We start from the raw sequence: 47290 nt of genomic DNA, 5'->3' as shown, positions 1-47290 counted from the left end.
CTGAAAATAAGGGCGAAGGTGTAAACCTTATTCAGGACGGGACACAGAAATGAAAAACGCCCCGGCAAGCGGGGCGTTTTTCATCGAGCCTTGGATCAGGCGGCGCACATGGACTGGTGCGTCTCGACCAGATGCTGCACTACACCCGGATCGGCCAGGGTGGAGATATCCCCCAGCGAATCGTACTCGGCCGTGGCGATCTTGCGCAGAATGCGGCGCATGATCTTGCCCGAGCGGGTCTTCGGCAGGCCGGGCGCCCACTGGATCACGTCCGGAGTGGCGATCGGGCCGATTTCCTTGCGCACCCAGGCCTTCAGCTCCTGGCGCAGCTGCTCGTTGTTGTCCACACCGGCATTCAGGGTGACGTAGACGTAGATACCCTGCCCCTTGATGTCGTGCGGCACGCCGACCACCGCGGCCTCGGCCACTTTCGGGTGGGCGACCAGGGCACTCTCGATCTCGGCGGTGCCCATGCGGTGGCCGGAGACGTTGAGCACGTCATCCACGCGACCGGTGATCCAGTAGTACCCATCTTCGTCGCGACGGGCACCGTCACCGGTGAAGTACATGCCCTTGAAGGTCTTGAAGTAGGTGTCCACGTAGCGATCGTGGTCACCGTACAGGGTACGCGCCTGGCCCGGCCAGGAATCGAGGATCACCAGGTTGCCCTCGGTAGCTCCTTCCAGGATGTTGCCCAGGTTGTCCACCAGCGCCGGCACCACGCCGAAGAACGGCTTGGCGGCAGAGCCCGGCTTCAGGCCGTGAGCGCCCGGCAGCGGGGTCATCAGGCACGCGCCGGTCTCGGTCTGCCACCAGGTGTCGACGATCGGGCAGCGCGACTGGCCGACGGTCTCGTAGTACCACTGCCAGGCTTCCGGGTTGATCGGCTCGCCAACCGAGCCCAGCAGACGCAGGCTGGAGCCATCGGCGCCTTCGACCGCGGCCTTGCCCTCGGCCATCATGGCGCGGATGGCGGTCGGCGCGGTGTAGAGGATGTTGACCTTGTGCTTGTCGACGATCCTGGCGACACGGGTGATGTCCGGATAGTTCGGCACACCCTCGAACAGTACGGTGGTCGCGCCATTGGCCAGCGGGCCGTAGACGACGTAGGTGTGACCGGTGACCCAGCCGATGTCGGCGGTGCACCAGAAGACTTCGCCCGGACGGTAGTCGAACACGCGCTCATGGGTCAGCGAGGCGTAGACCAGGTAGCCGCCGGTGGTGTGCAGCACGCCCTTGGGTTTGCCGGTGGAGCCGGAGGTGTAGAGGATGAACAGCGGGTCCTCGGCACCCATTTCCTTCGGCGCACAGGTGGAGCCTGCGACCTTCATCAGGTCCTCGAACCACACGTCGCGGTGCTGGTTCCACTTGATCGGGGAGCCGGTGCGCTTGCAGACGATGATCTTCTGCACGCTGCTGGTTTCCGGGTTGGTCAGCGCGTCGTCGACGTTGGCCTTGAGCGGGGTTTTCTTGCCGCCGCGCAGACCTTCGTCGGCGGTGATGACGACCTTGGAGCGGCAGTCGATGATGCGGCCGGCCAGGGCCTCGGGGGAGAAGCCGCCGAACACCACGGAGTGGATCGCGCCGATGCGGGCGCAGGCCAGCATGGCGACAACGGCCTCCGGGATCATCGGCATGTAGATGGTCACCACGTCGCCACGGTGCACGTCCTGGCCACGCAGGGCGTTGGCGAACTTGCAGACCTGCTCGTGCAGCTCGCGGTAGGTGATTTCCTTGTGCTCGGAAGGATCGTCGCCTTCCCAGATGATGGCGAGCTGGTCGCCGCGCTCGGCCAGGTGGCGGTCGAGGCAGTTGTAGGAGAGGTTCAGGGTGCCGTCGGCGAACCACTTGATGTCGACGTGGTGGTCGTCGAAGGACGTCTGCTTGACCTTGGTGAACGGCTTGATCCAGTCGATCCGCTGGGCCTGCTCGCGCCAGAAGCCGTCGGGGTTGACCACCGACTGTTGGTACAGCTTCTTGTAGGTGGCCTCGTCGGTCAGAGTATTGGCGGCCACTTCGGGACGCACGGGATACACGGATGCCGCTGTCATGGCGTACTTACCTCGGTCAGGAGTGTTGTTTTTGTTGCCGTCAGTTGTAACGGCGCCACCCTCCCCTAACCATACGACCATCGTCTTACCATTGGAGCCCCATACTGATGGGCCCCATCAGCGCGGCTTCTGCCGGCGCCGCACGGGCGTTAGACCAAGGTCGGACGCCCGTGCTCGACCATCATCCGCTCATGCTCCTCGAGCATCCCGGGCACGCAATCGCGAAGGAACTCCACCCAGGTGCGGATCTTCGCGTCGAGGTACTGGCGCGACGGATACAGCGCATAGACGTTGAGGTGGAACAGGCTGTAGCCCGGCAGCGCGCGCACCAGGCTGCCGTCCTTCAGGCCCTGCACGGCGGAGTACACCGGCAGCGCACCGATCCCCATGCCGGCGCGCACCGCCTCGGTCATGGCGTCGGCGGTGTTGACCTGGAAATGAGTATGGTTGATGCCGACCAGTTCCTGTCCGTCCGGGCCGTCGAACAGCCACTTGTCCAGGGACATCACCGAATTCACCAGACGCAGGCAGCGATGCTCGGCGAGCTCCGCCGGCTTGTTCGGGAAGCCATGACGGGCCACGTACTCGGGCGACGCGCAGAGCACGCTGTAGGTCTTGCCGATGCGCTTGGAGACGAAGCCCGAATCCGGCAACTCCTGGGCGATGACCACGGAGATGTCATAGCCCTCGTCGAGGATGTCGGTGATGCGGTTGGCCAGGGTCAGGTCGAAGCTGACCTCGGGGTAGATCTCGCAGTACTGCGAGATCGCGCGGATCAGATAATGCTGGCCGATGCCGGTCATGGCATGCACCTTCACCTTGCCGTGGGGCCGCGCGTGGGCGTCGCCGGCCTCGGCCTCGGCCTCCTCGATATAGCCGAGGATCTGCTGGCAACGCTGCAGGTAACGCTGGCCGGCTTCGGTCAGGGCGATGCGGCGGGTAGTGCGGTGCAGCAGGCGGGTGTGCAGGTGCGCTTCGAGTTTGGCCACCGTCCGCGAGACATAGGCGGTGGTGAGGTCCATGCGCTGGGCGGCGGCGGTAAAGCTGCCGGTCTCGGCGACACAGACGAAAGCACGCATGTTGTGCAGCAGGTCCATCATTTCTCCGTAAGAGCCTGTCCACGCCACGGCGGGCGGCCTCGGCAACGACACTCGACCGAGCAACGCCTTGTTACAGATTCATGACGGGCGGCGAATTGTCGCACACCTGTCACGACGGGATTATTGTCTTTTCAGGCAACAATAATTCATCCAACCGTCAGCTTATCCTGCCCCCCGGCGCACTTCTAGAATCGCCGTCCCCAACGCGGCCCGCCGCGACACCCCAGGATTCGCACCCGTGCTCCGCCTTTCGTGCAACGTGCTTCCACCCCTTCGCTCCGCCTTCGAACTACAGGGTTCCGAAAACCCGATCCAGCCCGACTACCGCCTGCCGAGATAAGACCGATGAGCAGTCTCTCCGTGCGCCTGCCCAAGGCCGCCGCGCTGCGCTTCGCCCTGTCCGACTGGGCGCACACCGACGGCGTCACCTGGATGTTCATCCTCAAGACGCTGATCACCGCCTTCACCGCCTTGTGGCTGGCCTACCGCCTGGAGCTGCCGCAGCCCAACACCGTGCTGGTGAGCGCCTTCATCGTGCTGCAGCCGCAGAGCGGCCAGGTGCTGGCGAAGAGTTTCTACCGCATCCTCGGTACCCTCGCCGGGCTCACGGTAATGGTCACCTTCATCGCCCTGTTCGCCCAGGAGCGCGTGCTGTTCCTGCTCTGCGTGGCGATCTGGGTCGGCCTGTGCACCGCCGGCGCCGCGCGCTACCGGGATTTTCGCGCCTATGCCTGCCTGCTCGCCGGCTACACGGCGGTGATGATCGGCATCCCCGCCACCCTGCACCCCGAAGGCGCCTTCATGCAGGCGCTGTGGCGGATGATCGAGATCACCCTGGGGATTCTCTGCACCGGCGTAGTCAGCGCCATCGTTCTGCCACAGACCAGCACCGCCGCCCTGCGCAATGCGCTGAACACCCGTTTCGGCGACTTCGCCGGCCTCGCCAGCGCGGGTCTCAACGGCACCCTGGAGCGCGAGCGTTTCGAACAGGCCAGCGCGCGCATCGCCGCCGAAGTGGTGGGCCTGGAAAGCCTGCGCAACGTCACCGCCTTCGAAGACCCGCATATGCGCCTGCGCAGCGGCCGCCTGGCGCGCCTGAACAGCGAGTTCATGCAACTGACCACGCGCTTCCACGCCCTGCAGCGCCTGCTCGATCGCCTGCGCCAGCGCCAGGCCAGCAACGTGCTGGAAGTGCTGATGCCGTGCCTGATCGACGTCAGCGAGCTGCTCGCCAGCTGGCACGGCCGGCCGCTCGGCGAAGCGGACGCCGAGCGCCTGAGCGTGCAGCTGGAACTGTGCAAGCACCACCTGATGCCGCGCATCCGCGAAGCCCGCGCCACGCTCGGCCACACCTGCCCGCGGGAGGCCGACCAACTGGATTTCGAGACCGCCGCCGAACTGCTCTACCGCTTCGCCGACGACATGCACAACTATGCCCAGACCCACGCTTCGCTCGCCGCGCACAAACACGAGCGCGAGCAGTGGAAGGAGCGCTTCACGCCCAAGGCCAACGCCCTCGCCGCAGCGGTCGCGGGCTTCCGCTGCGCGCTGCTGGTGATCGTCGGCGGGGTATTCTGGATCGAAACCTCCTGGCTCAGCGGCGCCACTTTTGCACTCACCTCGGTGCTGATTGCCGCCCTCTCCTCCGCCTCGCCCAACCCCAAGCGCCTGTCGTTGCAACTGACCCTCGGCACCCTGCTCGGCGCCACGCTCGGCTTCATCCTCACCTTCCGCGTGCTGCCGCATATCGACGGCTTCCCGCTGCTGTGCTTCGTGCTCGCGCCGGTGTTCGCCCTCGGCGCCTTCCTGATCACCCGGCCCAAGTGGAGCGGCTACGGGGTCGGCCTGCTGGTGTGGTTCTGCATCGCCTCGCTGCCGGCGAACCTGGCGCGCTACGACGCCTACACCTTCATCAACGAGTACCTGGCGATGCTCCTGTCGATGGGCATGGCAGTGGTGGCGGCGACCGTTATCCTGCCGCCCAATCGTCCGTGGTTGTGGGAGCGCCTGGAAGCCGAACTGCGCCTGCGCGTGGTACGGGTGATCAGCGATCCGCTGAAGGGGCTGTCATCCGGTTTCGAGAGCGGCACCCGCGACCTGCTCAACCAGGCCTATGGCTTATCCACAGGCCGCCCGGATGTGCAGCGCCGACTGCTGCGCTGGACCTTCCAGGTGCAGGAGATCGGCCTGTCGATCATCGAGCTGCGCCGCGAGCAGGAAGCGCTACCCAAGGAGCCCTGGTACGCCGAGCGCATGCCCTGGCGGCGGGCGGTCCGCGCCCTGGGCCGCGCACTGATCCGCCTGTTCATCCAACCCAGCGAGGGCAACCGCCAACGGGCGCTGGCGGCGGTGGAGCATGCCATCCACGCGACTCGCTCGACGGATGATCGTCGGCCGCCGCAATTCGACTCCTCGCCCCTGCGCCGGGTGTGCAGCTACCTGCACTTCATCCGCACCTCGCTGCTCGATCCGCAGTCGCCGTTGCGCGATTGAGTTACGCGGGTTTCGCGAGCAAGCTCGCTCCTACAGGCGTGCATCGGTGTGCTCTTCGTAGGAGCGAGCTTGCTCGCGAACCGCACGGCACAATATTTCAGATTGCTCGTAGGAGTGGACTCCGTCCTCGATAGGCTCGCATCGCGCCGGAGCACATCGCGGACGGGGTCCGCCTCTACGCACCCGACAGCCACATCGCGACCCCGGGCCAAGCTGCGACCACCCACCGCAGAACCTGCCCTGCAACCCGCGTCAATCCTGGATTGTTGCCTCTGAGTACGAAGTCTTGTTGGCGCCTGGATATATGACTCAGACCAGGTAAATCCTATTATTTCCGTGCTGTTACAGCGCGCGCCGCAACACCACCCAAGACCCATCATCATCCCCAACGCTTCCCGACGGAGCCCTCGGCTCAGCGTCACGGACCCGTCATGTCCGGACACCGGGAACAAGGCAGGTAAATTCATGAAAGCTGTAGTCATCCTGGCCATGCTGGGCTTCTCCTCGCTCGCCCTCGCCGAGCAGGCGAACGCCGCCGACCAGGCGCAAAGCGCGGCCGTGGAGCAGTACACCTACGACATGAAACTGGACGTTGCCCATGTGATCTCGACCACCGACGTCTCCAACCAGTGCGGCATCGTACCGGCGCGCATGACCTACGAAGACTCCCAGGGTCAGCGCCACACCGTCGAATACCAGGTGTGGGGCAACGGCTGCTCCGGCGGCTGACAGGCTTGGAACCGGCTCCTGATCAGCCACCCACCAGCTCAGGAGCGGTTCCAAGGCATTCCCGTCGGGGCACCACGCCGCCCCGCCGGGAGTGCTCCGTCTCTACCTGCCTACGGCTGCAGGGCCGCCTTCGCGATATTGCGACTGTGCGCGCCGAAGTGCCGGATCAATTGCAGAATCTGCTCATCCAACGCCTCATCGTGGCGGAATGGCGCCGGTGAGTTCCCCGCGCTGAAGTCCCCCGCCGGCGCCTTCTCGTTTTCCAGCCAGTGCCCGATGGCCGCATCGAACGCCGCCGCATGGGCATGGGACTCGCTCGCCACTACCTCGCGCAGATAGTCCGTCGAATACGGTGGATAAGTACCGTCCGCGCCGACATCGGCATAGGCCGCCAGCAACGACGACTGCCCGCCCTGGCGCAGCGTCTCGCGCAGCCAGTCCACCTGATAACGCTCCACACCCGTATGCCGGTCCGCCACGCGCTGGATCGCCGCCTGCTTGTCGGCATCGAAGCCGGCCATCGACTTGCCCGCCGTCCACAACATACTGGCGGTGGTCTCGCCCGGCAGCGGCGTCGAGTGGTAGGGCTGGGTCATGTCCTGGATGTAGTGCATCGCCCAACCAAGGAAGCGATAGCCCCAGTACGGGTGCCCCTTGTCGAACGCGAAGCGCGCCAGGCCGTAGAACTGGTAGGCGCGCCACTCCGGCCAGTTGCGCTGCAGATACGGCGCGCCGGCGAAGATGATCGCGTCCTCGTGGTAGAAGCCCATGTGGAATGGCGCCTGGGAGCTGAACTCGTAGCGCGGGTCACCGAACGGCTGGGTGCCGAAGCCGTAGCGCTGGCCAGCCTCACCCGGGTTGTCGCTGAACAGGTTGATGTCGTGACCGAAGTCCGGCTCGTCGGCGGCGCTGGCCAGCACGTCCAGCGCCGGAATCTTCTCGCCCGCCTGCAGTTGCACGAAACGCCATTGATTCCAGCCCGACAGATTACGGAACACCAGCACATCGGCCGGCCTGAGCGCGGCATGGCCTGGCAGCTCACCGCCCGGCGGCGGCTGCACGGCGGTGGCCAGCTTGATCTCCGGGTTCAGGCGCAGCGCCATGAGGAAGGCCTTGCCCAGGTCCTCGCGGCCATCCTCGGTCAGACGCAGGTCATCCGGGCGCGGCGGGTACTCGCGAAAGTGTTCGCGGGCGTAGGTTTCCTGCTCGTCGAGCAGCTTCACCAGGCCGGCGCGCTGCTGGCTGAGGAAGCTTTCCAGCGGCTCAACCTCGACCTCCGGCGCCTGGGCGAGCGCCGGCAACTGCTGCAGGGCGATATAGCTGCCCAGGGTGTGATTGGACCAGGCCCAGAGGCTTTGCGGCAGGGCCAGCAGGCCGGCCAGCAGGCAGGTGGAAAGTCGCTTCATCGGCTCTTCGCTCTTTTATTCGGCAATACAAAAGGAAATTTCGCACGCAGCCTAACAACCCGAAACCGCTACGGCACTGTCGAAGCTGGCCAGTGCGAGTCACGGATAACGCCACGGCTGACCATCATCAATGGCACGAACCGTACCAGCCACTACACTTGCCCGGCATGGAAAGTCGCCGGCACGGTTCCGCCGCCGGCCTATCGGTATAAGGGCGTTCCCATGCTGCAGTCCGTTTCACCCAAGCACGACCTCCCCCTCAAGCCCGATCCAGCCGAACCCCGCAGTGGCGTCCTCGCCCCCTTCAGCATCGCCGCGTTCCGCATCATCTGGATCTGCAACCTGTTCGCCAACCTGGGCACCTGGGCGCAGTCGGTAGCGGCCGCCTGGGTGGTCACCGAGGCTCATGCCAGCCCGTTGATGGTGGCGATGATCCAGGTCGCCTCAGCGCTGCCGCTGGTGCTGCTGTCGATCATGTCCGGCGTGCTCGCCGACAACCACGACCGCCGCAAGATCATGCTGGTGGGGCTTTCTGTCGAACTTTCCGGCGCCGCCCTGGTGACGGTGCTGGCCTTCCTCGCCTACCTCGACCCGCTGATGCTGATCGTGTCGATCCTCTGGTTGTCGCTGGGCAGCTCCATCACTATCCCGGCCTGGCAGGCGGCGGTGAACGAACAGGTGCCGCCGCGCATGGTGGGCGACGCGGTACTGCTCAACAGCGTCAACTACAACGTCGCCCGCGCCGTCGGCCCGGCCATCGGCGGGTTGCTGCTGTCGGCCACCGGGCCGTCCTGGGTGTTCCTGTTCAACTGCCTGTGCTACGCGGCGCTGATCTGGGCGATCTGGCACTGGCGCCGCGACGTGCCCCAGCGCACCCTGCCGCCGGAGCACATCTTCGAAGGCGTGATCGCCGCGCTGCGCTTCACCCAGTATTCCAGCGTTACGCGCCTGGTGATGATGCGTTCCTTCGCCTTCGGCCTGTCCGCCAGCGCCATCTGGGCGCTGCTGCCGCTACTGGCGCACCGTAACCCGGACGGCAACGCCTCGGTGTACGGCTACATGCTCGGCGCGCTGGGCCTGGGGGCCATCGTTGCCAGCACGATGGTCAGCAAGGCCCGCCAGTTGCTCGGCAGCAGCCGGCTGATCAGCTTTTCCGCCGCCGTGCTGGGGCTGGTGATGCTGACTCTGGGATGGGTCGACAATCTCTGGGTGATCTTCCCGGCGCTGATTCTCGGCGGCAGTTGCTGGATCGCAGCCGTGGCCACCTACAACTCCGCGGTGCAGATCCTCGTGCCCGACTGGGTCAAGGCCCGCGCCCTGGCGCTGTACCAGACCGCTCTGTACGGCGGCCTCGCGGCGGGCTCGTTCCTCTGGGGCCATTTCGCCGAAACCCTGGGCGTACAGGGGGCGCTGGTCGCCGCCGGCTGCCTGCTGCTGGTCTCGGTAGCGCTGCTCTACAACTCGCGCCTGCCGGAACTGGACGCCGCCAACATCGCCCGCGCACCGGGCGGCATGCCGGGCCAGCCAACCTTCGTATTCAACCCCGAACGGGGTTCGGTGCTGGTGTCCATCGAGTACCGCATCCCGGCCGAGCGCACCCGTGACTTCGTCCGCGCCGCCAAGCCGTTGCGCCGCCTGCGCCTGCGCAACGGCGCGGAACGCTGGGCGTTGTACCGTGACGTGAGCAACCCGGAAATCTGGCAGGAGCTGCTCCTGGTGGACAACTGGATCAGCCACCTGCGGATGCTCGATCGCATGACCATCGAGGACAAGACCATCATCGATAACGTCACCAGCCTGCATGCGGGCGATGCGCCTCCGGTGATTCACCACGGAGTGAGCTACGAGTCAGGGAGCTACGAGGCGCCACCGGAGACGCTGGGGTAATACGCGGGCCTTAAGAATCCCTCCCTCTCCCGACGGGAGAGGGAGCCCTCCAGGACAGTGGGCAGGAAGGAGGTCTGCCGGACGCATCGCAGGGAGCGACTGGCAAACCTGGGAGCTGAACAGCACTCTCCCTCGGGGAGGCGACTGCATGGATGCAGGATGCCAAAGCCGAGGACTGGGGATGAAGAGCCCCCAATCCCAAGAAGAACGCCTTACTCCGCCGCCGGCTTCTTGCGCTTCAGGGGCGCCATGCCATCCTGGCTCACCACCCTGGACGGGCCAGCCTTGGGCTTGGCGGCCGGCTTCTTCTTCGCCGGCGCCTTGCCGCCGGTCTTCTTCGCATCGTCCTTTTTCTTCTTGGTGCCGGCGGCCTTGCCCGACGCCTTGACCTTCTTCGGCCCCTTGTAGGTGCCCTTCAGCTCCTTGATGACACGCAGCTCGAAACGCAGCTTGAGGTAGCGCTCGATGCTCGACATCAGGTTCCAGTCGCCATGACCGACCAGCGAGATCGCAGTCCCCGAGGCACCCGCGCGGCCGGTGCGGCCGATGCGGTGCACGTATTCGTCGCCACGACGCGGGATGTCGAAGTTGATCACCAAATCCAGGCCGTCGACGTCCAGGCCACGGGCGGCCACGTCGGTGGCGACCAGCACCTTCACCGCGCCCTGCTTCAGGCGCTCGATGGCCAGCTTGCGGTCCTTCTGGTCCTTCTCGCCGTGCAGGACGAAGACCTTGTGGCCGGCAGCGATCAGGCGGCCGGTGAGGCGGTCGGCGGCAACGCGGGTGTTGGTGAAGACGATGGCCTTCTCATAGGCCTCGTTGGTCAGCAGCCACTGCAGCAACTCTTCCTTGTGGCCGACGTGGTCGGTCAGGATCACCTGCTGGCTGACATCCTCGTTCAACTCGCTGACACGGTTGAGCTGCAGGGTCTCCGGCTCGCGCAGGACCTGCTCGACCATCGCATGCAGGCCGCTGCCGCTGGTGGCGGAGAACAGCAGGGTCTGGCGCTCGGCCGGGCACTGCGCGGCGAGCTTGAGCACGTCCTCGGAGAAGCCCATGTCGAGCATGCGGTCGGCTTCGTCGAGCACCAGCACTTCCACGTCACCCAGCGGCAGGTTGCCAGCGTTGAACTGCTCGTTCAGGCGGCCCGGGGTGCCGATGATGATTTCCGGGTTCTTGCGCAGGCGCGCGCCCTGCACCTTGAAGTCTTCGCCGCCGGTGATCAGGCAGGCCTTGATGAAGGTGAACTGGGCGAAGCGCTCGACTTCCTTGAGGGTCTGCTGGGCCAGTTCGCGGGTCGGCAGCAGGATCAGCGCGCGGGCGCCGCTCCTGGGCTTGTCCTCGGTGAGCAGGCGATGCAGCAACGGCAGCACGAAGGCGGCGGTCTTGCCGCTGCCGGTCTGCGCCGTCACCCGCAGGTCGCGTCCCTCCAGGGCCTTCGGGATGGCCGCGGCCTGGACCGGGGTCGGCTCGGAGAAGGACAACGAATCGAGCGCCTTGAGCAGGCGTTCGTGCAGGGCGAATTGGGAGAACAAGGCAGACCTCGATATCACGAAAAGACCAAATAGCTGCATAGCGTAACCGATGCGCGGGTTTTATTCGCCGGTCGCAATCGGCATGGCCCACGTCGCGTGCGGGACAGCCACCGGTGGAAGCCGCTCCCAGACTGGCCGCAACCCTGTCCAGGAACGCCGAACAAGGAATGCCGCGATGATGCACCGCCCGACCGCCGCCGAGCGCCTGGAGCGCCTACCGCTGAGCCCCTATCACCGGCTGATCTTCGTGATCATCGCCCTGGCGTTCTTCTTCGACTCCGTGGACCTGGCGATGATGACCTTCCTGCTCGGCTCGATCAAAGCCGAGTTCGGCCTCTCCAGCGCCCAGGCCGGGTTGCTGGCCAGCTCCAGTTTCGTCGGCATGGTGATCGGCGCGGCGCTGTCCGGACTGCTCGCCGACCGTTTCGGGCGCAAGCCGGTGTTCCAGTGGAGCATCGTGCTCTGGGGCATCGCCAGCTACCTCTGCTCCACCGCCGCCGACGTGCAGCAGTTGACCCTCTACCGTGTGCTGCTGGGGATCGGCATGGGCATGGAGTTCCCCATCGCCCAGTCGTTGCTCTCGGAAATGATCCCGGCGCAGAAACGCGGCAAGTACATCGCCCTGATGGACGGTTTCTGGCCGCTGGGCTTCCTTGCCGCCGGCTGCCTGTCCTACTTCGTCCTGCCGCTGGCCGGCTGGCGCAGCCTGTTCCTGCTGCTGGCCTTCCCGGCGCTGTTCGTTCTGGCGATCCGTTTCATGATCCCCGAGTCGCCGCGCTGGCTGGAACAGGCCGGGCTGCAGGACAAGGCCGAGCGCTCACTGGAGCGCATCGAGGCACGGGTGATGGCCTCGCTGAAGCTGACCAACCTGCCCGAACCACGCCCGCTGGCCCGCCCGGAACCGAGCGCGCCGGGCTTCTTCCGCGCCTTCGCCGAACTCTGGTCGCCCACCTACCGGCACCGCACCCTGACGGTCTGGAGCCTGTGGTTCCTTGCCCTGCTCGGCTTCTACGGACTGACCTCCTGGCTCAGCGCGCTGATGCAGCAGTCCGGGTTCGCCGTCACCCAGTCGGTGTACTACACCGTGCTGATTTCCCTGGCCGGCATTCCCGGCTTCCTCTGTGCGGCCTGGCTGGTCGAGCGCTGGGGCCGCAAACCCAGTTGCGTGCTGATGCTCCTGGGCGGCGGCGTCATGGCTTACGCCTACGGACAGACGGCGGTATTCGGCGGCAGCCTGGGCCTGCTGATCGGCTTCGGCCTGGCCATGCAGTTCTTCCTGTTCGGCATGTGGGCGGTGCTCTACACCTACACGCCGGAGCTCTATCCCACCTCGGCGCGCGCCACCGGCTCGGGCTTCGCTTCGGCGGTCGGTCGCGTCGGCTCGCTGCTCGGCCCCACCCTCAGCGGCCTGATCCTGCCAGTGGCCGGCCAGGGTGGCGTGTTCACCCTCGGCGCACTGTGTTTCCTGCTGGCTGCCGGCGTGGTCTGGGCCTTCGGCATCGAAACCCGTGGCCGAACCCTGGAGGAACTTGCCGGCTGATGCACCGCCCAACGTAGGTAGGAATCGGACAGACGCACCAGCACCCCGCAGCCGTCGTGCCATGCTCTGATCGTGCCCCCTGCAACGGAGAAACAGGTGCAAGCGACACTCATCTATTTCGTGGCCGCCAGCCTGGACGGATACATCGCCCGCCCCGATGGCAGCGTGGACTGGCTGCAAGGCTACGACAGCGCGACTGACGACCACGGCTACGGCGCCTTCTACGCCAGTATCGACGGCCTGTTGATGGGGCGCGCCAGCTACCTGCATTGCCTGGAGCAGGGTGACTGGCCCTATCCGGACAAGCCGACGCTGGTCATGACCCGCGCCAACCACATGCCCCTGGCGGGCCCTCGGATCGAACTGGTCCACTGTCCGCCGAGCGAGGCCCTGGACGCCCTGCAAGCCAAAGGCTGCGAGCGCATCTGGCTGGTCGGCGGGGGCAGCCTGGCGGGGAACTTTCTCGCCGCGGGCTTGCTCGACGAACTGATCGTCAGCATCATCCCCCACCTGCTCGGAGCCGGCATTCCACTGTTCAGCATCGGGCTCGAACAGCGCCTGCAACTGCTGGAACAGCGCAGCTTCCCCAGCGGCATCGTGCAACTGCGTTACCAAGTCCTCAAGGAAAGTCCCTCGCCATGACCCTCGTCACGATCAACATCGCCGCCGCCTGCCTGCTCGACGACAGCGGCCGACTGCTGCTGGTGCGCAAGCGCGGCACCCAGGCCTTCATGCTGCCGGGAGGCAAGCACGAGCCCGGCGAAACGTCGGTGCAGGCCCTGCTGCGGGAACTGGATGAAGAGCTCAACCTGCGCCTGACGGAAAACGCACTTGCCCCGCTGGGTCGCTTCCAGGCCGACGCCGCCAATGAGCCCGAGACCCGAGTCGACGCACAGGTCTACGTGGCAGCCCTGCCTCACCCGGTCAGCCCGGCGGCGGAGCTGGAAGAGCTGGCCTGGCTGGACACCACCGGCAACACCCCGCACAGCCTCGCGCCACTGCTGCGCGAACAGGTACTGCCTGCCCTTCTCCGGCACCTGGCCTGATCCCGGACCGCTGCAAAAGCCTGCATTTCGTCGGGTTTTTATCCGCGACACCGCGCCACGTCTGGCTTTGCGCCATCAGCGGCAGGGCGCCCTCCGTCATAGCCGAAACCCCCATGCCATAGGGCTTCCCGCTATAAGGCCCAGGCGTGACCAAAGGGTCTGGATACATGTCACGGAACCTCCGGCAAGTCACATGACGACCGCCAGAATCGACAGGCGGTAAGAACTGTCATGAAAACTCGTTCAGAATGCGTGGAATTTTTGAGCGGACAAAGGAAACCACGCCGCAGAACAACGGCGATCCAGCGGAGTCTGGGTGACATCAACCAGCAAGAAGACATGCCGAATGCGACGTAACATTTTGACATGCCTTTCCATAGGCTTGGCGACCCTCTTGGCCGCCACCGAGGCAACTGCCTCCTCCAAGATCACGCGCACCTACCACCCCGCGCCGGTCGACCTGCGCGTCCCGGTCCAGGGCAGCGCCCTGCTGACCATGACGCCCAAGGCTGAAAAACCTGCCAAGAGCGAGGCGCACCAGGTTACCCAGCGCGCCTTCAGCATGATCGGAACCCCCTACCGCTGGGGCGGCACCTCGCCCAAGCGCGGCTTCGACTGCAGCGGATTGGTCAACTACGTCTTCCAGAACATCGATGAAGTCGACCTGCCGCGCACCGCGCGCGAAATCTACAGCATGCGCGGCAACCCGAAGGTGGCCCGCGGCGACCTGCAGCCAGGCGACCTGGTGTTCTTCCGCATCCACAACCGCCGCACTGTCGACCACGTCGGCATCTACGTTGGCGACAACCAGTTCGTCCATGCTCCACGCCGTGGCCAGAAGGTTCGCGTCTCCGACCTCAATGGCGACTACTGGAAACGCCACTACACCGCCGCCCGCCGCATCCTGCCGGAAACCCTGGCCAAGGCCGACATGGACAACCATCACTTCGACTGACGGCCTACGCTCTCCCCTTGCGGGAGAGCGCTTCCCACCTCAGCCCTTCACCTTGAAGGCATCGCGACGCGCCTGACGGCGCAGCAGACGCGCGCTATCCCAGCCCGTCAGCAGCACCGCGATCCAGATCGGCCCGTAGGTCCAGATCTGCGCCGACTGAAACGCCTCGCCGAGGAACAGCACGGCAATGGCGAACAACAGCACCGGCTCCACGTAGCTGAGAATCCCGAACAGCCCCATCGGCAACAGCCGGCTGGCCGCCATCATGGCGCCAAAAGCCAGAGCGCTGATCAGCCCCAGCACCGGCAATAACGCCCATAGCCGTGGCGTTTCCTCCAGCACCTGTCCGCTGCCGGTCAGCCACAGCGCCAGGAAGGCGAACGGCAGCAGCACGGCCATCTCGAAGACGAAGCCGGACAATGCATCCACACCCATCCTGCGGCGCAACATGAAATACGGCGGGTAACCCAGCGCGGTGATCAGGGTGAACCAGGAAAACGCCCGGGTCAGCCACAGTTCGTGCAGCACGCCGGCCACCGCGAAGGCGACGGCAACGGCCTGCAATGGCGTCAGGCGTTCGCCGTAGAACACCCGACCACAGAGCACCATCGTCAGCGGCAGCAGGAAATACCCCAGGGACAGCTCCAGGGTGCGCCCGACCATAGGAGCCCAGATGAACACCCCCCACTGCACCAGCATCATCGCCGCCGTCAGCGGGAAACAAGCCAGCAGCCACGGCTCTCGCAGCAGACGCCGACCCGACTCACGCAGCACTCCGCCCTGGCGGGTGAACCACACCAGCAACAGCACCATCGGAATCGACCAGACCACCCGGTGAGCGATCACCTGGATGCTGGTCAGCGGCTCCAGCGAATGGATATAGCCCGGCAGGGTCACGAACAGTACGGACGACGCCAGGGATAGCGCCACACCACGTCCGGAGATATTCATGCGTGAAGCTCCCGCTGGCGACGCAATCCCAGGCGATTGACGCCCAGCGACGCAACGATCACCGCCCCGCCCAAAGCCAGGCGCGGCAGGTCCGCCGCCTCATTCCAGATCAGCAGATTGATCAGCAATCCCACCGGCACATGCAGATTGTTCATCACCGCCAGGGTGCCAGCATCGACCAAGGTGCCGCCCTTGTTCCACCAGAACTGCCCCAGCGCGGTAGCCAACAGCCCCATCCACACCAGCACGCCCCATTGCACGTCGGTAGTCGGCAGCTTCTGCGGATTGCCGAACAGCAACCAGCCCGGCAGCGCAATCAGCAGCGCGCCGACGAAGAAATAACCGAAACGGCGGAATTGCGGGATATCCGAGGGATAGCGCTGCACCAGATGCTTGTACATCACCTGGCCGGCCGCGAAGGTGGCGTTGGCCAGTTGCAGCAGCAGGAAGCCTTCGACGTAGTCGCCGCTGACGCCGTCGTAACGGATGATCCCGGCACCCAGCACCGCCACGGCTGCGGCCAGCAGCGCCCAGACGTTGAAGCGACGATTCAAGGCATCGTCGATCAGCGCCACATGCAACGGCGTCAGCACGGTGAATAGCAGCACCTCCGGCACCGTGAGCACACGGAAGCTCTGGTACAGGCAGACGTAGGTGATGCCAAACTGCAACGCTCCCACCAACATCACCCCCGCGACGAAGCGAGGATGCACACCGCGCCAGCGAGTCAGCGGCAGGAACACCAGGCCGGCCAGCACGACACGGGTCAGCACCGCGAAATAGCTATCGACCTGCCCGGCGAGATACTCACCGATCAGGCTGAAGGAGAACGCCCAGAGGACGGTAACGAAAAGCAGGTATGGCATGAGTGGCGCGACCGGAACGGGGCAAGCACCATAGCGCCTGTCTCACATCGGAGAAAGCGCTGCGCGCCCGCCGCCAGCGAAAGGCAGAAACGAAAAAGGGCGACCGAAGTCGCCCTTTTCCTTGGATGAGGAAACAGGGATTAGCCCTGGTTCTCCATCTGAGCACGGATCAGGTCACCAATGGTGGTCGGGCCAGTGCTTTCTGCGTCTTGCTTGCTACGCAGTTCTTTCATCGCATCCTTCTCGTCATCAACGTCCTTGGACTTGATGGAGAGGCTGATGACGCGGCTCTTACGGTCGATGCTGATGATCTTGGCTTCGACTTCTTCGCCTTCTTTCAGAACGTTGCGAGCATCTTCAACGCGGTCACGGCTGATTTCGGAGGCTTTCAGGATGCCCTCGATTTCGCCACCCAGGCTGATGACAGCGCCCTTGGCGTCAACTTCCTTCACGGTACCGCGAACGATGGTGCCTTTCTCGTTGAGCGATGCGTAGTTGGAGAACGGATCGTCTTCCAGCTGCTTGATGCCCAGGGAGATGCGCTCACGCTCCGGATCAACGGAGAGGATGACGGTTTCCAGCTCGTCGCCCTTCTTGAAGCGGCGAACGGCTTCTTCGCCAACTTCGTTCCAGGAGATGTCGGACAGGTGAACCAGACCGTCGATGCCACCTTCCAGACCGATGAAGATACCGAAGTCGGTGATCGACTTGATGGTGCCGGAGATCTTGTCGCCCTTGTTGAAGCGGCCGGAGAAGTCTTCCCACGGGTTGGACTTGCACTGCTTGATGCCCAGGGAGATACGACGACGCTCTTCGTCGATGTCCAGAACCTGAACTTCCACTTCGTCGCCAACCTGAACGACTTTCGACGGGTGGATGTTCTTGTTGGTCCAGTCCATTTCGGAGACGTGTACCAGGCCTTCCACGCCCTCTTCCAGCTCGGCGAAGCAGCCGTAGTCGGTGAGGTTGGTGACGCGGGCCATGACGCGGGTGCCTTCCGGGTAACGAGCCTTGATGGCAACCCACGGGTCTTCGCCCAGTTGCTTCAGGCCCAGGGATACGCGGTTGCGCTCGCGGTCGAACTTCAGAACCTTGACATCGATCTCGTCGCCAACGTTGACGATCTCGGACGGATGCTTGATGCGCTTCCAGGCCATGTCGGTGATGTGCAGCAGACCATCGACGCCGCCCAGGTCAACGAACGCACCGTAGTCGGTGAGGTTCTTGACGATACCCTTGACCTGCTGGCCTTCCTGCAGGGATTCCAGCAGAGCTTCGCGCTCGGCGCTGTTCTCGGCTTCCAGGACGCTGCGGCGGGAAACGACAACGTTGTTGCGCTTCTGGTCCAGCTTGATGACCTTGAACTCGAGCTCTTTGCCTTCCAGGTGAGTGGTGTCGCGTACCGGACGCACATCCACCAGGGAGCCCGGCAGGAACGCGCGGATACCGCTGACGTCGACGGTGAAACCGCCTTTGACCTTGCCGTTGATGACGCCCTTGACCACTTCGTCAGCGTTGAAGGCAGCTTCCAGAACCAGCCAGGATTCTGCACGCTTGGCTTTCTCGCGGGACAGCTTGGTCTCACCGAAACCGTCTTCTACCGCGTCCAGCGCAACGTGGACTTCGTCACCCACATTGATGGTCAGCTCGCCCTGTTCGTTGTAGAACTGCTCGACCGGGATGACGCCCTCGGACTTCAGGCCGGCATGAACGGTAACCCAGTCACCGTCGATGTCGACCACGATGCCGGTGATGATTGCACCCGGCTGCATGTCGAGGGATTTCAGACTTTCTTCAAAGAGTTCTGCGAAGCTTTCGCTCATGTTTATACCTGTAGTCAAAGGCTTGTAAGCCCGATTCCGCGTCACCAGCAAACACGGTCAAGTGATGAAAAAGAAGCCAGCAGGATCAAGACTGGTATCCTGCCGGCCCCCTGTTGCACCCGCCGAAACGGGCACTCCACATTCAGATTTTAAGGGAGCGATCCGCCTGATATGGACGAAACCCTCCCGATATAAGGTCTGGAATGTTAGCAACGCTCCACGGCTGCGTCAATTGGAGCTGAGCGATGCACGCAAGCTCCACCACTGCATGACGCGCCGCAATGGGGCTGTCAGGCGCCAGGAGCGGCTGTTGAGGACCTGGTCCAGGTGGAGCTGCAAGCCATCGGCATGACACCGCAGCGCATTCAGATCCTGTACCAAGCCCTGCACCTGCACCTGAGAGGCACCCAGGTCCTGTGCCAGGACCGTGATCCGCTGAGTAGACCTCTGCAATTGCTCCCGCCAGCCACTCTCGGCCTGGCGGAACCAGTTTTCGGCCTCTGCACGCCCGGCCTGCTCTTGACGGATGACATCTTCAAGCGTCGAAATCCACGCCACCTGCTCCCGACTGTTGCTCTCAACGTTGCGGAGCCAGCTTTCAGCCTCCGAGCGTCCAGCCTGCTCCTGGCCTATGGTGTATTCAAGCGTCGAGATCCACCCCATCAGGTCTGTCTCACGACTCAGCCACTCTTCTTTATACTGACGCAAATACGTCTCTTGCAGTTGGCAAAACTGGCCGATCGTCCATAGTTCCATGTCCCACTGGCCACATTGACGGAGGATGGGCCAAAGATCTTCGAATCGCCCAACGAGCCGCTCAATGCCGCAAGACAAGGCCGGGGCGTGAACATGGGCCTGATCGACACTCAAAGCGAGCAGAGTCCGATACAGACGCACCAGTTCAGGAAAACTATCCGGATGCTGCTCCAGCGCATCCAGATCGTAGGTGGCATGACGCAGCCCGGGATCAAACACTTGATCCCGAAATCGCTCCAGCATCCGCGGGTCGGGCTGCAGTCCCAGCCATGCGGCCAGCTCACCCAGAGCCGCCTCCGGCTGTTCGAGGAAGCGGTCATAGTCGACGACCATGAATCGCTTGCCGCCAGTGAACCGCAACGCCCTCACCATGTGCTCATACCAGAGCAACAGGCCTTTGCCGGTCGAGAAACCATCCCGGGCAGTCAGCGACGCCGCCACACTGAGAGGGTTTCTCAAGGGAATCAACAGCCAGTAGTCGATCTTCAGACGATCCAGCACCGGCGACCAAATATCTATCAAGCGTGGCAGACGCGGATCCTTGAGACCAAGCAGCCCTTCGCCCCTCAGCCGGGACTTCAACCATCGGGCGATCTGCAGTTGAAAACGCCAACGAGCGTCGGCGGCCATCCGCGTGCAGTCCACCCCCAGCGTCGAGGACGTCACCCCCAACGCCTGGTACATGCGCTCGTTAAGCTCCACCACGACCCGATCTTCCCAGAACCCCTTGGGATTATCCGGGGCCGGTCCTATCAGCCCATTGCCATATTCAACGCCCAGCCCCTCCAGCGCAGCGGAAAGCAGACTCGTACCCGAGCGGTGCATACCGAGAGTTATCACCAGCCGCTTCACTGCAGCCCCCCAGCCGCTCGTCCCAACGACATTTCCGGCGTCAATTTCCCCCGGTCTGGCAATACCCATTGATCGACGACCGGGCGAGTCCTCAAGTAGTTTTCATAGAACAGAGCAAACTGCGACCGTTCCATCAGCTCAGGTAAGCGGTACACCACATCGGCAATGGCATCGATCCACGACGGCAGTTTCCGTTCGGTCTCAGACAACACATGCAGAGAATGGCAGCCAAGGCGTACCGCCAGGATCTCCGGCGAGATGTCTTCGGCCCGGCTATCCGTCCCCAGATACAGGGTAAACACTCCTTTCGGATACCGCCGATACCGTGAGGGATGCGATAGATTGCAAAACGGGTTTCCGGTCGGTCTGCGTCGATAGCCCGCCATCAACCCGCTCCTCCAAGCGGCATCATGAAACAAGCGCGGATGGGCTCGACGCAGTATTTTTTTAACTTTCCTGACCTGGTGATTTGCCAGCCCAAGCCGCGACTCACCATGCTTCCGGTAAAGCAACATCGGTTCCTTGAGCACCTTTCCCCTGGTACCCAGGCTGGCTATACGCATCCAGAAATCCCAATCCTCATACAGCAACCCACGGTCCTCACTGAAACCGCCCACCCGCACCCAATCGTCCCGATGAAATACAGCGGAGACACCAAGATGGTTGACGAAGCGCAACAAGCCGGGGTGCAGGTCAAAGGTGCGTCGAATGCCACTCTCGTTGCCAAAGAGCCTTATCCAGCCATGCACCAGGCGTATGCCCAGGTCGCTTTCAAGCATTACGGCGCACTTCTCCAGATAGGAGTCAACCAGGCAGTCATCGGAATCCAGACAGCAGATATAACGACCTCGCGCATGTCGAATCCCCAGATTGCGCGCAGCGCCCGGCCCAGCATTGGGCTGGCGTAACAGCCGAATGGCGGTCATCTGCTTGAGCAACGCCAGCAGTTGCAGAGTGCTTTGCTCCGTCGATCCGTCATCCACCACGATGACCTCGAAATCCTGCAGTGTCTGCGAGCGCAGGCTGCGCAACGTGTCCAGCAGGAATCGACCGTGGTTATGGCAAGGCACGACAACACTGATAAGCGGCTGACTGGAGTCCCAGCACTCAACCTTTACCGTCCCCTCCAGTGTTGGTATTCGAGAGTATTGATGCATGAGCCGGAGCAAAACCGAGCGTCCTGCTCGCCGGACAACAGAGTGAAGACGCCTCATGGGCATCTGGCTTCAGTAGTGGTAACGGCAACCTGCGGAACATATCCGGGAATGGCCAAAACTCCGGATTTGAAAACCTGCCAGGAGTGCCGTTGCAGCACCATCACCTGGGCGCCCAGCGCCCTCAGGCGCGCACCCTCGGCATCGCCGAGAATTTCCCGTAGGGCCTGAATAAAGCGCGGAGCCTCCGCATCTGCCGGTAGCAGATACCCTCGAGCATCGGACACCAACTCGGCAACTCCGCCCACGTCTGGCGTCACGATGGGAAGCCCGGCTGCCGCTGCCTCCAGCAGGACATTGGGCAACCCGTCATAGGCCGAGGTATAGAGAAACGCTGCGTAATGACCAGCCTGGGCGATGCTCCAGAAGTCATCGAAGGCGCCCGCCATTCGAACATTCGGCAACTCCCGCAAGCGCCGCAGCAGCTCGACATCGTATTCCGGCGCAGCTTCACCGAAGACATCGAACACGATGTCCGGAGCCGACGCAGCGATGGCATAGAGGAGTTCAGGACGTTTCTGAGAAGCCAGGCGGCCGGCCCATAGCACCCTGGCGCCAGTTAGAGAGGGCTCGCTGATACGTCCCACGTAGGGAAAATACAAGGTATGAAGATTTTCCGCCGGCACACCGTCGCGTCGCTGGATATCAGCCTTGAATTGCTGGTTATCCGTGATGATTCCTGCCAAGTGCATGCTGGTAGTCGGCACGTAGTCGGTGGCGTACCCACAACGAATGCCATTGCGATCGAAGTCGTCACAATACAGGCTGGCATACAACGCCTTACCGCTGCTGACCAGAGCTTTGCCGAAGCTTTCAAACAGTTGCCAACCCAACTGCGAATTAATGAGATGCAGGGTGGCGGCGGGTGACTGAAGCAGCAGTCGCAGCAGTACCAGGCGCCGGTCTTCTTCCGATGCCTCTCGGGCCATGCGACCGTACTCAACGACACGAACACTACTGGGCAAGCGGTGCAACCAGGGAGAAGTCACATCGCGCGTCACTACCACGGTCGTTCTCCATCCCAGCTCATCACAGAGCTGGACATGATGAAGAACACCTAGATCGGCTCCCCCACGCATCATGTGCGGAATGAGAAAGATGATCTGTGGCCGGATCTCGATGAAATCGCTCACCAGTTGTCGATACAGGTGGGCGGCATAGGTATCCTCGACGGGCTGCCAGGCATGATAGCGAGTCAGCAACTCCGGGGCTGGATACAGAGCCGGCTCGATAGCCGCCAGTTCGCGAAACTCATCGACAATCCATGTAGGCAGCACGGACGAAGCTGTACCGGATGCCCCACTCTGCACAGGCTGCGTACCAATCGGTGCATCCAGGAAATAGTGGCGACGTATCCGACGGCAGAGTCGGACAAATCGCCGCATCTGATGTTCATTCAGACACCGACGCAACACTCGCGCCAGCAGAAAATACCCGTGCCATGCGCTACGGGCGAGCATGCCATCGACTCTCAACTTCATACTATTGCCTACCGCCCCACAAAGGGGCTGCAAAGAAGGGACCGGGGCGTACCACAACCTTCTGCTGCACCCCCAGATTCTGACGCGAGCCCACAGCCTTGCGTCGATAGAAGAGCGCAGTCCCGGGAGCAGTCGTGTGCTTATATCCCGCAGCCAGCACACACAGACTCCAGTCCCAGTCTTCATAGCCGAAGCCGTTGTATTCCATGTTGGCCTGACGATAGGGACACTGGTCGAACAGATCTCGTCGGGCGAATACCGTGGATGCCCATAGATGGTGTTTGAAGCAAGTCTCCTGGCTGCCGGCGCCGGTCAGTTGATCGGTCTGTCGCGTCAGTTCCCAACTGCCACCGAAGGTCAACAGATAGTCGGTATGCACCACAACCTGACGCTGGCTGAGCAACACTCGAACCGACTCGACTATCCAATTCGCAGTGCAATAGTCATCGCCGTCCAGAATGCCTATCCACTCACCGGACGCGTGCTCAATACCGTGATTTCTCGCGAGGCCAGGATCGCCGTGCAACGATTTCAACACTCGATCACCTTCGCGCAACGTCGGATGCGATATCACCACTTGTCGGGTGTGTTCATCCGCTCGATCCAGGACCGCGACCAGTTGCACCTGCAGCCCCGCCTTTTCTGCAACAACGCGCATTCGCTCGAAGCCCAACAGAGCCCAATGTGCGACGCCACCTTCTGCATGGAAGGTCATCACCACTGAGACCTGGCCATTTTCTCCAGGTGGCATCGCGAGTTCATCGCAACTTTCCACAGGGGCTTCTTCATTACGAGTCATGGATACCCTACTCACAGAATGTATTGCAGACGCTCGGCTACATCGCGCAACACGCTGGCGACCAAATCACGCTCATGAGGCGGCAGCTCTTTCCGCCACGTGATGGGGGTCAGGGCTGGCAATGAGTCTTGAGTCAACAACAGAGCTGTCATCTTCTCAGGTGCAGAGACCAAATCTTCGTAGCGCATCCAGCGTACCCGTGGGCCAGCATCCAGTAACTGGACGACCAGGAAACGCCACCAGAGCGCTCGCCGCAGCGCCAGATTGCCAACATTGGCAATCTCTCTAAGTGCTGAGCGATTTCGTTCGCTGAGTGCAGGATCGTCAGGATTACCCAGCGGCTGGGACAGCAGATCAGCATTGCGTAAATGCTCGAATGTCGACGCCCAGGAGATGAGGCAGTCATAGGGGTGGCGGACCAGAGCGACGACCTTAGCCTTTGGCATCACCCGCAGTAGAGCTGGCAGGCGGACCAAGTAGGCCAAGGTATTCTTGGTTCCCAAGGTAAACCCGTACGCAGGCGAGGAAACCTGGTAAGGCAGCGCAACGTCCTGCTGACGGGCTGTATCGTCGATCAGACGGCCGTTGATGTGTTTATTCAGCACCGGCCTTCCGGCCAGAATTTCTCGCCGCAGCTCTGCATAGAAGCAAGGAATCCCCCAGGGTTCAGGTTCCTTCAAACGCTGGAATATCTGCGCTGGTTCATTGATGATCACCGTCTGCGGGTGTTCGGAAAGCAGCCGGCATAGGAAACTGGTACCACTTCTGGGCAACCCGGTTATGACGAGATCCGTATTCTCACGATCAACCTCTTGTGCAGGCATGGTAGTGCGCAGCACTGCCTTCATGTCACTGCAGACCTGACGCCAGTCCGGATAGAGTTCAAGAGTCCGAGTCAGCTCAGGCCAATGCGATTGCAGCGCGTGCAGGTCTCGCAGCAACGCCGGCTCCCGAGCCAGAACCTCGGGGTCATGGTAGTGACAGAAGCAAGGATCGTTGCCTGCCTCCAAGGGCTTGCGATGCAGAGGATAGTTGTAGCCTTCGCCCAATACTTCCGTGCGCAGCTGCAAGTGGGCCAGGGCCAGCGGCAAGGCCAGTTGATCCAGCCAAGGCCACTTATCCCCAATGTCGGTAGCGGCTTCGATCTCGTGAGCAATTCGCTGCCATTGCTGCGCGAACTCCGTCGCCCCACGTATCCAAATGAAACCGGCATTGAAATAGGGGGGCATCAGATCGCCCGATAGACTGGCCAGTACCCGAGTCTCAGGCAACTCCAGCCCCACCAGTGAATACAAACGTCCCCAATAGCCCGCGGAAGTGGGTACCAGCGCAAGATCGGCAGGCTTCAGGGCAGCCTCATGCCGTTGCAGATAGACGAAGTCCGGTGCAGCTCGACAGTACATATCGCTGTCGAGGAACAAGCAGTGGCCATCGGGACCGCCGAGTGCCAACGCAGCGAACTTGTTTCCAATGGGATAGCCAGAGCCGAAGGGATTCTCGATCGGCAAGCATTCGATCTCCAGACGCGTGAGAAGCTGTTCCGTCGACGGGCTCAACGCGCCCCAAAGATGATCCGGCGTGGCCACTGCCGCGATGATGCGTAGCCTGTGGTCAAAGCCGAGCCTGGCCCGCAACGAAGCCGCCAAAATCGCCGACTTAGCCTCCAGCACACCGCCGTGGATAACAAAGACGAGAGTGATTACTCCATGCCGATGTTCGTGATGAGCGCTTGGGTTCATGCCGGTAACACCTCGGCCGAACCGTGCAGATTCACCACTGCGTCAAAGCGCTTCCGCGGACTTTCCACCCGAAAGGAGAGAACGCCCACTCGCTTGTCCAACAATACTTGGACCTTTTCCGACAACGCATCGTCGAGACGCAAGGTCAATGCATAATCACCATCCTGTAAGTCCGCGACAAAGCTGAAGCGCACGCGAATCAGGCCGCTGCTATCTACAACCAGCGTGAGTCCCAACTGGCTATTGTTGACGGCATACAGGTTGTAGCCGCGAGCATCGCGCAGAACCAGAGTGATTCTGGGACAACGCACGGGTTCGAATAGTTGGAGACTCACATCCAAACTGACACGCTCACCACTGACGAAGTAGCCACGCTCCGCACCATCACCAACAAGAACCGCAGACTGGATGCGGCCATGCCCGTTGCCGAATGCTAAGATATCCTGGCGGCTCTCCAGAGACCCTGCCGAAACGGCTCTGGTAGCTGGCGTCGTGTCTCGTAGATAAAGCTCACAACCGGTTTCGCAGTCTCCGTCGAACTGGACAAGCCCGCCTTTCAAATAGATCACCCGGTTGCAGTAGGCCTTTATCAGTTGCAAGTCATGAGAAACCAGTACGACCGTCACCCCTCGCTCAAGAAGTTGATCCAGGCGGTTCAAGCACTTGAACTGAAACTGGGCATCCCCAACTGCCAATGCCTCATCGACGATGACTATATCGGCATCAACATGGGCAGTGATTGCGAAAGCAAGGCGCACCACCATGCCACTGGAATAGGTTTTTACCGGCTGATCAATGAACTCGCCGACTTCAGCAAATTCGATGATCGACTCCTGACGCAATGCAAGCTCTTCGCTGCTCAAGCCAAGCAACCGGGCAGTGAACTCGATGTTCCGACGGCCGGTTTCCTCTGGATCGAAACCGGTACCCAGTTCCAACAATGCTGCAATACGGCCCAGACGAGTGACAGTGCCAACAGACGGCGAGACGGTACCGGCGAGCATTTGCAGCAGAGTCGATTTGCCACTGCCATTGCGCCCTATGACCCCCAATACCTCACCACGTGCCAGATCGAAAGAAATATCCCGTAGCGCCCAGAACTCTCGATGAAAACCAAAGCGCTCGCCCAGTAATGCATGCAGAAAGCGCAGTCCAGGTCTTTCGAATATATGGAACATCTTCCCCAGTCGGTCGGTACGAATGACCGAAGTCGAATCATCAGCCATGTGCAGCAATACTCATGAGAAGCAAGAAATCATCTTTTCATTGATCATCCGAACGTCAAACTTTGCCTCAGCAATTCTTCGACTTTCCCGTCCCATCTTTGCAATCAGCTGTGGATTGTTGATGAACCTCTCCATCGACTCAGCAATATGCTGCGGACTTCTTACCGGAACTAAGAATCCATTGACCTCATCCTCGATGCTTTCGCGGCACCCGACGGAATCAGTAGTAATGATTGGCCGGCCGACGGCCATAGCCTCCTGAATGGCCCTAGGCAAGCCTTCACGATAATAAGACGGGTAAACCAATACACTGGAGTTGGCCAGCCACTCCCGCACATCGGGAACTTTCCCTACCCAACGGATCGTCCCCTCACTCACCCACTGGCTGACTTCCTCCCGGAATATCGAACCTGGATTAGCATCCACGTCGCCAACCACCACGAACTCAACCGAGGAGTATTTAGCTTTGACTAGTTTGGCGGCAGTGACGAAGTCCGCTACCCCCTTCTCACGCAATAGGCGTCCCACGAAAGAAAAGATCACCGGTTCGATAACTGGTTTCTGCTCGGTGAACCGTTGGAGATCCAGACCAATTCCCGGCAGCATGGTAACTTTTCGGCCATCGACCAAACCCCTACCTACGAACAATCGGTAGTCGTCCGTATTCAGCAGAAAGACCCGCGACGATGAACCGAGGCTGAGGCGATACAAACAGCTGACCAAGACCTTCAGAAGTGCACGAGGAAAGGACACAGCGCTCTCAGAATAAACATACCCTGCGCCCTCGATGAGGGAATAAACACAACTAACCCGCGAAAACCTTGCAGCCAACCCACCATAGATAACAGGCTTAGTAAAGTAGCTGAGCACTGCATCTATTCTTAGCTCTTTCAGACGCACAACCAATTCCCAAATCGTTCTTATTGCGGAGATAGGGCTAAGCCCTACTCGATCCATTCCAACTATTACAGGCGTGGCGCCAAGCGCACGAATCTGATACTCCGTTCGCTCATCGTAGTCTGGCGCAAACGCAAAAACCTCAACTCCGCGCAAAACCAGGTCGCGAATGAGATCCCCGCGGAAGTTGACAATAGAGAATGCTTGATTCGACACGATGGCCATACGATGAAATTTCATCTACACAAAGCCTTTATGGAAATTTCGCACAACCAACCATTCAAACCAAAAACAAAGAAAGAGGCAGCATCCTAGCTGCCTCCTCCCACGCAGCTAATAAGTCTAGTTAGTTGCGGTTGTTGCCTGCCTTGTGATTGGTGACGGTAGAAGGACCAGAGTCACCGTTGAAGTTACCCTGCGTAGTGCCAGTCATGTTGTTCAGGCTACCGTCCGGAGCGCGGATCAGGCCCAATGCCTCACAGGTTGGGAACTCGCCTTCCATGACCAGGCGGGCTCGGCCGCCGGCACCATTCCAGTCATTGCCGTTAACACCGAAGGCAGTAGCAACTTCCTTGATGCTATACACACCCGTCTCGTGGGCTTTCAGCACGCTCTTGCCAACACTGTCGGTAATATATGCACTGCCAGTTGCCGGATAACGCTTGCCATTCTGGTCGTACAGAACACCACGCACCTTGCCATTGCGACCATCATCACTGGTGTTGGTCAAGCGGATGAAGAACGCATCCTGGTTGTTGGCTGGCGGCAGGTTGAACAGGCTAGCAACGCAACTGCTTTTCCAGAAGTGGTCGATCTGAGCACCATTGATCACACGATCCACATAGCGTACGTTACCGAAATCAACGGTCAGAGGACCAACGTTGAAGTTCTGCTGAGCCATCATTGCGGCAGTACCACTAGCGACGGCGCAGATGTTGTAGGTCTGGTTGACATCTTCGTTCTTAAGGGCGATCGCCAACTTTGAAACACCATCCACTCCTGAGCTCTTAGCAATTTCTGCAGAGTTCCAGGAATAGACAGCGGCGAGTGCACCGCTTGCGTAGTCCGAGCAACTTCCGTTAACCAGTCCAATGGACGAAAGACCCGAGAAATTACCTGCAATATAGCTCTCGAGCTTGTCACTGCCGTTGAAGCCGAATACGTTCCGACCATCCTCGTTGAGCACATCAGTGTTCACACCCATGCGGACGGATCCAAGCCGCTGGTAGTTGGAACCATAGTTCGCTGGATCGCTGGCACCGGCTTGGGCGGTGACATTCAGATCGAATGTTTTATCCTGATTTGCCAGATCCAGAGAATTGAGAACCTGATAAGACCCCCATTGATTGGTGTTCATTACATCCCAGTAAACTGCCGGCAAGGATGTGAAGACCATGAATGGAGCGGCAGAATCGTTATTGGCAGAGCTCAGTGCATTGGCACCTGTAGTGGTATCCAGCTGGGCGGATACCGTTACTTGGAATCGGCGCTCATTCAGTGGATCGTTCAGCAGCGAGACTTGCGGATTGAACGATTGGCCAACGAAAGTGGCATCGCCTTGCAGTGGTGCGCGCAGATGGTCGACTTTGGCAGGAGCAGAAGAGACACTGCCATTGGTGCGGAACAGGAAGTGAACGACACCGTGCTCGGGAGCTGTTGCAGTCGCAGCTGCGATTTCGGCGGCACCTGCAGCATCCAGAGTAAGGCTCAAGGTGTTCACACCAACACCGGAGGTAATCGCGAATCCTGCTCCCGGAGCCAAGGTACCGATCTGAATCTGATTAGGAGAGATCTGATTGGCGAACTGAGCGACTGTACGGTCGAGCGTCAGCTTGATGGTGTGCCCTTGTGCAGCCTTTGCTGCCTTGGCTGGGTCGATCGCATAGTCCAGATCCGGCAGGTCAAACTGGGTGGACTCGGAGAGGTTGCCGAATATTTCTTGGGCAATGGTGATGTTCGCAGCGCGGCTGGAATAGTTCGCACCAGTCTCGACACTCACACCAGGAACATAGTTCGCCTGACTAGGCGCATACTGATCCACATCACCCGGAGAGTTCTCGGTCACAGATGGATTTGAACTCTGACCAACGATTATTTTGACTACGCCAGCATTCGCAAAATTAGCAAACATGACAGATGCAATCGCAGCACCCAGCAGCGTTTTCTTCAACATATAGATAACTCCTAATATCATCGACTAGTCATTTATTTTCTTGCCCTCAGCAAGCCTGAGGTATGGAACGTTCGACGTCCGATAGTAGGGAGCGACCACCAGCTCTCTGCATATTCACTCACTACCGCTCGTGATCCTCAGCAGTTGGCCAACTGCTGAGACTTTACCGAGCTCGTTGTCGAATACCTTTAGCTGCCCAGCCCCATATATAGCTTGGCTTACTACAGCAAAAACCGCCCCTCTCGGGATTACGATTTCCGAAGGTTTTATACAACCACAAGGGAGTTTCAACAACAGAAGCAGAGAGCATTAGCGGGCAAAACCAGAAACAAAGAAATTTCCTCAAGCACTCAGGAATAAATCCTTCAGATTCTTCCCTGGCATTTAAAGAACTTCCTACAGACGCCATAAATAATCAAAAAAAAATGCCCCATACCAACGGCACAGGGCATTTTTTAAACATTGACCTAGATCAAACTATCAGAGACATAAAAAACCCAAGTACACCATCAGCCACAAGCCCCCGGACTCTTGTGACATGACAGCTCAGGCTCAATCATCTGCCTGAGCCTCTCAGTGACATCCCTGGCCTCATCAGCCCCCTCGATAATGTAGGGCTGTATAAGCATCACAACCTCACTCCTCGACTTGTTCACGCTACTCTTCCCAAAGAGATATCCAAGCACTGGAACATCCTTTAACCAAGGAATACCGGATTTTCCGTCATCTCCATTCTCTCGAATCAATCCGCCCATGAAGATCGAACCACCACTCTGTAGCGTCAGCGCCGTCTCCATAGATGTCCTGGTTATGGTGGGAGTCAAGCTATCAGATCCATCCGATGAGCCACCACTACTTCCGCCGGCTCCGGAAGAGCTAACCTCCTGACTAACAGTCAGATCCACTCTATTATTAGAATAGACAACGGGCGAAACGTTCAATATCACACCTGTAGACCGATAAGATATCCCCTGAATAATGTTTGAAGTACCGTCTGTACTGCTTCCATCGTTCTGACGCGTTGTCGTGACGGGGATATCTGAGCCCACATTTATATTGGCTTGCTGACCACTTTTTACCAGGACCCTGGGAGTAGCCAATATTCTGGCACGATTGTTTTGCGCAACCGCGCTTAACAGCGCATGCGCACCACCCGCAGTATTAATCAGATAGCTGAACTCACCCTTTGGGCCTAGTTCAATTTTCTTGCCAATTTCTTTCAGATCACTGAAATCGCCCGTACCAAAAGACCAGTCGATTCCGAAGCTTCTATTATCAACGAGATCCACACTGGCTATGGTTACTTCAATCAGAACCTGCCGCGCCGGCCTATCCAACTGTTTAAGCATCGGCTGCAACTGTTGCCATGTACGCCCAGGCCCCCGGAAAAGAATGGCATTGCGATTCTCATCTTCGACCAACGTGCCTCCCCCCATCATGCTTGATGCGAGGCTGTCCATCAGGCCGCTATTTCCTGCCCCCCCCAAGAGCGCCTGGGTGCCCGCCAACTGCAACAAGGGCGAAACTCCAGCGTTTCTAGTGCTGCCCATGTCACCTGAGCCAGGGCGATTGGGCACGGCACTATCGACTGCAGCACGCTTGGAGGCACTGTTGCTCAGATCAGGCGTCAAACCATAAGCGCCCCCACCACCCAAGCCAGACATCAGCGAACGCAGAGACTTCGCCAGATCAGTGGCCCGAGTGTTACGCACTTCATAGAAGAACAGCCCCTCCTTAGCGCTTCCCGATCCGTCCTCGACTGCGCTGATTGCGGGCGCACGATCTGCCTGCTCAGCCCACTCCCGAACCAGGCGGAGCAAAGACTGTTGATTGGCAAAGACAATCAGGCCGTTCGAACTTTCCAGCGGTACCAACACGATACTGCCGGACGCCTCTCCCAATCCGACGCTGTAGCCCTGGGCCACCAGCAAGGTCTTGAGTTGCTTGGCAAGTGTCTCCGACGAAACAAAGGCCGGGTCGATACGCAGGCTGTACTGCCCCCGCATGAAAGGTTGATCCAATAACTCGACAGCTTTGGCTGCCTGAGTGACGATGGATGACATCCCTTTCAGCATCAGCCCACCACGAGCACCATCAGCGGTGGCTGTAAGGCCCGATTTTTCATACGCACTGCTGAGCCAAGGGATCACATCCTTGGCATCGACATTGTGTAACTGGACAAACTGGAACACCGGCCGATACGCAATAGGCACATCAGGACGTGCATCACCACTGATGAGAATCGGCGGCTCGTCCGGGCTCAGGCCGATCTGCTTGATCTGGAAGCGCAGCACATCGCCTTGCTTGACGATTTCCACACCATAGTTCGCCATTACCTGCGAGGCCACGTTGTAAACCATCTGCGAGGTCTGAGGCTGTTCGAGCCGCAAAGTCACACGGTCCGCTTTGTTCTTCAGGTTGTTATCGATTTCAAAGGAAAGCCCCAAGATGTTTCCGAATACCTCATTGATGAAGGCAGCCAACGTCACGTCCTCAACGTTGACGGTGACATTGGCCTTTCCATCATCCAGCTTCACACGGTCCAGCTTGTCCACTACCCCGGCCTGAGCACTCCCGCCCGCCCGGGGCGTTGTCCCGAACGCGGGCCCCTGGGCTTCTCTTGAACCACCATTGCCTGTGCCGGGAGAACTTGCGTTTCCAGGCACCGCTTCGGCTTCCTCCGCCGAGGCCCCGGTACGCAGTGATTCTGGAATTTTCATCGGTTCGGTCGTACATCCTCCTATTGCGCCCCCACAGAGCGCCGCCAGAAGTGCGCGCCGCACGAACGGTAGAAGGACTTTATTCGGCTGGTACATAGAGTTTCCTTTCCTGATCGCCCCCTTCGTCAGGGAGAGAAAAACGAATTCCTTGAGCGTCAATCATCTCCAAGCGCTCGCCACCCGGCAGGGACTCTCCTGGCAGATATCGCTTGGGTTGGGCGTTGGCGTCCTCCGCTACCAGCGCATAGCGCTTGTTAGCCATCAAGACCACGCCTTTGAAGCACCAGGCCACCTTGCGCTTGACGACGGTTGAGGCCTCATGGCTGCCCTGCATTGCCAGCGACTCGTGCTTCTCTCCCCACCATGAGAGGGAAGAAATGTCTGTAGCGACGGTGGAGCCAAATGGTTTTTGCGGAGGCTCAGGCAGGCTCCAATCAGTTTCCAGATTGCTTTCCGGGGGGCCAAGCTGGGCCGGCCGGAGCAGTGACCCGACAGCAATCCCCAACCCAGCGATCAGCAGATAAGGACGAAGAGTTTTTTGCGAAATCATCAAGCATTGTCAGAACGAGGAAACTGACCGCCAGGCCAGCAGAGCCTGTAATTCTGTCATTCCTGAACCGACACAAATGACGACAGATGTGAGTGAAATTTCCGTACTTGCTGCCTTATCGGATGAACTTCGCAGCGCGGCGCGTAACCCGAGGCATACCTGCGCTAACGACTTTCCCCCAGCGAGGTAATCAAGTGCTCCTGGGAAGGCATCAGAACTGATACAGGACGGTGATCCGTGAAGCTGGCCGTCCCCCGCCAACCTTCTCCCGAGCAGGGTAAAGCCGCCGAACAAAGGGGGGACTGAACACGAAGGACCCCATCAAGGAATCGTAGGATCCGTACTGTGCAGATGTAGGGTGGATAACATTCGACGCTATCCACCGCGTGTTCTTCATCGCACACACCGGGCCCGACCATAAGCCGGGCAGGCACCGCATGCGCCGGCGTACAACCGCGAACGGTTGTACGCCTTACGGTGTTCAGGGGTTGGAGCGGGCCATCCCGGAAGAGCAGGCCCCCCATCACTCAAGGTTCCCGCAGGTCCAACACCTTCAGCGCGGGATCGGCCTCGATCTGTTCCTCGGTGAACGGCAGCTCCGGCCACTGCTGCCTGGCGAACAGTTCGGTCTGGTCGCGGTAGTGCGGCGAGCCGGGCTCGCTGGATTGCGAGAAGGCCAGCAGCCCCCGTGCCTGCGGGCCGTCGTCGGTGAAGCTCACCAGCTGGATGTAGCTGCTGCCGCTGAGCACCCGGTAGTGATCGCCCTGCCACTCCGAGTGAATCGCGTTGTATACGCCCTCCTCCCCGGTGCCGCCGGGAATGCCCAGGCGTGCGTTCAGGTCGCCCACGCCCTGCAGTTGGCCCCAGGTTTCATCGGCGCGGATGTTGCGTCCATCGATTTCCTTCGCCGCCGCCAGCAGCGCCTCCCGGGCCTGGCGCCGGACCTCGGGCTGGTCCAGGGCGATACCCGATGGGGTCGCCAGCGGCAGCTCGGGGTCGAAAGGCCGGCGCCAGGCGTCGGGGATTTTCTCGAAGCGATCGACGAAGGCCTGGAAGTAGGCGAAACCTGGGTTGCTGTCGAGGTTCACATGGCGGTCCCAGGCGCCCAGCGCCGAGCAGGCCGCGGCGGCACCGTCGGGTACCGGATGGCAGAGTTGCAGCAGGTCGTCCAGCAGCAGGTCGGCGAGGTACACGCGGTTGTCGGTGACCATTTTCCGCAGGTCGTCCGGGCTGATCTTGTCGTCGCCCTTCAGACGCGTCAGGGCGAAGCGGGTGCGGGCACCGACCGGGATCGAGTCGCGGCTGACCAGCGGCGAGAAACCGGTCAGCGGCGCCTGAGGGTTGCTCAACCAGGCGCTGTCGTTGGAGTTCTGCACGAAGTCCTCGCGCAGCAGCGCGGGCATCTGCGTCGGCGGCGTCAGGCCCGGACGGGCACCCGGCGCACTCGCCCAATCGCAGGCCCGGCGACTGCCCTGCAGTACCGGCAGCCCCTGTTTCTGGAATCCGGCGACAGTGCAGTCAGCCAGTTGCTGCGCGCTGAGATAAGGCACCACCGACTGGTTGAGGTAGAGCACCTGGCCACCGGCGTCGGTGGCCAGGGTATTCACCCACGGGATGCCCTGCAGGCGTTCGATGCTGCCACGCAGTTCGTCGAGGCTACGTGCGTGGTCGATGGCGTACCACTGCTGCAGCACCCGGTCGTTGTTCAGGTTGGCGTCGCGCAGGGCGAAGGCTTCCCCGGCGCTCCAGGGAAACTTGCCGGGGACGCTGAGCAGCGGACCATATTCGGATTCGTACAGCGTATGGCTGCGCGTGCTCATGCGTCCGTCAGCCTCGCGTACCCGCACCCGTAGCGTGACCTCGCGCAGCGGGCGCGACTGACCGTCGACGCGGTAGCGGTGGCTGTCCTGCGGATCGAGCTCGAGGCGATACAGGGTAAAGTGGCTGGAGGTATCCACGGTGTGGCTCCAGGCCAGGTCACGGCTGAAGCCGATGTTCACCAGCGGCATGCCCGGCAGCGCGGCGCCCATCACGTCGAGTTGGCCGGGAATGCTCAGGTGCATCTGGTAGAAACGCAGCGCGCCGGACCAGGGAAAGTGCGGATTGCCCAGCAACAGCCCGCCGCCCTCCGCCGAACGCTCGCTGCCCACTGCCACTGCGTTGCTGCCGTGGTCCTGGTGGAAGGTCGCGCGGCGCTCCATCGAGGCCAGTACCTCGTCGTCGCTCACCACCGAGGTCGTCGCTTGCCCGGGAGGTGTGGCGGCCAGCATCGCTTCGGCGAACTGCCCGGCGCCGGACTGCACCAGCAGGCGACGGGTCAGACGCAGCAGATCGTCGGCCTCGATCGGCCGCAACCACGCCTTGCCCGCGCATTGCGTAGCGGTCGCCTGGGTTTCCCACAGCCAGCGGTTGTAACCCGCGGCGTAGCCGTCCAGCAGATCGCGGATCGGCTGCGGCTGCGCGCCGTGCATGCGGTGCAGGGATTCGCTGTCGTTGAGCCAGGTGTAGAAGAAGTCCGAAGGCAGGTTGCCGATACCGGCGGACGACTTGCCATCCGCGCCGAAATAGCGCGAACGCTCGCCACGCGCAGTGACGATTTCCTCAGCCAGCAGGCAGGCGTTGTCACGAGCGTAGGCATAGCCGATGCCGTAGCCCAGGCCCAGTTCATCCTTCGCCTGGATGTGCGGAATGCCGTAGCGGGTCCAGCGGATCTGCGCCTGCAGTTCGCTGGCGCCGGCCTGCGCGGGTACTCCAGCGGCCAGCAGGCAACCCAGCGCGGCGGCCGTTCGGAAGGTCTTGCTCATCGAATCCCTCAATCCTCGGGTAACGGCCGGAAGCCCGGCCAGGGGCACACGGTCGCGCCGCTTGCGCGGCCGCCGGTGCAAGCGGTGGATGGCGGCTCACGCCGGCCAATGCAGTGCGGTGGAATGCGTTTCGGCGTCCGTTCCAGGGCCCGTGCGCGGACAGGTTGCTGAGGGCATGACGTTCTCCTTCTTGTCATGGGCGCATCGCGGGAAAAGGCGATGCGCCTCTTCAGGGCAACGGATGGGACGCGCGCGAAATTAATCCTCGCGGGATGGCTAACCGCCAGCTTGCGAGGCTCTATCTCGGCATTCCTGCCCATTCCATAGGCTTCGCGGGCGGTTCGACTTCAGCACGTCGGCAGGGTTCCGGACTGACGTTTCCAGCGTCCCGGCGACTGCCCCGTCCAACGCCGGAAAGCACGGGAAAAACTCGCCGCCTCGGCATACCCCAGGCACTGCGCGATGCCCTGCAGGTCCATCGGCGACTCGCGTAAAAGACGTTCGGCAAGACGCTGCTTGATGCCATCGTTGAGCACCTGAAGACTCTGCCCTTCCTCCGCCAGACGCCGTTGCAGCGTGCGCTCGGAAAGGCCCAGCCGCTCAGCCACCTGCGCGGCGCCCAGCAGGGTCGCGGAGTCGCGCAGCAGCAATTGCTGCACCTGCCGCGCAGTGGCTGTGGCGGCCAGGGTCAGGGCCAGTTCGCCGCACAGGCGTTCGCACAGTTGCTCGCCGCTGTCGCGGGCGCTGATCTGCGCCTGGGGCAACGGCACCCGCAAATCCTCCGCGGCAAACAGCATTGCGTTGCGCGGAGCATCGAAGCTGGGCGCGATGCCGAACATCTCGCGGAACGCTCCGTCATCCGCCGGCGCGGCACAGCGCAGCTCGATGGCCAATGGTTGCAGCGGTCGTTGCAGCAATTCGCCGGACAGTTGCCAGCACCCGGCGATACCCCGTTCCACCACGAAGGCGCGGGCGTCCTCGGGCAGCACGCGGTCATCGAACAGCAGCCACAGCCCGCGCGCCTCCAGCTCGCTGCTGACCGGACAAAGGGTCAGCGCGAGGCTCTGGAAGCGCCCGAAGGTCTCGAAGGCCTCCTGCAGCGTACGGCTGGCGAGCATGGTGAAACCCAGCAACCCCAGCGAGGTGAGGTGATAGCGCCGTCCGGTAGACAGGCCAAGACCGGGCCGAGCGACCCGCTGCAGCAGATTGCGGATCACCGCCAGCTCCTGCCATGCCTGGATACGCCCGGCGCGTGCCTGCAGGTCCGCCGGCGCGATGGCGCTACCCACCAGGCACTCCTCCTCGGCCAGCCCCTCCTCGCGGGCGCTGTCGAGCAGGTAGCGTACGCCGGTGATCTCACGGGTCTGGCGCCAATCCATCGCGGGCTCCTTGGTGGTTTGCTCTGGCGGAAAAAATCAATTTTTGGCGGATTTCATCATGGAAGAAAGCCCGCGCGCTGACCATCCTTGAGTGGCCAACAACACCCACAAGAGGCATCCCCATGTTCGAGTTCTTCTACGCGCTGCCGAGTCAGAACCGCGCAGCCGACTACCGCCACTTCAGCATCGTCCCCGCCACCGGCGCCATCGGTGCGGACGTCACCGGCGCCGATCTCAAGCAACTGGGCGAGGAAGGGTTCGCCGAGCTGCGCCAAGCCCTGCTGGCACACAAGGTGCTGTTCATCCGTGGTCAGTCGCTCAGCGTGGAAGACCTCGAAGCCGTCACCCTGCGTTTCGGCGAGTTTGGCCGTGAGCCCTATGTGATCGGCATGCAAGACCATCCTCATGTGGTACGGGTGGTCAAGGAAGCCAACGAGAAGACCCCGGTGGTGTTCGGTGGCGCCTGGCACACCGACTGGTCCTTCCAGGAACGCCCGCCCGCCTTCACCCTGCTCTACGGCCACGATATCCCGCCGTTCGGCGGCGACACCCTCTACGCCAACCTGGCACTGGCCTACGAATGGCTGTCGCCCAAGCTGCGCGCCCAGCTGGAGACCCTGGACGCCATCCACAGCCCAGAGCGCGCCTACGGCGCCGAGGCCAAGCACAACGACCTGATGGAAAACATGGCAGTGCGCTACGGCAACCACGACGGCGAGGTGCGCTCCCACCCGCTGGTGACCCGCCACCCGGAAACCGGCAAGAAGATCCTTTTCATCAACCCCGCCTACACCAGCGGCATCAAGGGCATGCGCCCCGCCGAGTCGCAGCCGCTGCTGGAGTATCTGTTCAGCATCGCCACCCAGCCCGCCTTCACCTGCCGCATGCGCTGGACCCAGGGTACCCTGGCGATCTGGGACAACCGCAGCACCTGGCACTACCCGGTATCGGACTACCACGGCATGCGCCGCGAGATGTATCGCACCACCGTGGTCGGCGAAATCCCTTGCCGCTGAGGAGACGCGCCATGAGCACCGACAACCATCACGCCGCCGCCCGCGCCCTGGCCCACGCGCGGGCCAGCCGAACGCCCCTCGCCGCACCGGCGGCGACCTACGTCCTGAGCGGGCTCGACGACGCCTACCGCGTGCAGGCGCTGGGCATCGACCTGGCGCTGGCGGCCGGGGAACACCTGGCGGGCGCCAAGGCCGGCCTGATCTCACCGGTGATGCAGGCGGCGCTGAAAGTCGACGAACCGGTCTACGGCCGACTGCTCGCGTCCCTGCGCTGCCAGCCTGGCGCACGTATCCCCCGCGACCGTCTGCTGCAACCCCGCGTCGAGGCGGAAATCGCCCTGCTGGTGGGACGCGACCTGCCCGCCAGCGAGCCGGACCTTGCCGACCTGAGCGCCTGCATCGACGGCGCCGTCCCGGCCATCGAGATCAACGACAGCGCCGTGGCCAACTGGCAGATCGGCCTGCTCGACTCCATCGCCGACAATCTCTGTGCGGGCCTCTACCTCACCGGCGGCCAGCCGGTCGCACTGAAGACGCTGGAAGGCACGGCGCCGGCGGTACAACTGTTGCGCAATGGCGCGCCGGCCTTTCCGCCGACCCAGACGAACATTACCGCCGTACTCGACATCGCCCTCTGGCTGGCGCGGCGCATGGCGCGCCTGGGCGCACCGCTGAAGGCCGGCGATGTGCTGCTCTGCGGGGCGCTGGCGCCGATGTCGCAAGTCACGCCCGGGGATGACTTCGAGCTGGAAATCGAAGGACTGGGACGGATCGGCTGCAGCTTCGAGGGTTGATGGTTCTGCAAGCACGCTCGCTCGGCTGATGCGAGCTGTTCGTGCCCCTCGCCCCCGTCAGCCGTGGCGCCTGCAGCACGCTGCTACCCGGCGGTTCGCCGGGCGCAGCGACAAGCAGATCGCCATCGCAGCCTGCACGCCTGGCGGACGCTATCCGCCGCTAGCATTCGCCACAGCTCAGGCCCCCGCCTGCCCGTCCATCCAGCGCCGGTACTGCCGGGTGCGCCGTTGCGTGCGCCATTGCTCCAGCAACAACGCGCGCAGCGGCGAGGCTTGCGGATCGGGGCGGCGGCTGTCGCCCAGGCGGCGCAGTTGCAACTTGACCAAGGCCATGTAGGCCAGCGCCGCCAGCGGCTTCGAGCGCCAGCGGATCGGCCGCAACTGCGGCTGCGCATCGTGGCCGGCGCGCCAGTGCTCGACCAGCCCCGGCTCCAGCGCCAGCGCAGTGCCGATGCCGACCATGTCCAGGCCACTGTCCAGCACCTGTTCGGCGACCGCCAGGCGGCGGATCCCCCCGGTAACCATCAGCGGCATCCGCGCGCCATCGCGCATCTCGCGGGCAAACTCGAGGAAGTAGGCCTCGCGGGCCAAGGTGCGCCCATCGCGTGCGTCGCCCTGCATCGCCGGCGCCTCGTAGCTGCCGCCGGAGAGCTCGACCAGGTCCACCGATTCGGCATTCAGCCAACCGATGACCTGCCGGGCGTCGCTGGCATCGAAACCGCCGCGCTGGAAATCCGCCGAGTTGAGTTTCACCCCGACGCAGAAGTCCGGCGAGACTTTCGCACGCACCGCCCGGACGACCTCCAGCAACAGGCGCGCGCGGTTCTCCAGCGTACCGCCCCAGCAATCCCGGCGCCGGTTGCTCAGCGGCGAGAGGAACTGGCTGAGCAGGTAGCCGTGGGCGGCGTGGATCTGCACGCCGCTGAACCCGGCCTGCTCGGCGAGAACGGCGGCGCGGACGAAGCGTTCGATCACCTCGGCGATATCCGCGTCGCTCATTTCCCGAGGCACCGCGAACAGCTTGGAGAAGCGCCCCATCTCCAGCGGCACCACCGACGGCGCCAGCGCGCCCTGGCCGAGATTGGCCTGTACCTGGCGGCCGGGGTGGTTGAGTTGCAGCCAGAACTGCGCGCCGGCGGAGCGCCCGATGCGCGCCCATTCGCGGAAGCGCGCCAGTTGCCGCTCATCCTCCAGCACCACGCCGCCGGGACCGGTCATGGCGCGGCGGTCGATCATCACGTTGCCGCTGATGATCAGGCCGACGCCACCCTCAGCCCAGGCCTGGTACAGGCGCAGCAGTTCGGCCGAGGGCGCCTGATCGGCGTCGGCGAGGTTCTCCTCCATAGCGGCCTTGGCGATGCGATTGGGGACTTCGCCGCCGTTGGGCAGGCGCAGGGGCTGGAAAGGGGACATGGCAGGCCTCCATTGTTGTGGTGCCGGCGAGGTTAAGTTTAAAGTTCACTTTAAGGTCAAGCCCCTTTCGGAGCCCTTCATGAAAATCGGTGAACTGGCCAGCCTCAGCGGGCTGGCGCCCTCGCGCATCCGCTTCTACGAAGCCAGCGGCCTGATCGCCCTGGTGCGTCGTGGCGCCAACGGCTACCGCGAGTACCCGGCGGAAACCCTCGACCTGCTGGAGATCATCCGTTGCGCCCAGCAGACCGGCTTCAGCCTGGAGGAAATCCGCAACCTGCTGCCCCACTCCGCCCCGGCCCTGAAGAATGGCCACGACGAGCTGCTCGCCAGCCTGCGTCGCAAGGTGGCGGAAATCGAAGCGATGGAGCAGCAGTTGCGGCAGAACCGGGAACAGTTGCTGGCGGTGATCGACGGCATCGAGAACAAGCCCGCCGGCATGGATTGCCAGGCCAATGCCGAGCGCATGGTGGCCGAGATGCGCGAACGCAAGGGACGTAGCGAGAAGCCCGAACCTGCAGGAGCGGGCCATGCCCGCGATGAGCGGACAAAGTCCGCCCCTGGAGCGAAGCGCCCTGCCCCCACCGAATCCTGACTTCGCACTCCGGCCAGTAGCCGGCCCGTCACGCAATCACGGGCATGGCCCGCTCGCGGCATTCGCGCGACCGAACTGGCAGTGCTGGAGGTGGGCGGCGTGCTCTACCCCTGCGGCGCAATTCGCCCCGAGGTCTATCTGCGGACTGGGATGACCAAGGGCTGCCAGGGCGCTGGCCGCGACTGGCGACGTGGATACGTGGGCCATCGGCACATGGATCACAGCACGCCGTATCTGACGGTCGATCATGGGCTTGCGTTTCCGGCGCCCCGTGGATGCTGGCCCACCGAGGAAACTACCGTGGGACGTCCGGCAAGCCCCTGGCCCCTCACCGTGATTCGGCATTATTCGCGATATGCCTTAAGATGAGCGGTTTGCCGAAAGAACCGTCATGGCCATAGCCATGAAGGGCTTTCATTCTTTACAAATAAGTATGGTGAAGATGAACAAGCCTTTCATTTCGCTGTGCCCTGAAATTACTCGGGCACACGCGCTGACGCTGATGGATTGGTTGGAGGATGAGCGCGTAACCTGCTATCTGAGCGATTCGCGTCATGTCTCCCGCTCCATCGAACAAGCCATCAATCGGACTCAATTGCCGATCCTGACCCATCTATTCAACCGGGGCGGCCGATTCTTCATGGCCTATGACCGACATGACACCCCGGTGGGCTTTGTCCGTCTCATCAAGACCGGCTCGAATTGCGAGATAGTCCTGGTCATCGGAGACAGCGACAAATGGGGCCGGAACCTTGGCACCCGCACAATCCGCGAAGGCATGAAACTGGCCTTCCTCGACATGCGGGCCGAGAAGCTCATCGCCAAGATCCACCCGGACAACGGGCGCTCGCTGAAGGCCTTTCTGCGCAGCGGCTTTCTGCTTGAGAACGAAACGCCGGCATTGAAGTCGTTTTCCATGACCGCGGGGCGCTATCTCCAGTTCTTGCGCGAAGGTGCCGTTGGCGACTCCACTGAGATCTACATCACTGAAATAGACAAGGCCAGGCTCGAGAGTCTGATCGCGTTCGAGCACGGCCCGGCCGTTGTTGAACTCGAACATGAGCTTGAGCGAGCCATTGTCGTCAAGCCGCAGCAGGTGGCGCGCAATGTCGTCACGATGAACTCCAGGACCTTGCTGCAGCTGGATGACGAAGAGATCGAGGTGGCCTTGGTCTACCCTGAAGACGCGGACAGCAGCGCCGGGAAGCACTCCGTGTGCTCCGACATCGGTGCCGCCATCCTGGGCTATCAGGAGGGGGACGCCATCGACTGGCGAATTTCTGATCGGACCCGCCGGATTGGGATCAGGAAAGTACTTTACCAGCCGGAAGCCGCGGGCGATTTCCACCTGTAATTGCGCCTTTAGCTCAGTGTTCGTCCATCGGCGCGAAGATTCCCCAGATGCGGACCGTCTCGCGCTGTTCACCGCCTATGACTGGGCTGCAGCGGACGGCTGGTCGAAATCGCGCGTTCGGCCAGCTCAAGGATTTTGACGACGAGCGAGCGGAAAAGACCATGTACGCATAAAACCTGATGACCGCCGAACTCAAATACGCCATGCACCGTGGCGCGCCATTCTCGTGGGCGAAGTCCCGGAATGTGCAGGATGGTGTGTTTGGCGGCGTAAGCAGGTTTCACACCTAAAGCCGAATAACCGTTATTTCCAGCCCTCCAGCCGCAAGGTCGCCCGCACCAGCCGCTGTTCCTCCTGCTCGATCTCCCGCAGGTTGTCGCGCACGCTGTGGATATGTTCGCGGGCGGCGCGCTGGGCCTGTTCCGGCTGGCGTTCGCTGATGGCGCGATGCAGCCGCGCGTGCTGGCGGTCGATCTGGCGCTTCTGCGGCGGCCGGTTGTAGAGGTTGTTCACCGAGGCGAACACGGTGCTGAGCATCAGCTCGTTGAGCGACTGCAGCGTGTGCACCAGCACCGGGTTGTGCGAGGCCTCGCTGATCGCCTGGTGAAAGGCGTGATCGCGCCGCGCATGCTCGCGCGGGTCCAGCGGCTGCGGTTCGTCGTAGGCGGCGTGCATCTCCTCGAAGCGCCGGTCGATCAGCACCAGGTCGGCCTCGGTGGCGCGCAACGCGGCCAGTCGCGCGGACTCCCCTTCCAGCAGCGCGCGAACTTCCAGCAGGTCGTAAAGCGTGCGCGGCTGCGAACGGAACAGGTGCAGCAGCGGCGACACGTCCTCCGCGCCGGTCAGGTCGGCGACGAACGAACCGCGCCCCTGCTCGGTATCGACAATGCCGCGCCCGCGCAGTGCACGCAGCCCTTCACGCAACGCCGAGCGCGAGCAGCCGAGCTTCTCCACCAGGCGCCGCTCCGAGGGCAGAGCCTGGCCGACCTTGAGTACGCCATCGACGATCAACCGCTCGATCTTCTCGGCCACCTGGTCGGCGACACGCTGCTTGCCCTGTGCATAAGTCGTCATCACGGATCTCCGTAACTGGTAGGACCAGCAGGCTCTCACCCGCACGGCTGTCCAGAACCCTAGCTGTCAGGACTGGGGCTTTCCAGTGTACGACCGTACAAGAACTGGTAGGACCAGCGCCGATGCCAGTGGACGCGACCTGATCGGCGGTCGCATTTTCAGCGTGCCGTGGCTCCACGCGACCGCCTGGCGGGCGCGAACAAAAAAACAAGATCAGAGCACCGTCAGCCTATGAACATCCTCTACGACGAGCGCGTCGATGGCGCGCTGCCTGCCGTCGACAAGTCCGCCCTGCTGGCCGAGCTGCGTGCGGCCCTGCCCGACCTCGAACTGCTGCACCGCGCCGAAGACCTCAAGCCTTACGAATGCGACGGCCTTTCCGCCTACCGCACCGTGCCCATGCTGGTGGCGCTGCCCGAGCGCATCGAGCAGGTACAGGCGCTGCTCAGGCTCTGCCATGCGCGCAAGGTGCCGGTGGTCGCGCGCGGCGCGGGCACCGGGCTCTCCGGCGGCGCGCTGCCGCTGGAGAGAGGCATCCTGCTGGTGATGGCGCGCTTCAACCGGATTCTCGAGGTGAACCCGCAGGGGCGCTACGCCCGCGTTCAGCCCGGCGTACGCAACCTGGCGATTTCCCAGGCCGCCGCGCCGCACGGGCTGTATTACGCGCCGGACCCATCCTCGCAGATCGCCTGTTCCATCGGCGGCAACGTCGCCGAGAACGCCGGCGGCGTGCATTGCCTGAAGTACGGCCTGACCGTGCACAACCTGCTGAAGGTCGACATCCTTACCGTCGAGGGCGAGCACCTGACGCTGGGCAGCGACGCCCTGGACAGTCCCGGTCTCGACCTGCTGGCGCTGTTCACCGGCTCCGAGGGCATGCTCGGCATCGTCACCGAAGTCACCGTCAAGCTGCTGCCGCGTCCGCAGGTGGCGCGGGTGCTGCTGGCCAGTTTCGACTCGGTGGAAAAGGCCGGCCGCGCGGTGGCCGACATCATCGCCGCCGGCATCATCCCCGGCGGGCTGGAGATGATGGACAACCTGTCGATCCGCGCCGCCGAGGACTTCATCCACGCCGGCTACCCGGTGGACGCGGCGGCCATCCTGCTGTGCGAGCTGGACGGCGTGGAAGCCGACGTGCAGGACGACTGCGAGCGCGTCGACCGCGTGCTTCGGGCAGCCGGCGCCACCGACGTGCGCCTGGCCTGTGACGAAGCCGAGCGCGTGCGCTTCTGGGCCGGACGCAAGAACGCCTTCCCGGCGGTGGGGCGCATCTCGCCGGACTACTACTGCATGGACGGCACCATCCCGCGTCGCGAGCTGCCACGCGTGCTGCATGGCATCGCCGAGCTGTCGCAGGAATTCGGCCTGCGCGTGGCCAACGTGTTCCATGCTGGCGACGGCAACATGCACCCGCTGATCCTCTTCGACGCCAACGTGCCCGGCGAGCTGGAACGCGCCGAGGCCATCGGCGGGAAAATCCTCGAACTCTGCGTGGCGGTGGGCGGCAGCATCACCGGCGAGCACGGCGTGGGGCGCGAGAAAATCAACCAGATGTGCGCGCAGTTCAACAGCGACGAGCTGACCCTGTTCCACGCGGTGAAGGCGGCGTTCGACCCGGACCGCCTGCTCAACCCCGGCAAGAACATCCCCACCCTGCACCGCTGCGCCGAATTCGGTGCGATGCACGTGCACCACGGGCAACTGCCCTTCCCCGACCTGGAGCGCTTCTGATGCCCGATGCCAGCAGCGAACTGCTCGAGCAGGTGAACCAGGCGCTCGCCGCGCGCACGCCGTTGCGCATTCGTGGCGGCGACAGCAAGGCCTTCCTCGGTCGCCCGGTGAACGGCGTGGAACTGGACACTCGTCCGCACAGCGGCATCGTCAGCTACGACCCGACCGAACTGGTGCTGACCGCTCGCGCCGGCACGCCGCTGGCGGAGATCGAAGCGGCGCTGGAGGCGGCCGGACAGATGCTGCCGTGCGAGCCACCCGATCATTCGGGCGCGACCTTCGGCGGCGTGGTCGCTGCCGGGCTCTCCGGCCCGCGCCGCCCCTGGTCGGGTTCGGTGCGCGACTACGTGCTGGGCACGCGGCTGATCACCGGCCACGGCAAGCTGCTGCGCTTCGGCGGCGAGGTGATGAAGAACGTCGCCGGCTACGACCTGTCGCGCCTGCTGGCGGGCAGCTTCGGCTGCCTGGGAGTGATCACCGAAGTCTCGATGAAGGTGCTGCCCAAGCCGCGGATGTGCGCCAGCCTGCGCCTGGAAATGGGCGTCCACCAGGCGCTGGGTGAGCTCGCCGAATGGGGAGCGCAACCGATCCCGATCACCGCCGCCTGCTACGACGGCGCAGCGCTGCACCTGCGCCTGGAAGGGGGTGAAGGTTCGGTGTGTTCCGCACGTTTGCGCCTGGGCGGCGAGGAGATCGACAGCGCCTACTGGCAGGACCTGCGCGAGCAGCGCCTGGGCTTCTTCGCCGGCCCCGGCACGCTCTGGCGGCTCTCGCTGCCGAACGCCACGCCGGCACTGCCCCTGCCGGGCGAACAGTTGATCGACTGGGGCGGTGCGCAGCGCTGGCTGAAGTCCGAGGCGGATGCCGAGCTGATCCGCAACAACGTCGCCGAAGTCGGCGGTCATGCGCTGCGCTACACGCCGGGCGACGACGGCTTCCACCCGCTGCCCGCCGCCCTGCTGCGCTACCACCGCAGCCTCAAGCAGCAGCTCGACCCGCAAGGCCTCTTCAACCCCGGCCGGATGTACAGGGAGCTCTGATGCAAACCAACCTGAGCGAACAGGCCAGGCACCTGCCACGCGCCGAGGAAGCCGAGCGCATCCTGCGCTCCTGCGTGCACTGCGGCTTCTGCACCGCCACCTGCCCGACCTACCAGTTGCTGGGCGACGAACTGGACGGTCCGCGCGGGCGCATCTACCTGATCAAGCAGGTGCTCGAAGGCGCGGAGCCCAGCGCCAGCACCCGCGAGCACCTGGACCGCTGCCTGAGCTGCCGCAACTGCGAAACCACCTGCCCTTCCGGCGTGGACTATCACAACCTGCTGGACATCGGCCGCGCGGTGGTCGAGCAGCAGGTGCCGCGTACCTTCAGCGAACGGGTGATGCGTCGCGGCCTGCGCGCCGTGGTGCCGAATGCCGCGCTGTTCGGCGCGCTGGCCAAGGCCGGTCGCACCTTCTACCCGCTGCTGCCGAACAGCCTGCAGAGCAAGCTGCCGCGCCATCCGCATCCGCCCGTGGAGCGCCCGAAGCCGCGCCACACGCGGCGCATGCTGATGCTCGAAGGCTGCGTGCAGCCGGCCCTTTCGCCCAACACCAATGCCGCCGCCACGCGGGTGCTGGATCGTCTCGGCATCAGTGTGATCCCGGCGGCGGACGCCGGTTGCTGCGGCGCCGTGGACTATCACCTGAATGCCCAGGAACAGGGGCTGGAACGGGCGCGCAGGAACATCGACGCCTGGTGGCCGTCGATCCAGGCCGGCGCCGAAGCCATCGTGCAGACGGCCAGCGGCTGCGGCGCCTTCGTCCGCGACTACGACCATCTGCTGGAGCGCGATGCGCAGTACGCGGCCAAGGCCCGGCGGGTCAGCGAACTGTCGCGCGATCTGTCCGAAGTGCTGCGCGACGAGCCGCTGGAGGAACTGCACCTGCACGGTGATCGCCGACTCGCCTTCCACTGCCCGTGTACGCTGCAGCACGCGCTGAAGCTCGGCGGCGCGGTGGAAGGTGTGCTCACGCGCCTGGGCTTCAGCCTCACCGCCGTGCCGGACAGCCACCTGTGCTGCGGCTCGGCCGGCACCTATTCGCTGACCCAGCCGGAGCTGTCCCGGCGCCTGCGCGACGACCGCCTGAAGGCGCTGGAGAGCGGCAGCCCGGAAGTCATAGTCACTGCCAACATCGGCTGCCAGACGCACCTGGGCGGCGCCGGCCGCACGCCGGTGCGGCACTGGATCGAACTGGTGGAAGAGGCGCTCGCCGATGCACCTTTGGAATCCCTTCAAGACGAGGTGCAAGCATGCTCAGCAAAGCCGTTTTGACCCAGCAGGAAGTCGGCCGCATTCTCGCCG

37 protein-coding genes (1 of these 37 only partly in view) are annotated in these 47290 nt (G+C 62.6%); 15 read left to right on the top strand and 22 right to left on the bottom strand.

The annotated features are described in order from the left end of the window. Positions 1-95: 95 nt before the first annotated feature. A complete protein-coding gene (gene acs / locus ACYCAX_RS20925; protein WP_015476457.1) occupies positions 96-2051 on the bottom strand; it encodes an acetate--CoA ligase in 1956 nt (651 codons plus the stop codon). A gap of 149 nt (positions 2052-2200) precedes the next feature. Then, a complete protein-coding gene (locus ACYCAX_RS20920; RefSeq protein WP_294977818.1) occupies positions 2201-3148 on the bottom strand; it encodes a LysR family transcriptional regulator in 948 nt (315 codons plus the stop codon). 348 nt (positions 3149-3496) lie between these two features. On the opposite strand from ACYCAX_RS20920, the gene ACYCAX_RS20915 reads away from it, so the two are divergent. Next, on the top strand, positions 3497-5644 hold the full coding sequence (locus ACYCAX_RS20915; protein ID WP_460248760.1) for an FUSC family protein: 2148 nt from the start codon (positions 3497-3499) through the stop codon (positions 5642-5644). A 465-nt stretch (positions 5645-6109) separates the two neighbouring features. After that, entirely contained in the window at positions 6110-6373 is a 264-nt protein-coding gene (locus tag ACYCAX_RS20910) for a DUF2790 domain-containing protein (protein WP_041711835.1), read from the top strand. Between the two features lie 110 nt (positions 6374-6483). On the opposite strand, the gene ACYCAX_RS20905 is transcribed toward ACYCAX_RS20910, so the two are convergent. Next, on the bottom strand, positions 6484-7779 hold the full coding sequence (locus ACYCAX_RS20905) for a phospholipase (RefSeq protein ID WP_460248759.1): 1296 nt from the start codon (positions 7777-7779) through the stop codon (positions 6484-6486). A 222-nt stretch (positions 7780-8001) separates the two neighbouring features. On the opposite strand from ACYCAX_RS20905, the gene ACYCAX_RS20900 reads away from it, so the two are divergent. Next, positions 8002-9666 (top strand): MFS transporter, encoded by a 1665-nt coding sequence (locus ACYCAX_RS20900; RefSeq protein ID WP_294977824.1) that lies wholly within the window; start codon positions 8002-8004, stop codon positions 9664-9666. Between the two features lie 212 nt (positions 9667-9878). Here the strand turns inward: ACYCAX_RS20900 and ACYCAX_RS20895 are convergent, their stop codons facing one another. After that, complete coding sequence (locus ACYCAX_RS20895) at positions 9879-11216, bottom strand: DEAD/DEAH box helicase (RefSeq protein ID WP_294977837.1); 1338 nt, start codon at positions 11214-11216, stop codon at positions 9879-9881. Between the two features lie 160 nt (positions 11217-11376). Here ACYCAX_RS20895 and ACYCAX_RS20890 point away from each other — a divergent pair, with 160 nt between their 5' ends. The 4 genes from ACYCAX_RS20890 to ACYCAX_RS20875 all read left to right on the top strand — a co-directional run bounded on the left by ACYCAX_RS20890 (position 11377) and on the right by ACYCAX_RS20875 (position 14742). Further along, the gene (locus tag ACYCAX_RS20890) at positions 11377-12741 is read left to right on the top strand and encodes an MFS transporter (protein WP_015476450.1); all 1365 of its coding nucleotides are present in this window, start codon (positions 11377-11379) and stop codon (positions 12739-12741) included. 96 nt (positions 12742-12837) lie between these two features. After that, a complete protein-coding gene (locus ACYCAX_RS20885) occupies positions 12838-13383 on the top strand; it encodes a dihydrofolate reductase family protein (RefSeq protein ID WP_015476449.1) in 546 nt (181 codons plus the stop codon). Next, complete coding sequence (locus ACYCAX_RS20880; RefSeq protein ID WP_015476448.1) at positions 13380-13787, top strand: NUDIX hydrolase; 408 nt, start codon at positions 13380-13382, stop codon at positions 13785-13787. Before ACYCAX_RS20885 ends, ACYCAX_RS20880 begins: the two co-directional genes overlap by 4 nt. 346 nt (positions 13788-14133) lie before the next feature. Then, positions 14134-14742 carry a C40 family peptidase gene (locus ACYCAX_RS20875; RefSeq protein WP_294977828.1) on the top strand — a complete coding sequence of 203 codons (609 nt, stop codon included), beginning with the start codon at positions 14134-14136 and terminating at the stop codon, positions 14740-14742. A 39-nt stretch (positions 14743-14781) separates the two neighbouring features. Here ACYCAX_RS20875 and rarD read toward each other — a convergent pair whose 3' ends face one another. From rarD to ACYCAX_RS20800, 15 genes are all read right to left on the bottom strand, one after another. Continuing rightward, complete coding sequence (rarD, locus tag ACYCAX_RS20870; protein ID WP_015476446.1) at positions 14782-15693, bottom strand: EamA family transporter RarD; 912 nt, start codon at positions 15691-15693, stop codon at positions 14782-14784. After that, the gene (locus tag ACYCAX_RS20865; RefSeq protein ID WP_015476445.1) at positions 15690-16559 is read right to left on the bottom strand and encodes a carboxylate/amino acid/amine transporter; all 870 of its coding nucleotides are present in this window, start codon (positions 16557-16559) and stop codon (positions 15690-15692) included. Before ACYCAX_RS20865 ends, rarD begins: the two co-directional genes overlap by 4 nt. A gap of 140 nt (positions 16560-16699) precedes the next feature. Further along, on the bottom strand, positions 16700-18382 hold the full coding sequence (rpsA, locus tag ACYCAX_RS20860) for a 30S ribosomal protein S1 (protein ID WP_015476443.1): 1683 nt from the start codon (positions 18380-18382) through the stop codon (positions 16700-16702). A 228-nt stretch (positions 18383-18610) separates the two neighbouring features. Then, positions 18611-19990, bottom strand: coding sequence for a sulfotransferase family protein (locus ACYCAX_RS20855; RefSeq protein ID WP_460248758.1), 1380 nt, complete (start codon positions 19988-19990; stop codon positions 18611-18613). Next, on the bottom strand, positions 19987-21147 hold the full coding sequence (locus ACYCAX_RS20850; protein WP_269078309.1) for a glycosyltransferase family 2 protein: 1161 nt from the start codon (positions 21145-21147) through the stop codon (positions 19987-19989). Before ACYCAX_RS20850 ends, ACYCAX_RS20855 begins: the two co-directional genes overlap by 4 nt. Before the next feature lie 53 nt (positions 21148-21200). Continuing rightward, a complete protein-coding gene (locus tag ACYCAX_RS20845) occupies positions 21201-22685 on the bottom strand; it encodes a glycosyltransferase family 4 protein (RefSeq protein WP_460248757.1) in 1485 nt (494 codons plus the stop codon). 1 nt (position 22686) lies between these two features. Beyond that, positions 22687-23484, bottom strand: coding sequence for a glycosyltransferase family 2 protein (locus ACYCAX_RS20840; RefSeq protein WP_460248756.1), 798 nt, complete (start codon positions 23482-23484; stop codon positions 22687-22689). An 11-nt stretch (positions 23485-23495) separates the two neighbouring features. Then, entirely contained in the window at positions 23496-25223 is a 1728-nt protein-coding gene (locus ACYCAX_RS20835; RefSeq protein WP_460248755.1) for a sulfotransferase family protein, read from the bottom strand. Next, entirely contained in the window at positions 25220-26449 is a 1230-nt protein-coding gene (locus ACYCAX_RS20830) for an ABC transporter ATP-binding protein (protein ID WP_460248754.1), read from the bottom strand. Before ACYCAX_RS20830 ends, ACYCAX_RS20835 begins: the two co-directional genes overlap by 4 nt. Positions 26450-26461: 12 nt before the next feature. Next, a complete protein-coding gene (locus ACYCAX_RS20825) occupies positions 26462-27586 on the bottom strand; it encodes a glycosyltransferase family 4 protein (RefSeq protein ID WP_460248753.1) in 1125 nt (374 codons plus the stop codon). Between the two features lie 106 nt (positions 27587-27692). Next, a complete protein-coding gene (locus ACYCAX_RS20820; protein ID WP_460248752.1) occupies positions 27693-29519 on the bottom strand; it encodes a hypothetical protein in 1827 nt (608 codons plus the stop codon). 509 nt (positions 29520-30028) lie between these two features. Then, positions 30029-32335 carry a secretin N-terminal domain-containing protein gene (locus ACYCAX_RS20815; protein ID WP_460248751.1) on the bottom strand — a complete coding sequence of 769 codons (2307 nt, stop codon included), beginning with the start codon at positions 32333-32335 and terminating at the stop codon, positions 30029-30031. Continuing rightward, on the bottom strand, positions 32319-32789 hold the full coding sequence (locus ACYCAX_RS20810) for a hypothetical protein (RefSeq protein ID WP_460248750.1): 471 nt from the start codon (positions 32787-32789) through the stop codon (positions 32319-32321). The genes ACYCAX_RS20815 and ACYCAX_RS20810 overlap by 17 nt, the downstream gene beginning before the upstream one ends. Before the next feature lie 527 nt (positions 32790-33316). Continuing rightward, positions 33317-35593, bottom strand: coding sequence for a bifunctional acylase PvdQ (pvdQ, locus tag ACYCAX_RS20805; RefSeq protein ID WP_460248749.1), 2277 nt, complete (start codon positions 35591-35593; stop codon positions 33317-33319). A 347-nt stretch (positions 35594-35940) separates the two neighbouring features. Then, on the bottom strand, positions 35941-36972 hold the full coding sequence (locus ACYCAX_RS20800; protein WP_460248748.1) for an AraC family transcriptional regulator: 1032 nt from the start codon (positions 36970-36972) through the stop codon (positions 35941-35943). A 122-nt stretch (positions 36973-37094) separates the two neighbouring features. On the opposite strand from ACYCAX_RS20800, the gene ACYCAX_RS20795 reads away from it, so the two are divergent. Further along, positions 37095-37988, top strand: a complete 894-nt coding sequence (locus ACYCAX_RS20795) for a TauD/TfdA dioxygenase family protein (RefSeq protein ID WP_460248747.1) — start codon at positions 37095-37097, stop codon at positions 37986-37988. A gap of 11 nt (positions 37989-37999) precedes the next feature. Then, positions 38000-38782, top strand: coding sequence for a 2-keto-4-pentenoate hydratase (locus ACYCAX_RS20790; RefSeq protein WP_460248746.1), 783 nt, complete (start codon positions 38000-38002; stop codon positions 38780-38782). Positions 38783-38959: 177 nt separating this feature from the next. On the opposite strand, the gene ACYCAX_RS20785 is transcribed toward ACYCAX_RS20790, so the two are convergent. Continuing rightward, positions 38960-40195: an NADH:flavin oxidoreductase/NADH oxidase family protein gene (locus tag ACYCAX_RS20785; protein WP_460248745.1), complete on the bottom strand. Its 1236-nt coding sequence runs from the start codon at positions 40193-40195 to the stop codon at positions 38960-38962. Positions 40196-40274: 79 nt separating this feature from the next. Between ACYCAX_RS20785 and ACYCAX_RS20780 the strand changes: the two genes are divergently transcribed. Continuing rightward, on the top strand, positions 40275-40787 hold the full coding sequence (locus ACYCAX_RS20780; RefSeq protein WP_460248744.1) for a MerR family transcriptional regulator: 513 nt from the start codon (positions 40275-40277) through the stop codon (positions 40785-40787). 391 nt (positions 40788-41178) lie between these two features. Then, the gene (locus ACYCAX_RS20775) at positions 41179-42141 is read left to right on the top strand and encodes a bifunctional GNAT family N-acetyltransferase/nucleoside diphosphate kinase regulator (RefSeq protein ID WP_460248743.1); all 963 of its coding nucleotides are present in this window, start codon (positions 41179-41181) and stop codon (positions 42139-42141) included. 68 nt (positions 42142-42209) lie between these two features. On the opposite strand, the gene ACYCAX_RS20770 is transcribed toward ACYCAX_RS20775, so the two are convergent. Together ACYCAX_RS20770 and glcC are read right to left on the bottom strand one after the other, a co-directional pair. Further along, a complete protein-coding gene (locus ACYCAX_RS20770) occupies positions 42210-42425 on the bottom strand; it encodes a hypothetical protein (protein WP_460248742.1) in 216 nt (71 codons plus the stop codon). 19 nt (positions 42426-42444) lie between these two features. After that, complete coding sequence (glcC, locus tag ACYCAX_RS20765; RefSeq protein WP_460248741.1) at positions 42445-43215, bottom strand: transcriptional regulator GlcC; 771 nt, start codon at positions 43213-43215, stop codon at positions 42445-42447. A 231-nt stretch (positions 43216-43446) separates the two neighbouring features. Here glcC and glcD point away from each other — a divergent pair, with 231 nt between their 5' ends. The 4 genes in view from glcD to ACYCAX_RS20745 are tightly spaced (each overlapping or abutting the next) and all read left to right on the top strand, a layout consistent with a single transcriptional unit that may run on beyond the window. Then, positions 43447-44946 (top strand): glycolate oxidase subunit GlcD, encoded by a 1500-nt coding sequence (glcD, locus tag ACYCAX_RS20760; protein WP_460248740.1) that lies wholly within the window; start codon positions 43447-43449, stop codon positions 44944-44946. Continuing rightward, a complete protein-coding gene (glcE, locus tag ACYCAX_RS20755; RefSeq protein ID WP_460248739.1) occupies positions 44946-45986 on the top strand; it encodes a glycolate oxidase subunit GlcE in 1041 nt (346 codons plus the stop codon). The genes glcD and glcE overlap by 1 nt, the downstream gene beginning before the upstream one ends. Then, entirely contained in the window at positions 45986-47260 is a 1275-nt protein-coding gene (gene glcF / locus ACYCAX_RS20750; RefSeq protein ID WP_460248738.1) for a glycolate oxidase subunit GlcF, read from the top strand. Before glcE ends, glcF begins: the two co-directional genes overlap by 1 nt. Continuing rightward, positions 47239-47290, top strand: partial view of a heme-binding protein gene (locus ACYCAX_RS20745; protein ID WP_294981503.1) — the start only. 347 nt of this gene lie beyond the right edge of the window; 52 of the gene's 399 nt are visible here — the first part of the coding sequence; the start codon lies at positions 47239-47241; its stop codon lies off the right edge, out of view. Before glcF ends, ACYCAX_RS20745 begins: the two co-directional genes overlap by 22 nt.

This window comes from Pseudomonas sp. MT3 (assembly GCF_054720805.1).
Note: the sequence above shows the minus strand (reverse complement) of the source record. Positions and strands in the feature narration are given on the sequence as shown.

What these genes read in the sequence shown, in the direction of transcription:
- ACYCAX_RS20795 (WP_460248747.1), top strand. Translation starts at nt 37,095, where the DNA reads ATGTTCGAGTTCTTCTACGCGCTGCCGAGTCAGAACCGCGCAGCCGAC.
- ACYCAX_RS20830 (WP_460248754.1), bottom strand. Translation starts at nt 26,449, where the DNA reads ATGGCTGATGATTCGACTTCGGTCATTCGTACCGACCGACTGGGGAAG.
- ACYCAX_RS20810 (WP_460248750.1), bottom strand. Translation starts at nt 32,789, where the DNA reads ATGATTTCGCAAAAAACTCTTCGTCCTTATCTGCTGATCGCTGGGTTG.
- ACYCAX_RS20775 (WP_460248743.1), top strand. Translation starts at nt 41,179, where the DNA reads ATGGCCATAGCCATGAAGGGCTTTCATTCTTTACAAATAAGTATGGTG.
- acs (WP_015476457.1), bottom strand. Translation starts at nt 2,051, where the DNA reads ATGACAGCGGCATCCGTGTATCCCGTGCGTCCCGAAGTGGCCGCCAAT.
- ACYCAX_RS20920 (WP_294977818.1), bottom strand. Translation starts at nt 3,148, where the DNA reads ATGGACCTGCTGCACAACATGCGTGCTTTCGTCTGTGTCGCCGAGACC.
- ACYCAX_RS20915 (WP_460248760.1), top strand. Translation starts at nt 3,497, where the DNA reads ATGAGCAGTCTCTCCGTGCGCCTGCCCAAGGCCGCCGCGCTGCGCTTC.
- ACYCAX_RS20890 (WP_015476450.1), top strand. Translation starts at nt 11,377, where the DNA reads ATGATGCACCGCCCGACCGCCGCCGAGCGCCTGGAGCGCCTACCGCTG.
- ACYCAX_RS20880 (WP_015476448.1), top strand. Translation starts at nt 13,380, where the DNA reads ATGACCCTCGTCACGATCAACATCGCCGCCGCCTGCCTGCTCGACGAC.
- ACYCAX_RS20850 (WP_269078309.1), bottom strand. Translation starts at nt 21,147, where the DNA reads ATGCATCAATACTCTCGAATACCAACACTGGAGGGGACGGTAAAGGTT.
- rpsA (WP_015476443.1), bottom strand. Translation starts at nt 18,382, where the DNA reads ATGAGCGAAAGCTTCGCAGAACTCTTTGAAGAAAGTCTGAAATCCCTC.
- ACYCAX_RS20790 (WP_460248746.1), top strand. Translation starts at nt 38,000, where the DNA reads ATGAGCACCGACAACCATCACGCCGCCGCCCGCGCCCTGGCCCACGCG.
- ACYCAX_RS20840 (WP_460248756.1), bottom strand. Translation starts at nt 23,484, where the DNA reads ATGACTCGTAATGAAGAAGCCCCTGTGGAAAGTTGCGATGAACTCGCG.
- ACYCAX_RS20820 (WP_460248752.1), bottom strand. Translation starts at nt 29,519, where the DNA reads ATGTTGAAGAAAACGCTGCTGGGTGCTGCGATTGCATCTGTCATGTTT.
- glcE (WP_460248739.1), top strand. Translation starts at nt 44,946, where the DNA reads ATGCCCGATGCCAGCAGCGAACTGCTCGAGCAGGTGAACCAGGCGCTC.
- rarD (WP_015476446.1), bottom strand. Translation starts at nt 15,693, where the DNA reads ATGAATATCTCCGGACGTGGTGTGGCGCTATCCCTGGCGTCGTCCGTA.
- glcC (WP_460248741.1), bottom strand. Translation starts at nt 43,215, where the DNA reads ATGACGACTTATGCACAGGGCAAGCAGCGTGTCGCCGACCAGGTGGCC.
- ACYCAX_RS20865 (WP_015476445.1), bottom strand. Translation starts at nt 16,559, where the DNA reads ATGCCATACCTGCTTTTCGTTACCGTCCTCTGGGCGTTCTCCTTCAGC.
- glcD (WP_460248740.1), top strand. Translation starts at nt 43,447, where the DNA reads ATGAACATCCTCTACGACGAGCGCGTCGATGGCGCGCTGCCTGCCGTC.
- ACYCAX_RS20875 (WP_294977828.1), top strand. Translation starts at nt 14,134, where the DNA reads ATGCGACGTAACATTTTGACATGCCTTTCCATAGGCTTGGCGACCCTC.
- ACYCAX_RS20845 (WP_460248757.1), bottom strand. Translation starts at nt 22,685, where the DNA reads ATGAAGTTGAGAGTCGATGGCATGCTCGCCCGTAGCGCATGGCACGGG.
- ACYCAX_RS20815 (WP_460248751.1), bottom strand. Translation starts at nt 32,335, where the DNA reads ATGTACCAGCCGAATAAAGTCCTTCTACCGTTCGTGCGGCGCGCACTT.
- ACYCAX_RS20780 (WP_460248744.1), top strand. Translation starts at nt 40,275, where the DNA reads ATGAAAATCGGTGAACTGGCCAGCCTCAGCGGGCTGGCGCCCTCGCGC.
- ACYCAX_RS20825 (WP_460248753.1), bottom strand. Translation starts at nt 27,586, where the DNA reads ATGAAATTTCATCGTATGGCCATCGTGTCGAATCAAGCATTCTCTATT.
- ACYCAX_RS20835 (WP_460248755.1), bottom strand. Translation starts at nt 25,223, where the DNA reads ATGAACCCAAGCGCTCATCACGAACATCGGCATGGAGTAATCACTCTC.
- ACYCAX_RS20910 (WP_041711835.1), top strand. Translation starts at nt 6,110, where the DNA reads ATGAAAGCTGTAGTCATCCTGGCCATGCTGGGCTTCTCCTCGCTCGCC.
- ACYCAX_RS20800 (WP_460248748.1), bottom strand. Translation starts at nt 36,972, where the DNA reads ATGGATTGGCGCCAGACCCGTGAGATCACCGGCGTACGCTACCTGCTC.
- glcF (WP_460248738.1), top strand. Translation starts at nt 45,986, where the DNA reads ATGCAAACCAACCTGAGCGAACAGGCCAGGCACCTGCCACGCGCCGAG.
- ACYCAX_RS20900 (WP_294977824.1), top strand. Translation starts at nt 8,002, where the DNA reads ATGCTGCAGTCCGTTTCACCCAAGCACGACCTCCCCCTCAAGCCCGAT.
- pvdQ (WP_460248749.1), bottom strand. Translation starts at nt 35,593, where the DNA reads ATGAGCAAGACCTTCCGAACGGCCGCCGCGCTGGGTTGCCTGCTGGCC.
- ACYCAX_RS20905 (WP_460248759.1), bottom strand. Translation starts at nt 7,779, where the DNA reads ATGAAGCGACTTTCCACCTGCCTGCTGGCCGGCCTGCTGGCCCTGCCG.
- ACYCAX_RS20785 (WP_460248745.1), bottom strand. Translation starts at nt 40,195, where the DNA reads ATGTCCCCTTTCCAGCCCCTGCGCCTGCCCAACGGCGGCGAAGTCCCC.